Below are 56,849 nucleotides of genomic sequence, written 5' to 3'. Positions count from 1 at the left end.
TGCGGAGATATTGAACGTCCACTCGGTCTTGGCCTTGATGAAGTCCAAGGCTGCCTGGGCGTCATCTTCGTCGTGCTGGATGCCATACGGGAGACGGACGGCAACGAAGTTGGCGTCGACGCCTTCGGCCTCCAGCTCCTCCACTGCCAATTGGGCAAGGCGGCCAGCCAGGGACGAATCGATGCCGCCCGAGATGCCCAGTACGAAGCCTTTCGTGCCCGTTGCCTTGAGGTATTCCTTCAGGAAGGTGACGCGTTTGCGGACCTCCTCTGCAGGGGTGATCCGGGGCTGGACGCCCATTTCGGCAATGATCGTGGCCTGGAGTTCGCGCATGTGTCCAACACTAGTCAGGCGCGTCGCAATGGCTCAACTGTGTTGCGCGCCGCAATCCCCACTGAGTCGCAGTCGGGGCCGTTGTGACGCGTCAAAACCTGATCTGCCCTAATTGGGAACGGGACCCGTTGAGCCCCGGACCGTGAGGTGTGTGGGCATGACCGCCAAGCGGCGGGTGGAGCCGGCGTGGAGCGGATCGAGTTGGGCAAGCAGCATCGAGACTGCCACGCGTCCGGCTTGCTCAATCGGAGAGGCGATCGTGGTGAGCGGCGGGTTGCAGAAGTCTGCACCGAAGATGTCGTCGCAGCCCACAATGCTCATGTCATCGGGCACTCGGATGCCGCGTTCCCTAAGGCGCTGCAGCATACCGATGGCCAGGAGGTCGTTGAACACGATGCAGGCCGTGGCGCCGGTGCGGGCGGCGGCGTCAGCCGCTGCTGCGCCCGAGGTGGTCTTTGGGGTGAACGGTCCCACCCGGGAAGTGGTTAGCCCTCGTTCGCGGCTCTCGTCCTCGAACGTCTTCCAGCGCTTGGCATTGGACCATGACGACGCCGGTCCGCCGACGTAGCAGATCTTCGAGTGGCCCAGCGATGTGAGGTGTTCCAAGGCCTGGACTACTGCGCCGGGGGTGTCGATCATGACGGTGGGCGCATTGGCGGAGGACCTGTTGATGGTGACGATTGCTTGTGACGATGCGGCCTCGAGTATTTGCGCGTCGGTCAGGCGGGAGGCCGCCAGGATGAACCCGTCAGCAGTCCGCTGCATTTTGCGGAGGGTGTCTGCTTCCATTTCGGCGGATTCCTCGGTGTCCACGAGCAACTGGGTGTAGCCGGCTGCTTTGAGCTGGTTCTGGGTGCCCCGGATGATGTCGAAGTAGAACGGGTTGGTCACGTCGGGCACCAGGAGGGCGATGGCATTGGTGCGCCCTGAGCTCAATCCGCGGGCTTGGGAGCTGGGGACGTAATTCAGGGAAGCTGCGGCTTCTTCGATTCGTTCGCGCGTCACCCGGTTTACCCGACCCGGATTGGACAAGGCCCTGGACACGGTGGAAGTTGCCACTCCGGCCAGCTCCGCGACGTCGCGAATGGTTGGAGGGGCCCCTGCCGCGCGGGTCTTTGCGTCTGCCATGGTGACTGGCCTTCCTGAACGTAGGACCCGTCCTGCCTGAGCGGCAGCGGAGCTCCTTGTGAGGCAATTGCAGCATTTATGGCAACTTTTGGCAACCGCTTGCCGCACTGTTTGCCGAATCATAGACTCGAACCCGAAGCCCCTGTGACGTACACCACCACCTGCGGGCTGGGTAACCAAGGAGGAAACAATGAGGTTTGCACCATCAGCAAAGCTGGCCGCCGTGATCGCAGCGGCCGCGTTGGCTTTGACGGCCTGCGGGGGAAGCAGCAGCAGTTCCGAAGGTACTGCCGGTGCCGTGGACGGCGCCGGCAAGAAATTGAGCGTCCTGACTGGCATCAACAACCAGTACCCTGAGCAGCAAAAGGAATGGTTCAAGGACATCGCCGCCAAGTTCAAGGCGAAGACGGGGGCCGATGTCGAATTCGAGACCTTCGCATCCGCCAACGATGAACTGACCCGGATCCAAACGTCGGTAGTTTCGGGCCAGGGTCCCGATGTCTACAGCCTGGGCACCACCTTCACTCCCACCGCGTACGCCACCAAGGCCTTTGTCACTCTCTCAGACGACGATTGGAAGAAGGTGGGCGGAAAGGACCGTTTCAACCCGGCCGCTCTGGGAATTTCCGGTCCGGATGCCGATCATATGGCAGGCATTCCGTTTGTTAGCCGACCGTTCGTCATGGCGTACAACAAGGACATCCTTGCCGCCGCAGGCATCGAAAAGCCGGCCACGACGTGGGACGAGCTCGCCGAGCAGGCCAAGAAGATGACCAACACCAGCACAGGTACCTACGGACTCGCCACCGGGTACAAGGACAACTATGACCCGTGGAAGTTCATTTGGGCCATGTCCATCCAGGCCGGCAACCCCTTGGTGGACGGCGACAAGCTCAAGATGGATGACCCCACGGTCAAGAAGGCGTACGAGACCTACTTCGGCTGGCTGACCAAGGACAAGGTGGTGGACCCGGCCGCAATCGGTTGGAGCAACAGCAACGCCGTAGCCGCCTTTGCGTCCGGCAAGGCCGGATACCTGATGATGACGACGTCCAGTTCCGTACCGACGCTGGATAAGTCAGCAATCGCCGGCAAGTATGCCTACTCCATCATGCCCACCACGGCGCCGGGCGAAACTTCGCCAAAGGGCGACGGCGACAAGGCAGCCAGCATCCTCTCCGGCGACAACGTGGTGGTTGCTGACTACTCCCAGCAGAAGGATCTGGCTTTCGCCTACATTGAGCTCATCACCTCCAAGGACGAACAGCTCAACTACCAGAAGATCTTCGGCGAGCTTCCCGCCAACGCCGAGGCACTGGCATCCCTGACTGACCCGAAGCTCCAGCCGATCGCCGATGCCGCCGGCAAGTCCAAGGCCACTCCGTTCACCGGCGCCTGGGGTGACATCCAGCTTGGCCTCCTGAACGTCACTGTCCAATCCATCCCGGACCTGGCCAATGGTTCCGTGGATAATTCCGCCCTGGAAACCCGGCTCAAGGACGCGCAGTCCAAGGGCCAAGCGTCCCTCGACCGGGCCGCGAAGTCCTAGGCAGGAACCACAATGTCCACTGATTCCTTCAGGGAAATGAAGGCCGTGACCCATCCGGCTGCCGAAAGGCAGCTGTCCCGGTCCGCCACCACAGATCAAGCGTCCGACGGCGGTAAGTCACCACACGCCGGCACCGGCACCGTCCAGCCTTCCGGCAATGGGAAGAAACCAGCCCGGCGCAAGGGCCTCAGCGAGCGCAATCGTCCTCTCTGGATGCTGATCCCCGGCGGGCTGCTGATGCTGGTCATCATTGTGGTGCCGGTACTTCTGGGCATCTACATGTCGGCACTGAACCTGGATCAGTACACGCTTCGCAAATGGATCAGTGCCCCGTTCATCGGTGTCGAGAACTTCGTGGAGGCGCTGACTGATTCGCCTCTCCTGCATTCTGTCTGGTTGAGCGTCAGCTACTCGCTGATTGCCATGGTGGTGACTTTGCCGTTGGGCATCGCGGCCGCCGTGGCCACCCAGAACGCCTTCAAGGGCAGGGCGCTGATCCGGTCAATCTTCTTGATTCCGTATGTACTTCCGTCGTTCGTTGTGGCCACGGTTTGGCGGACAATGTTTCAGCCTGACGGCGTGGTGGATTCGGCCTTGGGTACGTTCGGCATCGACTCCGGGCTGTGGCTCAACGGACCGCAAACCTACTGGACACTGATCCTGGTCCAGATCTGGGCTTCGTGGCCGTTCATTTACTTGCTGGCGCTTTCCGGACTGCAGGCCGTGGACCACGAGGTGCACGAGGCTTCGGCCCTGGATGGTGCTCTGTGGTGGAACAAGCTGCGCTACGTCATCTTCCCCTACCTCAAGGGTCCCCTGGCGCTGGCGTTCCTGATCGGCATGCTGCACCACATCAATAACTTCACGCTCCCGTTTGTGCTGTTCGGCGTACCGGCACCTGCCGACGTCGAAGTCCTTCCCATCCTGACGTACGTGACCAGCTTCCAGAGCTTCCGCTTCGGCCTTAGCGCCGCGATGGCCTTTGTGTCCTTGGTCCTGATTGCCATTCCGTTGTTCATCTACCTGCGCGCCGTCAAGCTGGACGACGCGGAGACGCCAGGAGGCAAGAAATGAGCACGTCAACAACCTCCGTCCGCGGCACGGCCAGCCGAGACACCTCCACCGAGGCGCTGCGACCCGGTTCCAAGCGGCAGCATGAAGTGACCCGACTGCTGCCGGGGCCAATGCTGGCGATCATCCTGACGTTCCTGTCTGCGATTGTGCTGATCCCCGTGGTTTATATTTTCCTGGCCTCAGTGAACTCTGACATCGGCGTTGCCAGTGGAGAGTTCTGGCCGTCCACGTTCTCCCTGGAGAACTACACCAAGATCTGGTCCAGCGTCGGGCTCGCCAAGGGGCTCGGCAACAGTGTGCTCGTGGCAGGGGCGACTGCCATAGTGTCCGCAGGGATGTCCATTTCCATCGCCTACGTGCTGGTCCGGTACCAGTTCCTGGGCCGGCTCACCATTCTGCGAGGGCTATTGGCCCTGCAGTCTGTCCCTGGCACACTCATGGTCCTGCCGGTGTTCGTCCTCTTCTCGTCGGCCGCCAGTTACCTGGGTATTCAGGTCATCGGGACGCAGTGGGGTCTCTTCATCACCTATCTGACCTTCGCGATGCCCTTCTCCACGTGGGTGATGGTCACCTACCTGCGCGGCTTGCCGCGCGAACTGGAAGAGGCCGCAAGGATCGACGGCGCCAGCAACCTTGGCGTTTTGGTCCGCATCATCCTGCCACTCAGCTGGCCCGGTGTGGTGGTTTCGGGAATCTTCGCCTTCCTGCTGGGCTGGAACGACGTCCTGTTTGCCTCGGTCATGACCCGGCCCGAAAGCCAGACTGCCGCGGTGGCACTGCAGATTTTCGGTGCTTCGCAGGAGGGCGGCGCCATCCCGCTGTACGGCCAAATGATGGCGGCTTCGCTCGTTTGTGCGGCACCAGTTGTGATCCTTTACCTGATTTTCCAGCGTTACCTAGTGGGCGGTCTTACCGCCGGAGGAGTTAAGTAGCAATGACCGGTTCAGCAACAGTCGAGTGGACGCTTTCGGGCTTCGGGGACGAAATCGACGATGACCCCGTGCTGCAGATAGCGGTGCTCCAGGCCTTGGGCGCGAACCACATTGAGGTCCGCAGCGCGTGGGGAACCAACATCGTGGACTTGGACAGCGGGCAGCTGGCCGACCTGAAGAAGCTGCTGGACGCCGCGGGCATGGGTGTTTCAGCCATCGCCTCGCCCATCGGCAAAGTGGACGTCACGCTGCCGGTGGAGCACGAAGTTGAGCGCCTGCGCCGCGCCGCGAACGCAGCCCGGGTTCTGGGTGCCCGCTATATCCGGATCTTCTCGTTCTACTACGGCGACGGTGTGGCCGTGGACAGCATCCGCGACGACGTCATTGAACGGATGCGGGCGCTGGCCGCTGTTGCTGAGGAAACCGGTGTGGTCCTGCTGCACGAGAACGAAAAAGACATCTTCGGAGATACCCCGGACCGTGTTCTGGACATCATCGAATCCGTGGCATCGCCGGCCCTGAAGGTGGCCTGGGATCCGGCCAACTTTGTGCAGGTGGGCGTCAAACCGTTCGATGAAGGCTACGCCAAGCTCCGTCCGCACCTCGAGTACCTGCAGGTCAAGGACGCGCGGTTCGCCGACGGCGTCGTAGTTCCTGCCGGGGAAGGCGACGGCGATCTGCTGCGGACCGTCGAAGCACTGAAATCCGATGGCTTTGTGGGTTTCGCGAGCCTGGAACCGCACTTGGCCGGAGCACACGGATTGGGCGGCTTCTCCGGGCCGACAGCGTTCGGGATGGCTGCGCGGGCCTTTGCAAAAGTCGTGAACGAAGCAGGAGTGGAAACCAAGTGAGCACAGAAAACCCGGCAGTCATTAATGTCGCCATCGCCGGATGCGGCACCATTGGCCGAACACACGCCTCGGCAGTCGGCGAGCTGCCGGACCTGCGCGTGACCGCACTCGTCGATGAAATCGCTGAAGCTGCCGACGCTTTGGCCCAAGAGATCGAGGACGGCGGCTTCGCCCGCCCAGCCACCTTCCGTAGTCTGGGCGAAGCGTTCGCAAGTGCCGACGTCGACCTCGTCATCATCGCCACCCCCAGCGGACTGCACATCCAGCAGGCCTTGGAAGTTCTCGACGCCGGCAAGCACGTGGTCATCGAAAAGCCACTCGACGTGAACCTGGACCGTGCCGGCGAGATTGTGGCCGCCGCCAAAGCTGCTGAAGCCAAGGGACTCGTGGCGAGTGTTATCAGCCAGCACCGTTTCGATCCCGCGAGCGTCGTGGTGGACGAAGCCCGACGCGCAGGCCGTTTCGGGCGACTGACGTCAGCGATCGCATCCGTCAGCTGGTACCGCAGCCAGGGCTATTACGATTCCGGCGCGTGGCGCGGAACTTGGGCCATGGACGGCGGCGGAGCCGTGATGAACCAGGGCGTCCACACCGTGGACCTGCTGCTCTGGTTCCTTGGACGTCCGCTTGAAATCAGCGCCAAGACTGCTCTCCTGGCGCACACGGACCTGGAGGTCGAGGACACTGCCGTGGCCACAGTGACGTTCGAATCCGGTGCGCTTGCTGTCCTCCACGCCACGACGGCTGCCTACCCGGGCCTGACGGTCCGTCTTCAGGTGATGGGCAGCAAGGGTTCCGCGGTGATCGACAACGACAACCTGGAGTACTTCCACGCCGCTGGCTCGGATGCAGAGACGGAAAGCGGACCAATGGGCCTTCGTGGTGCCGGTAACCAAGCCGAAGCGGAGCTCGCCAAATTCCCCGAGCTGCCCCCGCAGACCAACCTGGATCCTACGCTGTACCCGGCCGGTCACATCCGCCAGTACCGCGATGTTGTGGACGCCATCCGGGACGGCCGCCCCGCGGGCGTCACCATCCAGGACGCCGTTACGGCCCTGGCCACGGTTCGTGCGCTGTATGTCTCCGCCACGCTGGGCCATCCTGTGCTGATTGCCGACGTCATGGCCGGCAAATACAACGACGTTGAGGTGCGCACCGGCAACGGCCATCTTGAGGAGGTAACGGCATGAAATTCTCAGTATTCTCAGCTTCTACGCCGGAGTGGACCCCAGAGGAAGCCGCCGCCGAGTTGGCGGCCCAGGGCTGGCACGGCATTGAATGGCGCGTCACGGACCAGGCCGACTCCCCGGAGCCGGGCTTCTGGGCAGGAAACAAGGCCACCTGGCCCATGACCGGACTTGAGGACTCGCTCCCGGAGATAGCGCGGCTCACGTCCGAGGCCGGACTTGAGTACTCGGGCTTGGGCGGCTACGCCCGCTGCGATAACCACGACGGCGTCGAGCGGGTTCTTGCTGCGACGGCTGCTTTGGGTGCCCGTCAGGTCCGGGTCAACGTCCTTCCGCTGGGGAACTCGAATATGGGGGGCCAGGAACCCAGCGGCCTGTCCTACCCGGAGCTTTTTGCCGCGACGCGCGAACACTACGAATGGGTGGCGGAACGCGCGGCACACTACGGAGTCAAGGCACTCGTTGAGTTGCACCACGGCACGGTCACTGCCTCGGCTTCATCGGCCCGCCGACTCCTTGAAGGCCTTGATCCGCAGCACGTCGGCGTCATCCACGACCTCGGCAACCTGTTGATCGAAGGCTGGGAGTCACCGCTTCCAGCGCTGGAACTGTTGGGCCCATATTTGGCGCACGTCCACGTGAAGAACGCCCGCTGGGTTCGCACTGATGAGCGCGACGCGGCTGGAGCCGCTGTGTGGGTCAACGAGTGGGCACCCCTCGCCGAAGGGCAGGCGAGTGTCCTGGCCTACTTCAAGGCACTGGCCGAGGTCGGCTATGACGGTTGGGTAACCGTGGAGGACTTCTCCACTGACCTCCCGCTCGCCGAGCGCACGGCAGGGAACCTCGAGTTCCTCCGCCGCACCGCGGACCTGGCCGGACTGACCGTTCACAGCAACGCTGACTCCCTTTGGAAAGGCTGACCATGACCGAATCGCTTGCCACCCACCCTGATCGCCTGCTGCCGGCTGACCCGGGAACCAAGGCCATTGCACGGAATTTGTTGGAGCGGGTCCAGCATTTGCCCATCATTTCGCCGCACGGACACGTTGATGCCGCTGTCATCGAGCAGAACACGCCGTTCCCGGATCCGGCAGCGCTCCTGGTCACACCGGACCACTATGTCACGCGGCTCATCCACGCCTCGGGTGTTCCGCTGGAACAACTCCATGCAGGCGCCGGAGCGCGGGGGATTTGGCGGTCCTTTTGCGAGGCGTGGCCGTTGTTCGATGGCACTGCTTCCGGATACTGGTTGCGGACGCAGTTCGAGACGGTCTTTGGCCTGCAGGGAGAGTTGAGCGCGGAGACTGCCGACGCCAGCTTCGACGCGATCTCGGCAAAGCTCGCTGAGCCGGGATTCCGCCCCCGTGAGCTCTTCAAGGACTTCAACATCGAGGTCCTGGCTACGACTGACGACCCCTTGGACGACCTCGCGAGCCACAAGGCGCTCGCGGCGGATCCGTCCTTCCATGGCAGGGTCGTGCCGACGTTCCGGCCGGACGCGTATCTGAACATCGCGCACCCGTCGTGGGCGGCCAACGTTGAGCGGCTCATTGGAGAAGCGTCCGACGGCGGAACAGGCTACCGCGGGTACCTCACCGCCCTTGAGAATCGCCGACGCTACTTCGTGGAGCACGGGGCTGTCTCCGCCGACCATGGCGTGCGCACTCCTGCAACGCTCAAACTGGACGCCGCCGCAGCTGAGTCACTGTTCGAGTTGGCCCTTGCCGGCAAGGCCACGGCACAGGACAGGGACGCATTCGAAGCGCACATGATGTACCAGATGGCCAGGATGTCAGTGGAGGACGGACTGGTCATGACCATCCACCCGGGCTCCTTCCGGAACCACCACCAGCCCACGTTCGAGGCGTTTGGCGCTGACACCGGCCACGACATTCCCGTTGCTGTGAACTACACCGAGGCCATCCGCCCGCTGTTGCAGGATTTCGGCACGGCAAAGGACTTCCATGTTGTGCTGTTCACGCTTGATGAGACGGTCTTCTCCCGCGAACTCGCACCGCTTGCAGGCTTCTACCCGTCCGTGTATATCGGTGCGCCGTGGTGGTTCCTGGACGCCCCGGACGCTATGCTCCGCTTCCGCTCTGCTGTCACGGAAACTGCGGGCTTCTCACGGACTTCCGGATTCATCGACGACACCCGGGCGTTCTGCTCCATTCCGGCCCGGCACGACGCCTCCCGCAGGATTGAAGCCTCCTTCCTCGCCCGGCTGGTAGCCGAGCACCGCATCAGCGAGGACCGCGCGCACGAGCTGATTGTCGACGTCGTGGATTCCTCACCCCGAAGGGTCTTCAAGCTGTGAGTGGCGAACCGAAACCCTCTGCCGACGTTCCGCGGCTCAACCGCACGGTCAAACCCACCGCGACGCCGCCCGTTCGCATCGTGCACCTGGGCCTGGGCGCCTTCCACCGCTCGCACCAGGCCTGGTATACCCAGCACGCAGGGGACGCCGCCGAGTGGGGGATCGCTTCTTTCACGGGCCGGCGGCCGGACGCCGCAACGGTGCTGGCAGAACAGGACGGCCTGTTCACTGTGGTGGAAAGGTCCGGCGCCGGGGACTCGTTCGAGGTCATCGGCAGCATCGTTGAGGCCGTTGATGGTGCCGACGTCGGACGGTTGGCTGAGCTGGTGGCCGCACCGGAAACGGCCATCATCACACTCACCATCACCGAGGCAGCCTACGCGGCGGACCTGTCTGTCGCAGTTCAAGACTCGACGCCGTTGGCCCGTTTGGTCGCCGCCCTCGCCGCCCGCAGGACGGCGGCCGCCGGGCCGATCGCCGTCGTGAGTTGCGACAATCTGGCCGAGAACGGGACCGTGGCGCGGCACGCTATTGGTGCCATTGCCCTGGCCGTGGATCCGGGCCTGGCTGCCTGGATCGATGCGAATGTCAGCTTCGTCAGCACTTCGGTGGACCGCATCACGCCGCGGACCACCACGGCCGACCTCGCCCTGGTTGCCAGCGCGTGTGGTTACAGGGATGACGCGGCCGTGGTCACCGAGCCCTTCCACAACTGGATCCTGAGCGGCGACTTTCCCGCGGGCCGGCCGCGCTGGGAGGACGCCGGGGCCGTGTTCGTGGACGACCTTGAGCCGTACGAGAACCGGAAGCTTTGGCTGCTGAACGGCGCGCACTCCATCTTGGCCTACGCCGGACAGATCCGCGGCCATTCAACGGTGGCCGAAGCCCTCTCCGACGACGTGTGCAGGGACGCCGTTGAAGCATTCTGGGATGAAGCGGCGCAGCACCTTAGCGGTGACGCGCTTGGCATCCCCGCCTACCGGGATGCCCTGGTGGAACGCTTTGGCAACTCCCGGATCGCCCACCACTTGACCCAGATCGCCATGGACGGAACCACCAAGCTGCGGATGCGCGCCTTGCCGGTCCTGGCCGCCGAACGCGCTGCGGGACGCTCCGGGGACGGCGCCGCCCGGATGATTGCGGCCTGGACCGCGTACTTGTCCTCAACAGCTGATTTCCACGACCCGCTCGCCGCCGACATCAGGGAAGCAAAGACTCTCGACGGCGAACCTCGCACCGCGGCACTGTTGGCGCTTCTCAGCCCTGAGCTGGCCAACGATCCTGCCCTTGTCGCCCAGATTCACCGGCTGCAGGACTCGTTGGCCGCCACCATTTCCCACGCTTAGACCCCCACTGGCTCCCGGCCACCATCGGAAGGATCCCACGACCATGAAAATCATTGCCGCTGAAGTCTTCGTGACCAGCCCCTCCCGGAACTTCGTTACCCTGCGCATCACCACGGAGGACGGTGTGACGGGCATTGGCGACGCGACGTTGAACGGCCGGGAACTCGCCGTCGCCGCTTATCTCAAGGAGCATGTGGCGCAGCTGCTGATCGGCAAGGACCCGCACCGGATCGAGGACACCTGGCAGTTCCTGTATCGCAGCTCCTACTGGCGCCGGGGCCCTGTCACCATGGCCGCGATCGCCGCCGTCGACATGGCTCTGTGGGATATCAAGGGCAAGGTGGCCGGCATGCCCGTCTACCAGCTCCTCGGCGGTGCCTCCAGGAACGGGCTGCGGGCTTACGGCCACGCCTCCGGTGCCGACATCCCCTCGCTGTTCGATTCGGTCCGTGAACACCTGGAACTCGGCTACAAGTCCATCCGCATTCAGACAGCGATCCCCGGCATCAAGGCCGTCTACGGTGTTGCCGCGCAGGCCCAGGCGTCTGGCGAGCGGTACGACTACGAGCCCGCCGGCCGCGGCGCTTTCCCGCAGGAAGAAGACTGGGACACCCGCGCCTACCTGCGTCACCTGCCCACCGTCTTCGAAGCCGTCCGGAATGAGTTCGGCCCCGAAATCCCACTGCTGCACGACGGCCACCACCGCATGACCCCCATCCAGGCCGCCAAACTCGGCAAAGCCTTGGAACCGTACGACCTGTTCTGGCTTGAGGACTGCACCCCCGCCGAGAACCAGGAAGGCCTGCGTCTGGTCCGCCAGCACACCACCACCCCGCTGGCCATCGGTGAAATCTTCAACACCGTGTGGGATTACCAGACCCTCATCAAGGAACAGCTGATCGACTACGTCCGCGCAGCGTCCACGCACTTCGGCGGCATCTCACCGCTGAAGAAGGTCATGGACTTCGCCGCCCAGTACCAGATCAAGTCCGGCTTCCACGGCCCCACGGACATCTCCCCGGTGGGCTTCGCCGCCCAGCTGCACGTTGGCCTGGCCATCCACAACTACGGCATCCAGGAATACATGCAGCACTCGGACAAGACCAACGAGGTCTTCCAGCAGTCCATGACCTTCAAGGACGGCTACCTGCACCCCGGGGATGAGCCCGGCATCGGCGTCGAGTTCAACGAGGAAGCGGCCGCTGCGTTCCCGTACCAGCAGGCCTACCTGCCGTACAACCGCCTCGTGGACGGCACTGTTCATGACTGGTAAGCCGGTTCCCTTGGCAGGCAGCGCCCGGCACCACATCGTGGTGATGGGCGTGGCCGGCTGCGGTAAGAGCACCGTGGGTGCCGCCCTTGCCGAGCAGCTAGGTGCTGAATTTCTCGACGGCGACTCACTCCACCCGCAGGCCAACATCGCCAAGATGTCCTCCGGGACTCCTTTGAACGACGACGACCGGGCACCGTGGCTGACCGAAATCGGCAGGCGATTCGCGGCGTCGGACACTGCTCTTGTCATCGCGTGCAGCGCGCTCAAGCGTGCCTACCGCGACATGATCCGCGACGGCGACCCCTCCGTGGTGTTCGTGCACCTGCATGGCAGCCGGGAGCTGCTGGATGTGCGCATGAACTCCCGCCCGGGCCATTTCATGCCGGCCTCGCTGCTGGACTCACAACTGGCAACGCTGGAGCCCCTTGAACCGGACGAGACCGGCGTCGTCATGGACATCGCGATGCCTCTGAACCAGATCGCTGACCAGGCTGTTGAGTCGTTGCTCCGCTTGCAGGACTCCGCGCGATTCCTGGTGGATTTGAGGACGGCACCGTTCAGCCTGGACGACGCCGCCGTTGAATGGGTCGAGTCCACCATCGGCTCCATGACGCTGGAAGAAAAGATCGGCCAGTTGTTCATCAACCACAACAACGATTACTCCCCGGAGTATCTCGATCGCGTGCTGGAGAACTACCACGTGGGAGGCATGCGTTACCGGCCGGGACCTTCGGGGGAAGTGCAGGAACACATCCGTTACGCGCAGTCCAAGACCAGGATTCCGCTGCTCATTGCCTCCAACCCGGAGATGGGCGGCGCGGGCAGTTGCGACGACGGCACGTTCGTCTCCACGCACCTGCAGGCAGGCTCGCACCCGGACAAGTCCATCGCCCGCCAAATGGGCCAGGTGGCCGGCGTCGAAACTGCTGCGCTGGGTTGCAACTGGGCGTTCGCGCCAATCGTGGATATCCACTACAACTGGCGGAACACGGTCATCTCCACCCGTGCCTTTGGCAACACTCCCGGGATGGTGGTGGAGCGGGCCAAAGAGTACTTCGATGGCATCAGCGAATCACCCACCATCTGCGCCATGAAGCACTTCCCAGGCGACGGTATTGACGAGCGAGATCAGCACGTGGTCACGTCCTACAACACGCTGGGCTATGACGACTGGAACGCGAGTTACGGGCACGTCTACCGGGAAATGATCGGGCACGGCGTGCAGTCGATCATGGTGGGCCACATCGGCGCCCCGGAATTGTCCAGGCACTTCCGGCCAGGCCTGTCGGATTCCGGCATCCTGCCGGCCACGCTGGCTCCGGAACTGCTGCAGGACCTTCTGCGGGGGGAGCTTGGCTTCAACGGGCTGGTGCTGACGGATGCTTCCTTGATGGTTGGCCTGACGCAGGCCATGAAGCGTCGCGATTTGGTGCCTGCTACCATCGCGGCCGGCTGTGACATGTTCTTGTTCTTCCGGAACCCCGAGGAGGACTTTCAGTACATGCTGGACGGCTACAAAGCCGGCATCATTACGGAGTCACGCCTGCAGGACGCGCTGCGCCGGATCCTTGGCGTGAAAGCGAGCTTGGGCCTGCATGTGCGCGAAGAACTGGTGCCTCCCGTTGAAGCGTTGGCGGTTATTGGCAGTGATGCGCATCGGGCCATTGCGGCTGAGGTTGCTGACAAGACCGTCACGCTGGTGAAGGACACGGCCCACAACCTGCCCATCACGCCGGAGACGCACAAACGCATCCGCCTTTACGGCATCTCCGGCGGGGCCGACTTCACACGCGCCGATCCTCTGGCCTACCTGGACACTGTGCGGGAAGAGCTGGAGGAGGCAGGGTTCGAGGTCCACGTGTTCAAAACCGCGGATCAGCGCTCAGCTGCGGGGGAGACCGGCGTGAACTTCATGCGCGTCCTTTCAGAGGAAGCCACTGGTGATTACGCAGAGCGCTACGACGCTGCCTTCGTTTTCGCCAATGTGAAGGGTTTCGCCCAGGAAGCGGCCATCCGGATCAAGTGGTCCTCACCGATGGCGGCTGAGATCCCTTGGTACGTCACCGAGGTGCCCACGGTCTTCGTGTCCTTGAACCAGCCGAACCACCTGATCGACGTGCCCATGGTAAAAACCGCCATTCACGCCCACGCAGGTACGCGCGAGGCCATTCGCGCCACCATCCAGAAGATCCAGGGCAAGTCCGAATTCCAGGGGACGTTCAACGAGAACGTGTTCTGCGAATCGTTCGACACCCGGCTCTAGGCTGGTTCTTTCGCTGGTTCTTTCGGGATCCAGTAGTCACGTCGGATCTGTGAGGTTACGAGGATCGATTCCCACGAACGCCCCGGGCGGCATGCCAGCGCCGAATACCGGCCCCGGTTCGGGTCGCTTCGCGTGGAGTTCGACGTCGTACGGCCGCTTGGTGAGGCGCCTCAGAACCCACGGAAACAAGTGTTCCCGGGCCCAGACGATGTCGTCAGCCCTGGCTTCGCGCCAGCCGCGTCCGGGCAGGGCTTTCGGAATCAGCGGCTCCAACGAGTGGGGCACGTTGAGGGTATCGAGCACCATGATGGCGATAGTGTGCTGGCCAAGTGGGGAGAAGTGAAGCCTGTCCGGATCCCACATCAGCGGGTTGGTGAGCTGGCGTAGTGCCCACAGGTCTGCGATGACCACATCGTGCCGTGACGCAATGATGCGCAGGTTCTCGTTGAAGATGGCCACCTTTCCCCGGGCTCTGCCCAAGACGGGAGTGGCTCCCCAGTCCGGGCCGGCGAACAACAGGATCGTTGCGCCCGTAGTTGCCAACGCTTGTATTCCGGCATCCAGCTGGAGTGCAAGGTCATCGGGATCGCTTCTATGGAAGATCAGGTCATTGCCGCCGGCGTTGACAGTGATCAGGTCGGGTTTCAGGGCCAGCGCGGGGCCCACCTGTTCTTCCAGGATCTCGTGGAGCAGCCGTCCGCGCACTGCAAGGTTCGCGTAGGCGAAATCTCCGTGGCCCACACTCAGTTCTTCGGCGACCCGGTCCGCCCAGCCGCGCAGGCCGCCGGGACTGCGCGGCTCCGGATCGCCCACACCTTCAGTGAATGAGTCGCCCAAGGCCACATAACGGTTCCACGGGTGCAGGCTTGCCCGGAAATCAACGGAGCCGGCCTGTGCTGGATTGTCGGCACTGGAGGCGTTCATCTCCCCATACTGCGCGCACCCGATCGGAAGCGCCATGGGCGTGTCGGCAGCGCTCACCGGCCAGCGACGCCGGCAACGCCCCCTACGGTTCGGGAACGACGCCGGCACGCACCCAGGGTGCAGCGCCCGCCAAAGGCGCGTGCCGCCGTCGTGATGTCAGAAGCGGATATGAACCGTGAAGCTGTCCTCGGGATGGCCGGTATGGCGTGCGGCAACCTGGCGGGACACCGCTGGAATATCGATGAAGCTGCGTGCTGTGGCCGTTAGTTCCGGATAGTTGTCGAAACCCAAGGTCAATCGGCCGTCCGTGGCGTGCTTGATATGGGCAGTGATGACCGTTTTGGGTTCGTCGGCCGGAATCCCAGCGGTTGTGAGGGAGTAGAAAGGGGTGGTTCTACCGCGTTCGCCGGCGGGAACATTGGCCCGGATGGACCCGTCCTCTTCAAGTTCGGCAAGTCGGGCTTTGACGGTGTCCTTGCAGGCCGGGACAGCATCGGTGATGTCCGCGACCTTGCTTGCGCCGTGGTCGGCAAGATAGGCGATGATTTGGGTCTTGGTGAGCTGGGTTCGGTTCCGTGCCGATTTGGCGCCGGCCCGGGCGGTTGTGTTGATGGAAGTCGTAGTCATGGTTGTGTCCAAGCGATCGACTTGTTGGTCATCGTTTCCTAGTGTTGGGCGCCCTTTGGGGGCGGCAATGAAAGACGGTTCGGATTCGTCATTGAACCCGTCCCGAATGCTGAAGGTGGCTAGCCTTGGGGGTGTTCCGGGATCGGAACGACTGCGCCGAGTGATCCTTCGACGCCATGAAGGTGCCGCAACATGGCGAGCCCCGCGTCGTCAGCCGAGCCTTTTTCGATGGCTTCGAAAATGGCTGCGTGTTCGAGGCCGGATTCCTTCCTGCGGTCCACCACGTGGTTCAGCGTGTTGGACTGGTTGGCCATCGCTTCATCGATATCCGAAAGCATCGATGCGAACACGCCGTTGCCGCTGCTCCGGGCGATGATCGCATGAAACTCGGAATTCAGAATGACCCACTGTTCAAGGTCCTCTTCTTCGTCCATGGCGCGGAGGATTTCCCTGAGTGATTCCACATCCTGCGGGCTCCGGTGTTCAGCGGCCAAGCTGGCGGCCGGGACCTCGATGTGAGGCCGCGCCTGCAGGAGTTCGCGCGCAGAATACTTGCCCAGCTTCAGGTCCTGGCCAACCTTGTCCGCAATAACAAACGTGCCTTTGCCTGTCCGGGTTACGGTCAGGCCCAGGGCGTTGGAGGACTTGAGGGCCTCGCGAACCATTGTCCTGCTGACGCCGAATTGCTGCGCCAAAGTGGCTTCCGAATCGAGGCGCGAACCAACTGGAAGGCTGCCGTCTTCAATGGCAGTGCGCAGCGTGGCAAGCACCGCCTCGGCGGCACCGACTCGAACGACTTTTTCTTGTCCAGCAGTCCAGCTGTCCAACAGGCTGATCATGGAACGAATATGGCACGGGTCACAGAGTGGGGCAAGTTGTTACGCCCGATGATGATGCCGGGCGACGCAAAGCAGCCAGCGCCCCAGGGGCTCGCAGCGCGGGGTGGGTTGGTTATGGGGCCTGGTTTGCGTGTTTGGGGGTGGTTTTGGGGCGCAGAGTGGGCCTCGCAGCGCGGGGTGGGGCAGAGGACGTCGGCGCTGGTGCCTTACGTAGAATAGGAGCCATGACTTCCACGCCTGACACTGCCGCTGCCCGCGCCCGCCTTCTCGAACTCATCAAAGAGCTGGCGGTTGTCCGCGGCAAAGTGATCCTGTCCAGCGGCGCCGAGGCCGACTACTACATCGACCTCCGCCGCATCACCTTGCACCACGAGGCCTCAAAGCTGGTGGGTCAGGTCATGTTGGCAATGATCGACGACGCCGGCATTGCAGTTGAGTGCGCTGGCGGCCTCACCATGGGTGCCGACCCCGTCGGTACCGCTGTGATGCACGCTGCTGCCGACGCCGGCCGCGCCGTTGACGCTTTCGTGGTCCGCAAGGCGCAGAAGTCCTACGGCATGGGCCGCCAGGTTGAGGGCCCCTCGGTTGAGGGCCGCAACGTGGTTGTCCTCGAGGACACGTCCACCACCGGCGGGTCCGCACTGACAGCCGTCGAGGGTGTCCGTAAGGCGGGCGGCAACGTAGTAGCCGTCGCCGTGATCGTAGACCGCAACACCGGTGCCAAAGAGAAGATCGAAGCCGAAACCGGCGTGCCCTACCTCTTCGCTTTCGGCAAAGACGAGCTCGGCCTCGACTAGACCGAATTTGTGGACAGGAAACGCCCTTAAAGCCGCATCTTAAGGGCCGGACCTGTACACAAACTGAAGGACTGTAAGGCGGCCGCAACGAAGCCTATGCTTGCTGCGTGGACGTTCAAGTAGGGAAGCTCACGGCACCGCCGGAGGTTCAGAAGAACCTCCCGTTGCCGGCCCCTCCGGAACCGGAGGAGGTGGAGGATCCGGGCTCATGGGCCCGGATCCTGCCTTACGCTGCCCGCCTCAAGAGGATTTCGCGTCGCAACTTCCTGATCGGCGCCGGGGCATCGGCCGCGCTGGCCGGCGACATGCTCTTCACCCGGCACGTCCAAGCCGAACGCCGCGCCACCAAAATCCTGACCGTTCCCGATTCGTTCTCGGACCTGTACTTCCCGAAGGCCAGCTGGATCCTGTTCCCCGGGTACAAAACCAGTTGGGAAGAAGCCCAGTGGATTCTCAATTCCCTGCGGCCGGCGCTCCACCAGCGTGGCCGGTTGGCCGCCATCGGATATTCCAACCTGGGCCTCGACGTCGATGAGATCGTCCGCGAACTCATCCTCCACGTCCGGGCGTTGGAGCTCGAAGAACTGTATTTCTACGGTCACAGCTTCGGCGGCATGCTCGCCACCCAGGTAGCGGCGCGCTTGCTGGAACTCCACGGCGTGGAGACACAGTTGATCGTCCTCGACTCCAGCCCGTTCAGCCGGTCCGATGTCCTGGACCAAAGCTGGTTCGACGGCGTGGTGTTCCTCTATGAGAACGGATTCCGAATCCCCTCCGTGCTGCGTGGCGGCTACGAACTGGGGGAGCGGGTAGTTCACAAGGACGAGCGCACCTGGCGGCAGATCCTCGACCAGAGCCTTGAGCAGCTCTCGCCGATTGCGCCGTCCAGCGTGCTGATCCAAACTGAGTCGGCGTACATCTACCATTTCGACGGATTACGCTTCGCGGGCAAACTTGGCGGCGCGAAGATGGCGTTCATGGGCAACCCGAAGGACGGCACGGTGAACTATTTGACCGCCCGGGAAGGCTGGAACAGGGTCTTCGCGGCCAACATGAAAATATCGAACCTGAGTACGGAGGGGGCCCGGCCGGCGCATGCGAGCCCCCAGTGGGCCTCCGATGTTTACCGGCCGCTTCTGGAGCGCGTGCAGAATGAGCTCGAACCCTTGCCGCCGACCCCCGAGGAACCTTCATACCGCGAGCCAAATGGACAGATTATTCGGCCGGCATAGGTTTTGCTGACTTGGGTGCTGGTTGGGTGGTTTGGGTGCTGCTTGGGTTGCTTCCTGACCTTGTTTGCCGCGGAGCGGGTTGGAAGGTGCCTGGATTCGGTTGATTTTGGGCCCGTGTGGGTTCAAAGAGGGTCAGGAACCCGCGGGATCGGGTTTCAGCCGGTTAAGGGGTCCAGGTTTCAGGGGTTCAGCCAGGCAGGGTCTCAGCCAGGCAGCGCCTCAGTCGCGCAGGGCGGAGACCTCCACCGAGGTCAGGCCCGCCTCGCGCAGGAAGTCCCGGGCATCGCCGAACTCTCGGGCGAAGCTGGCAAGGAAATGCCGAATAGCTGCCTCCGGGCTCTGCAAGACCATGAGCTCTGGGCTGAAGTACTGCGCAGGCGTGGACGGGACGTGCAGCCGCCACGTCTCAGCCATGACCTGGAGCATGTCCGGCAGGTTGACGGTGGTGGCTGTGTAGTCCTTCACGACGTCGTCCTCCGAGGCGCCGGCAGCCAGCAACGCCAAAGCCGAGACCACGCCCGTGCGGTCCTTGCCCAATGAACAATGGACCAGTGTTCGACGACCCTGCGCAGCTGGTCGGAGTGCGTCGGCCACCCATTCGGGTCGAGCCCGTATCCAGGTCAAGTACAGGTTGCCCAAGTCCTGGGGCGTTTCGATCGCGCGGAGCGAACCCGCCACGGCATTCGGGTCCAGGGGATTGTGGATGAGTTCGACGGCGGGCCGGACGACGGCGGCAGGCTCGCCACCGGCGTTGGGCGCCAACGAGGCCGGAACGCTAGCGCCGTTCGGAACTTCTGTGCCGCCCGGAACGCCTGCGCCGTTCGGAACTTCTGTGCCGCCCGGAACGCCTGCGCCGTTCGGAACTTCTGTGCCATCCGGAACCTCTGTGCCGCCCGGAACCCCTGCGCCGTTGGGAACCAACCAGGGCACCATGGAGCGTTCGAGTTCGCTGCGCAGATCCATGATGGCCTGGATGCCGTGCCTCGCCAGGAAATCCGACGTTGCAGCGGCATCCAAGCCGAACGGCTGACTGCCCCTGAGTAACCGGCCACCGGCCAAGGTACGCAGGTTGAGCACAGCCATGATGGAGTCCTTAGTTTGCTTAGATCTGGCTCTTGAGGTCGGCCACGGAGTTCAGGATCTGGTTGGGTCGGAACGGGAAGGACACGATTTCCTCGCGCTGCGTGATGCCGCTGAGTACCAGGACGGTGTGGAGGCCGGCCTCCATGCCTGCCACGATGTCGGTGTCCATGCGGTCGCCGATCATAGCCGTGGTTTCGGAGTGGGCATCGATCTGGTTCATGGCGGAGCGGAACATCATGGGGTTCGGCTTGCCCACAATGTAGGGTTCGCGGCCCGTGGCCTTGGTGATCATTGCCGCTATTGCACCCGTCGCCGGGAGGGGGCCGTCCTTGGAAGGGCCCGTGGCGTCAGGGTTGGTGGCGATGAAGCGGGCACCGGCCAGGATGTGCCGGACGGCCATGGTGATCGCTTCGAAGGAGTAAGTGCGGGTTTCGCCGAGGACCACGAAGTCGGGGTCGGTATCCGTGAGGATGAACCCGGCTTCGTGCAGCGCAGTGGTGAGGCCTGCTTCGCCGATCGTGTAGGCGCGGTTGCCGGAATCGGAGGACTGAACCTGGTCCTTGAGGAACTGCGCCGTAGCCAGGGCGGACGTCCAGATGTTTTCTTCCGGAACTTCCAGGCCCGATGCGCGCAGACGTGCTGCGAGGTCGCGCGGGGTGAAAATGGAGTTGTTGGTCAGCACCAGGAAGCGCTTGGACGTGTCTACCCAGCGCTGGATGAGTTCCGCGGCGCCGGGGATTGCCTGGTTTTCGTGAACCAGGACACCGTCCATGTCAGTGAGCCAGCATTCGATTTCGTGCCCGTTCCGGTAAACCGATGCGGACGTGTGGGGCGTGGATTCTTCTGCCAATTTTGCCTCCGGCTGGGGTTGGTCATGCACTGCCTCCCAGTCTTTCATTTTTCAGCGGGCTAAACATCCCGGGTGTTTGCTATGTGGAAACCCCGGGCTATGTGGACAACCCGTATGACTTGCATTTGGCATGTTGGGCTGCACTACTCTGGGGGCGGCGCAGGGCGTGCCACCACCGTGGGTCGGGGGATCATCATGGTGGATTCTTCATGCGTCTTGCGCTTCAGGTCCCCTGTTACGGAATGTCCATCGGTTGTCTTTGTAGATTCACCGGTGCCCCACTGCATCTGAAAGGGCCTGTCATGAACAACAACAATGGAGTGCCGCAGCCTCCACAAAATCCCGAGGGCGCGTACAACCCCGACGGTGTGCCCCAGCCGCGCTACGCCCCAAGCCAAGATCAATACCGTCAGTACCAGCCGGGTCAGTCGCAACCGATGTATCAGCCGGAGGCGCAGCAGCAACCGGCCCAGCAGGAAGGCGGCCACGTCCCGCTTGCGCAGACTGGAGCATTCCCCACGCAGTCGACCCCGACTCAGGCGTTCCCGGCGCAGCATGTCCCCGGCCAGCCTGGATTCCCGCCGCCCGGCCAGCAGCCAGCCGGACCCGGCCACAACCCGGGCGACCACAACCGGAAGGCGCTGTTCTTCATCCTGGGTGGTGTCGCCGTCGTCGTGATTATTGCGCTGGTGGTGGCATTTACGTGGCTCATCCCGTCGCTGGGCAAGCCGCAAGCCATCGGTACGCCCAGCGAACAGGCAAGCGCCACGGACGCGGCCTCGGATGCTGCAGCCGAACCGTCCGCCGATCCCTCCGCCGAGGCCGAGCCGTCCAGCGACGCATCGGCCTCCTCCGAGATCCCCTCCGGTGCCATTCCGCTGCCCGCGGCCTGGGAGGACTTCGCGGGACCAACCAACGTCCCGGCCGACGGCGATCCGCTGTTCAGCAAGTGGGTCACGGGCGAATCGTCTTTCCAGTATCTGGCTGAGTGGACCCACGACGAGTCGTTCGGCATCACGAAGGACCCCACCACGGGCGAAGAGATCCAGAAGAAGGCCCAAGGCACTGCTGAGACCGACGGCGACGGGATCGCGCTTGCCTACGCCTTCTTCGCGGAGTCGGAGGAAGGCAAGTTCGGCAAGGACCCGGAGAAGGTCAAGGCTGCCATCGAGGATATCGAGACCAGGTTCAAGGGCATGACAGCCACGGAACTGCCCGCCAACTTGGTGGGCCACAAGTGCGCGTCCGACTTCAAGACCACCATGCCGGAGATTCGGGAATTCCGCCGCGGCGCCGCAGTGGTTATCGGCTTCACCTGCACCAATGCCCGCGGCGAGGTCATTGAGGCAGTCAACCTGTTCTCGGTGACGCCCTGGGGTACCCCGCAGATGCTGGGTGTCAGCGGACACCAGACGTACTGGGATGCGCACCCAGGATTGATGGAGCAGTTGGGCAACTCGTACCGCATCAACAAGTGGAAGTTGGGCTGAGCCCGGCCAGCTCGGACGGGCAAGTGGGCAGGGCTAAAGTTGAGGGGTGACTGACCTTCCCCCCAACACAGCCCTGCCCACGCCTGCTGAACCGCCTGCCGAAGCGCCTACGGAAACGCCCGCGGATGGCGAGGCAGAGGCGAAACCCGAGGTCGGCGTCGGGCCCTGGGAAGGTGAGTGGCCGGTTGGTGAGCATTGGGATCCGGACCTGTTGAGGGATGGTGACCGCCGCAACGTGGTGGACCAGTACCGGTACTGGAAGCACGAGGCCATCGTGGCGGACCTGGATTCCAAGCGGCACGAATTCCATATCGCCATTGAGAATTGGCAGCACGACCTCAACATCGGCACTGTGGTCCGGACCGCGAACGCGTTCCTCGCCAAAGAAGTGCATATTATCGGTCGACGGCGGTGGAATCGTCGCGGGGCGATGGTCACCGACCGCTACCAGCACGTCCGCCACCACCCCACTGTTGAGGACTTCGTCCAGTGGGCTGAGGGCGAGGGGCTTGCCGTGATCGGCATCGATATCTTCCCTGATTCCGTACCGCTGGAGACTTACGACCTCCCGGAAAAGTGCGTTCTGGTGTTTGGCCAGGAAGGCCCGGGCCTCACGCCGGAGGTGCACGACGCCGCCGTCGCCACGCTGTCCATTGAGCAGTTCGGGTCCACGCGTTCCATGAATGCGGCCTCGGCTGCGGCGATCGCCATGCACGCGTGGGTCCGTCGGCACGTGTTCCAGCAGCCTGTCTCTTAGCGCCTCGTCGAGCTGGCACTTAAGCCCCATGTTGTGACGAAACATGGGGTTTAGCGGCATGAATCCCTTGGCTTCAAACAGGAGCCCCGTCAGCAACTGCTGGTTGTACAACTAGTTTGGTCTCCCGTCGAGGTGGCAGCTAACCCCATGTTTTCCAGCAGCGCGGGTGTTAAATGCCAACTGGGCGGAAGTGTTAAGAGCCCCAGTGACCCGAAACACGGCGTCCCGGCGGATATCGCTAGGATGGGAGCTAGCCGTAAGCGGTCTACTCCAGGGTTACCAACCCACAGACGAATTCAGCATAGGAGTCACCATGCCCATTGCAACCCCAGAGATTTACTCCGAGATGATCGACCGTGCGAAGGCTGGCGGATTCGCTTTCCCCGCGGTCAACGTGACGTCGTCGCAGACTCTGAACGCTGCGATCCGCGGTTTCGCCGAGGCCGAATCCGACGGCATCATCCAGGTTTCCACCGGTGGCGCAGCCTACTGGTCCGGCGCTTCAGTCAAGGACATGGTTGCCGGTTCCCTCGGTTTCGCCGCGTTCGCCCGCGAAGTTGCCAAGAACTACAACGTCAACATCGCCCTGCACACGGACCACTGCCCGCAGGACAAGCTCGCAGACTTCGTCCTTCCGCTGCTTTCTGCTTCCGAGGAAGCGGTGAAGGCCGGCAAGGACCCGATCTTCAACTCGCACATGTGGGACGGCTCGCACGAGACCCTCTCCGAGAACCTGCGCATCGGCCGCGAACTGCTGGAGCGTGCCGCGGCTGCGAAGATCATCCTCGAGGTCGAAATCGGCACGGTCGGTGGCGAAGAAGACGGCGTTGAGAACGAAATCAACGAGAAGCTCTACACCACCACCGAAGATGCCCTGGCCACGATCGAGGCCCTGGGTGCCGGCGAAAACGGCCGTTACCTGACCGCCCTGACCTTCGGGAACGTGCACGGCGTGTACAAGCCGGGCAACGTCAAGCTCCGCCCGGAACTGCTTAAGCAGATCCAGGCCGAGGTTGGCGCGAAGATCGGCAAGGACAACCCGTTCGACCTCGTGTTCCACGGCGGCTCGGGCTCCACCGAGCAGGAAATCGCTGACGCCGTTTCCTACGGTGTGATCAAGATGAACATCGACACCGACACCCAGTACGCGTTCACCCGTCCGGTGGCCGGTCACATGTTCTCCAACTACGACGGCGTCCTGAAGATCGACGGCGAAATGGGCAACAAGAAGACCTATGATCCCCGCGTTTGGGGCGCTTCGGCCGAAGCCGGCATGGCCGCACGCATTGTCGAGGCCGCACAGCAGCTCGGATCGGTCGGCAAGACCTTCTAATGTCCGACGAATTCCGGAAGAACCTGATGGGGCCGGAGCCCACGCTCCTGCCCGCCGAAACCGAGATCTACCAGCACCTGGCTCTCGGCAAGGAAGCGCTGGACCTCGTGGAGAAAAACCCCACGTCGTCACTCCTGTGGGCGATCCTCGCCGAGGAAGCCTGGGCTGAGGGTCGGACCATCGAGTCCTACGCCTACGCCCGTGTTGGCTATCACCGCGGCTTGGATTCCCTTCGCCGCAACGGTTGGCGCGGCGTCGGTCCCATCCCCTGGGAGCACGAGCCCAACCAGGGCTTCCTGCGTGCGCTCTACGCATTGGGCCGGGCAGCATCGGCGATCGGCGAGGCTGAAGAGCCGGAGCGGATCGAGAAGTTCCTGAGCGACTCGGACCCGCAGGCCAAGGCAGCGATCGAAGCCCGCTAAGGCATCACAGCAAACGACGACGGCGACCCTCACCAAAAAGGCGAGGGTCGCCGTCGTCGTTAACCCGCCCAAGTAAGTCGCACTTAAGCGCGTTTTGAGCGCTCAAAACGCGCACAAATGCGACTCAGTTGGGAAGGGAGCGCGGGCGGCCCAACGGAACCACCAGCGGCGTGTGCGTCACGGGATCGTCGATGATCCGGCAGGCCATGCCGAACACTTCCTCCACCAAGGACTCGGTGATCACGGAGACGGGCGCGCCTTCGGCAACCACCACGCCATCCTTCATGGCGATGATGTGGTCCGCATATCGGCTGGCGTGGTTGAGGTCGTGGAGCACCGCAACCAGGGTGTGGCCCTTGTCCAGGTTGAGCTCGCGGCATAGCTCCAGCAGCTCGATCTGGTGCGCAATATCCAAGAACGTTGTGGGCTCGTCGAGGAGCAGCAGCGGCGTCTGCTGGGCGAGGACCATGGCCACCCACACGCGCTGCCGCTGGCCACCGGACAGTTCGTCCACCAGCCGCCCGGACAGGGACTCGACGCCGGTAGCCTCCATCGCTTCCACAACCGCAGCCTCGTCCGCCTCGGACCACTGCCGCAGGAGTTTCTGGTGCGGGTACCGGCCACGGGCTACGAGGTCCGCCACAGTGATCCCGTCCGGCGCGATGGATGACTGCGGCAGCAAACCAAGGCGCCGCGCGAGCTCCTTCGCGGGCAGGGACGTCACCGACTTTCCGTCCAGCAGCACGTGCCCGCTGCGGGGTTTGATGAGCCTCGCCAAGGCCCGCAGCAGCGTGGATTTTCCGCAGGCGTTCGGCCCGACGATCACCGTGAACTGACCCTCCGGGATCCGCACATTGAGGTTCTCTGAGATGATGCGCTGCTCGTATCCGATGGTCAGCGCTTCGGTGTGCAGCCGCGGCGCAGCAGTGGTGATACTCATGATTTCCTTGCTTCCCTGGCCAGCAGCCAAACGAGGTAGATGCCGCCGATGCAAACCGTCACAACGCCCACGGGCAGCTGGATCGGAGCGAACAAACGCTGCGCGGCGAGGTCGCTTGCCGCCAGAAGGAAGGCTCCCATCAGCGCGGCCGGGACCAGCGTGATACCGGCGCTTCGCGTCAGCCGGCGAGCGAGTTGGGGTGCCGCGAGGGCAACAAATGCGATGGGACCGGCGACGGCGGTCACGGCCGCAGTCAGCGCGACGCCCAGTACCAACAGCAGCAAACGGGTTGGTTCCGCCCGGACGCCCAGGGCGCGTGCGGCGTCGTCGCCCATTTCCAGCAGCTGCATCCGACGCGAGACTCGCAGCGTCGCAACGCTGACAACAATAACCACGACGGCGGCAGGCGCCGCTTGCTCCCAGGTGATGCCGTTGAGGGACCCGGCTCCCCAGACAGCCGCCGCCAGGGCGGCTTCGAGTTCTGCCTGCAGGATCAGCCAGTGATTGAATGCGGCCAGCATCGCGCTGATGCCGATGCCAACAATGATGAGCCGGAAGCCCTGCGAGCCGCGGCGGTAGGCCAGCAGGTACACGGCCATGGCGGTGAGGACGCCGCCCACCAAGGCGCCGCCAGCAATCGCCAGGTAGCTGCCGCCGATGGTCAGCATCACGATCAACGCTCCCGTGTAGGCGCCTGTGTTGAAGCCGATAATGTCCGGGCTGCCCAAGGGGTTGCGGGTCATGGATTGGAAGATGCCGCCGCTCACGCCCAGCGCCGCGCCAAACACCAGCGACGAAAGGACGCGGGGGAGCCGCCACTCCATCACGATGGTTTGGGCGAGTCCGGGAGCATCGCCGGTGAAGGCTTGCAGGACCTGTTGTATGGAAACGTCGAAATCGCCTGTCGCGAGGGAAACCACGGCCACGGTCAGCGCGGCAACAATGAGCGGGATGCAGACGAAGATGCTGCGGAGGTCGAACCGGACGCTCAGGGACCGGCTGTGGTTGCGCACCAGAACGGTAGGGCGGCCGAAATCGACGCGCAGGCCGTCGACGCGCGGCCCGTCGGCCCGCTGCGAGACGCGGCTCATAGCCCGCTCACTTTCCGCCGCCGCGCGAGCGCGATCAACACCGGAGCGCCAATGAACGCCGTCACGACGCCCACCTGCAGCTCACCCGGAGCCGCGATTCGGCCAACGACGTCGGACACGAGCAGCAGTATCGGGGACAACAGAACCGTGGTTGCCATGATCCAGCGCTGGTCCGGGCCGACGATCCAGCGGGCCACGTGCGGAATCATGAGCCCCACAAAACCAATCGCGCCAGCTCCGGCAGTTGCTGCGCCACTCAGCAGAGTGATGGCCACCACGCCCAGGATCCGTGTGCGGTTCACGTTGGCTCCCAGCGACGTGGCGAGGTCGTCGCCAAGAGCCACGGCATTGAGCCCGCGAATGCAGAACAGGGCGATGAGCAGCCCCACAGCCATGAACGGAGCCACCGTAGTGACCGCTTCCATGCTGCGCGTATCCAGCGAACCGATACTCCATGAACGCAAGTGGTCGAAGGCTTTCGGGTTCAGCAGGGTCAGGCCTGAGCCGATTCCCGTGAGCACCGCGCCCAGGGCAACCCCGGCCAACGTCAGCCGGATGGGGTTCACCACGTTCCGGCCCGACGTCCCGATCAGGTAGACGGCCGCCGTCGTGAGGATGGCACCCAAGAACGCAAACCAGATGTAGCCGCTCAGGGAACCGACCCCGAAGACTCCGATCGCAATGACAATTGCGAAGGATGCGCCGGCATTGACGCCCAGGATGCCGGGATCGGCCAGCGGATTCCGGGTGATGGCTTGGATGAGCGCACCAGCCGCGCCAAGGGCAATCCCCACTGCAATGCCCATCAGGGTGCGCGGCAACCGGCTTTGGAGCACGATCGCATGGTCTGCCGTGTCCTGCGGATTGGTCAAGGCCGCCAGGATGCTGGAGGCCGGAATGAACTTGGCGCCCACACCCAGGCTCAAGAGGACAGCGAGCAGCAACACTGCCGCTGCCGCCGCGAGGACGATCGCCCGCCAGCGGTTTTTACGCACGACGCCGGAACTCGAGGCCGCGGTGTTGGCCTGCGGTGCGGCGGTTGGTGACTCACCATCTGGTGGCTTGGGGGCGGGAGCCGTCACTTGGGACACAACAGATAACCATTCCGAAGGGGCTGGGACAACAACTATGGATCGACGGCTTTCGTGACTGTGCTCACAGCGTTACGAAGGGCGGCCTTAATTAGGTTAGCCTTACTCCGTGAAAAATGACGATTCTGAAGTACGGCCGCGCAAGGCTGCCCGCGTGCGAAACCTGGCCATGAAGATCGCCGGCGCGGCCTTGGTGATGGGCCTCGTGGCAGGCTGTGGCGCGAGCGGTGGCTCCGGTTCGAGCGCCGGCAACGCCGATGTTGCAACAGGTGGCTCCAAGTTCACCACCGCTGACCAGGAGACCGCGAAGCTGGGCACAGATGCCGCTCCCGGAGTCTTCCCCCGCACGCTCAAGCACGCCAACGGTGAAACCACCCTTGAGCAGAAGCCCAGCCGTGTGGTTGTGCTCGATACCGGCGAGCTCGACGACGTCGTGACGTTGGGTGTGACGCCCGTGGGAATGGCCACCACTGAAGGCGCCAACCCTGTCCCCAGCTACCTGGCTGACAGGGTCAAGGACGTTCCCTCGGTAGGCACCATCCAGAACCTCAACCTCGAGGCCATCGCAGCCCTGAAGCCGGACCTGATCCTGGGCAGCCAGCTGCGCGCCGACAAGCTGTACAAGCAGTTGTCCGCCATTGCTCCCACGGTCTTCAGCATCCGCCCGGGCTTCCCCTGGAAGGAAAACTTCCTTCTGGTGGGCAAGTCCCTCGGTGAAGAAGACAAGGCCGTCAAGGCTCTGAACGACTACCAGACCGAGGCTGATGCCCTCAAGGCAGACGTCAAGGGCGATCCCAAGATCTCCTTGGTGCGCTTCCTCCCCGGCAAGATCCGCCTCTACGCGAACAAGTCCCTGATCGGCGTGATCCTGAAGGACGCCGGACTGGCCCGACCGGAGAACCAGAACATTGATGAACTCGCCGCCGAGATCTCGGCCGAGAACATCGAGCAGGGCGACGCCGACTGGATCTTCTACAGCAGCTATGGCGAGCCCGCGGCAACCGGCGAAACGTCGGTGGTCGAAGGCGCTGTCTGGCCCAAGCTCAGCGCCGTCAAGGCAGGCCAGGCGAAGGCAGTCAACGACGACGTCTGGTTCCTTGGCCTCGGCCCGACAGGCGCGCAGCTGATCCTCAAGGACCTCCGCAGCATGCTGGCCGGCTGACGCCTGCGACTCCCCGACACAAGCACCCCAACGACGACGGCGGCCCTCACCGAAAGGTGAGGGCCGCCGTCGTCGTGCGTTGCGTGGCCTGCTCTGCGTGCCTCAACGTGGGTTTGGGGCGCAAACCGGGCCCCGCAACGAAGGGTGGGTGCGTTGTGTGGCCTGCTCTGCGTGCCTCAACGTGGGTTTGGGGCGCAAACCGGGCCCCGCAACGAAGGGTGGGTGCGTTGTGTGGCCTGCTCTGCGTGCCTCAACGTGGGTTTGGGGCGCAAACCTGGCCCTGCAACTAGGCCTTGCGGGGAATACCCGTGCGTGCCATGGCCTCGGCGTAGGCGCCGTGGATGGCGTCCAGGTATTCCTGCTGCCGGACCGGGGAGCCTGCGAACGAGCGGCCGCCCAGTGAACGGACCTTGAACGTCTTGAAGCCACGGCGGGCGATGCTGGCGGGGGCAGCCTTCATGAGCTGGTCCGCGAGGCGGTGTGCCTCGTTGCCGTGAGCCACCAGGGCCGAGGTGCGGGGCAGGAGCTGCAGAAGGCGAAGGAGTGGTTTGAGACCCTCGGTGATGTTGGCCGGGGTCAGCTTGCCGGGCTCTTCGTTGGGCTCGATCCATGGGTAAGCGTTCCACGGCATGACGAGCTCGGGACGCAGACCCAGCTGCCACTGCATTCCGAGCATGCGGGTGGTTGCTTCCTCGTCGCCCGGGGCAATGAAGCCTTCGCCGGACGTGGTGCGCTGGTTGGAGAAGAGGCTGACGATGCGGCAGTCATCAACACTGTGTGCGGGGTCGATGTAGAGGACCTCGCTGCCCGGCTTCTGTTCCTTGAGGGAATCGCACAGCCCGGTGACCTCGGCGATGTGGGGTTCGTAACGGCGGTTCCAGAGGAGTTCGTTTGGTGAATCAGTCGCCAAGTCTTGCATCAGTGGTTGTGTCTCCTAGGTGTTACTGCGCGCCGTTCAAGAGGGCTGCGGGCATGCCGCTGCCGAACCTCAAAGGGTGCTGTTGGGGGCTGGTTAACCTTACCGGAATTGTGGCCTCCCGTATGCCCCTCTACGGCGCGCCCTGTGAATGCGACCCGGCGTGTTGCGGACAACGTGGTAGGGATCTCGACGGCGGTGGACGGCTTCGTGCTCGACATAATCCCGTTAGTGCAGGTCAGAGCCGTTGACTTTGACCTCTGCAGGTGATGGGTTGGGGCTACTGGTATTGGGGGGACCATTTCTTGGGGACTCCCACATCCTGGCATCGCATCGATTCGTGAGCATCATCTAGCGTGGGGGTACACGTGGTTGCATCAACAGAAACGTCACCGGAATCAAAGCAGCGTCCCGGCAAAGCACCGAAAATTCGCGCAATCCTGGCCGGAGGTCTCGTCCTCGGCGTAGGCGCGGCGCTGACCTTGGCTGCTTGGAACAGTTCCGAGTTCGCGCAAGGAACCTTTACGGCCGGCTCCTTCAACTTGCAGGGCAGCATCAACGGAACAACGTTCACCGAGAACCCGGTGGGCTCACCGGCCACACTGGGGTTCACCACAAATCCTGAGAATCTTTCACCCGGCGACGTCGTCACAGCTCCGTTCGCCGTCCGGCTGGACGGTGCATCCACGTACGACGCCACGGTCACGGTCTCCACCGAAGCGTCCACTGGTTCGCTCACTGGCCTGACCTACGAGCTCACCCAGTCTGATGCCTTTGGCTGCTCTGAGGCCGTGACGGAAACGCTGGTTGCCTCGGGACAAGCACTCGGCTCGACGCCGGGCAGCGTCACCTTCGCGTTGACCCAGGGCGCCGACACCGATCCAGGGGACCCCGTGAACCTCTGCTTCAGGGTTACCGCCGGGGCAGTAGTCCAAGCCCAAACCGGGTCCACCACGTGGGAATTCGCCGCACAGTCTCAGTAATCCATGGGTGATGGACGAGCAAATACGAGGCCGGATGTGGTGTTTCTCCGCATCCGTGCCCTCCTTGCCGGGGCTTTGGCGCTCGGGCTGGGCGGCTCTGTGACACTTGCCTCGTGGACGGACAGCGACTTTGCAGGGGGATCGTTTGGAACCAGCGTGTTCCAAACGGAATCCAACGTGACCAAGCCGTACGACGCCTTGGGTACGTGGAGCCCGAACGACGTCTCTCCGGGGGCCACTTTGGTGTTCAACGCGACCGCCATGAGCCCCGGCACGATTGTCTATGCGCCCTTTGCCATCCGGACCAAGGCGACGTCCGTGGCTGGTGAAGTGGTCCTCGAAATACCGGTGGTCACCAGCAGCGGCACGGGAACAGGAGATTTGGGCGCTGCACTTCGCTACCGGGTGGTCCGGTCGGCGACGTGCCAGGCGTCGTCGTTCACCGGGACGCCCGATTTCGTGGTGGGCAGCGATGGCGTCAAGCCGTTCACCCAAGGCCAAGCTGCCGGCGTCGTGAATTCCTTGGCGGCTGCCACGGCCACGTTGCCCGGTACGCCGACGCAGTTCTGCTTTGAGGTGTCGCTCCCTGTGGGGTCCGACAACGCTTTGCAGGGCACGACGGCCACAGCGACCTGGCAGTTCACTGCCACCTCCAGCTCATGAAGCACCTCGCCGTGCCGGACCAGCAGACACCAAGCCCAACCCGCCGTCGTCGTCAAAGCACCGGTAACCGGCTGCGTGAGTGGCTGCTCAATATCGCGGCGGCGGGCGGCGCGGTGTGCATTGCTGCCGTCATTTGTGCGCTGGTTTTCCACATCACGCTGATCCTGTTCAAGACCGGTTCCATGTCGCCGACCATTCCGGCGGGCTCCCTGGCTGTCGTCCGTGAGATTCCGGCGAGCGAGATCAGGATCGGCGATGTGGTGACGGTGGACCGGCCGGGGAAGCTGCCCATCACGCATCGAGTTCAATCAATCGAGCCGGCCGACGGACCCGTAAGGACCATCACCATGAAGGGCGACGCCAATACGGGTGCCGACCCTGCGCCTTACGTGGTGGAACGCGTCCGGGTGGTGTTGTGGTCCGCGCCGGGGCTGGCCTATCCGCTGGCCGCCGTTTCCAGCCCCCTTGCCTTGGGCGTGATCACTGTGGCCGTCGCGGCGTTGGTGACGTGGGTGTTGTGGCCCCGGCGCCGGAGGGATGCCGATGCGGGGTAGTCGGGCCTTATCAGGATCAGGGCGGTGTGCGCGTGGAGTGCTGCTCGCTGTCCTCGTGGCAGTGTTTTCGGCGCTCGCTGCGGTGGCTGCAGGGATTGCGCCGGCGGCCGCCGATGACGGGCCTTCGGGTTGGTTGGAGCTCGACGCCGGTCCGGCCGGGGAAGTGCATCGACTCACCCCGGGGGACAGTGCGGATTGGGCGGTTGATGTTCGCGCGCCTGGTGAGCCGGCCAGTTGGTTGGCGATCATGCTTGAGTCCGCTCAGGCCGGTTCCGCTGCAGAGGCTTCGGCAGGGCTTGTTGGAACGTCCGGCTCGGTAATCGCTGCCGCTCCGGACCTGGTCGATTTCCTGTCCGTGGAGGTCAGTGCTTGTGCTGAGCCGTGGGTGGGCGGCTCCTGCGGGCAGGGTGAAAGGACATTGCTGCCACTCACGGCAATGAACAGGGCGGAGGGGCTGTGGGTCAGCCTCATGGACCCCGGGAGTTCGTGGTCCAAGGGAACGTACGTCTTGCTCTCGGCAACCCTTGCCCAGGACGCTCCCGCGGAGGTTCAGGGGAGCAGGATGCATCTTGTGGCCCGTGTCCATGGCTCCGGTGATCAGGGTGACGGCGACGGCGCGGGTGCCGGCCTGAATGGCGCGGGTGCCGGCCAGCCGGGCGCTGGCCTGAACGGCGGCCTGTCCGATCAGGCCGGTCTGGCGAGCACGGGTTTCCGGTTGGGTGCAGCCGCTCTCCTGGGGTTGTTGGCCGTAGGGGTAGGGTTTGGGCTCGCGCGGCTGCGGGGTGCACACGCATGAGGAAGCGTCGGGCAGCCCGCGCGAAGGGTCGAATGAAGAGGCGATTGGCGTTTCTCGGCACCCTGCTCGTCCCGCTTGCCATGCTGTTCGCGGCATCCAGCCCGCCGGCGACCGAAGCTGCCTGGCAGCGGGCCCAATTCTCCAACGGCAGCTTCGGGACGATCACGATTCCACCGGCGAGCTTGAACGGCCCGTGCGAATACAATGCCGCTTTTCTTGGCGCAGGGGCATACGTCCGGATCTATTGGAAGCCTCCGGCAGGGTATCCAAATCTGTCGGACGCCGTGATCGACGTCCACTTGATTACTGCTGGATCCACGGTGACCACCCTGCAGGGGTATCCGGGAGTAGCCAACACCACGGGCTCGTCAGCCGGCTACACCACGGACATTCCGGCAACGCTCCTCGGCGGTTTGCTGGGGTTCAACACGCAGTTCCAAGTGGACATTTACATCACAGCGGCCGGGTGGAAGTCCACGCCGGTGTCCGTCAGGGCGAATGCAGGTCTCGTCGCCGGTATTGGCGGCTCTTGTACCAATGTGGTCTAGCAATCTTTCCCCGGGGCCAACCGGATGTTCCGCGGCGAACAAAACTTCACGCGACCGCCGTCGTGCAGTCCTTGACACAAGGTATTCCGGTCCCATCGGCTAAACTTGGCTGGTAAGAGCCCCGAAACTCTTGCGTTAGTCGCCGCCCGCGGCAGGCTGCACCGGTAACGTCGGGGCATTCTCATGTACGGCGTCGAGTCCTGGTCATCCGGCTGGGTCTCGCCCGAAAGAATGGGGGAGGATCCCATGCCCGCTATCGTGATCGTCGGAGCCCAGTGGGGCGACGAAGGCAAAGGCAAAGCAACCGATCTGCTCGGTGGCCGCGTTGACTACGTGGTCAAGCCCAACGGCGGTAACAACGCCGGGCACACCGTGGTGGTTGGCGGTGAGAAGTACGAGCTCAAGCTCCTTCCCGCAGGCATTCTGAGCCCCAACGCCATTCCGATTATTGGCAACGGCTGCGTGGTGAACCTTGAGGCCCTGTTCCAGGAAATCGACGGTCTTGAGGCCCGGGGAGCGGACACATCGCGCCTGCGTGTTTCTGCCAACGCCCATCTCGTCGCGCCGTACCACCAGGTACTCGACAAGGTAACCGAACGCTTCCTCGGCAGCCGCGCGATCGGCACCACGGGTCGCGGCATCGGCCCGGCGTACATGGACAAGGTGGCCCGTCTGGGTATCCGTGTCCAGGACGTGTTCGACGAGTCGATCCTTCGCCAGAAGGTGGAGGGCTCGCTGCGCCAGAAGAACGAACTCCTGGTCAAGGTCTACAACCGCCGCGACATCATTGCGGACGAGATCGTGGAGTACTTCCTGTCCTTCGCCGAACGCCTGCGTCCGCTGGTCATCGACAGCACGCTTGAACTCAACAACGCACTCGACGAGGGCAAGGTTGTGCTCATGGAGGGCGGCCAGGCAACGTTCCTGGACGTGGACCACGGCACGTACCCGTTCGTCACCTCCTCCAACCCGACTGCCGGCGGTGCTTCGGTTGGTTCCGGCATTGGCCCCACCCGCATTTCGCGTTCCATCGGCATCATCAAGGCGTACACCACGCGTGTTGGTGCCGGTCCGTTCCCCACGGAACTGTTCGACGACATGGGCGTTTACCTGCAGAAGACAGGCGGCGAGTTTGGTGTGAACACCGGCCGTCCCCGCCGCTGTGGTTGGTACGACGCCGTCCTGGCGCGCCACGCTTCCCGCGTCAACGGTTTCACTGACTACTTCGTCACCAAGCTGGACGTCCTCACGGGCATCGAGCAGATTCCGGTCTGCGTTGCTTACGACGTTGATGGCGTCCGCCACGACGAAATGCCCATGACGCAGACCGAGTTCCACCACGCGGTACCGATCTTCGAGTACTTCGACGGCTGGACCGAGGACATCACCGGCGCCCGCACCATGGAAGACCTCCCGGAGAATGCCCGCAACTACGTGCTGGCTCTTGAAAAGCTCTCCGGCACACGCTTCTCGGCTATCGGCGTCGGCCCGGACCGCGACCAGACAATCGTGGTTCACGATCTGATCAACGACTAGCCTTTACTGCATTTACGACGGCGGCGGGTCACCCTGGGTTCCTACGGAACCTTGGTTCCATGTGGAACCTGGGTGGCCCGCCGTCGTCGTTTCCGTCGGACGCGTCCGTTGCCCGGGAAACTGAGGGCTGACGTATAGGCTCAACTCGATCCCTAGCGAAAGGAGACCGGGTGGAACTGATCACTGGCACTCTGGAGAAGTTGTTCGAAGGCACTGTGTGGGCTGAGGGGCCTGTTTGGTTACCTGAGTCGCAGACCCTGCGGTGGAGCGACATCCCCAACAACCGCATCCTGGAGTTCAATCCGGCCACGGGCCGGGCGCACGAGTACGCCACCGCCGTCGAATATACCAACGGGCGGACGCTGGACCACGATGGAAGCGTGGTGCAGTGCAGCCACGGCCGCAGGCGCGTTGAGCGGGACCGCGACGGCGTGGTGACCGTAATCGTTGACTCGTTCGGTGGCCGTCGGCTCAATTCGCCCAACGATGTGGTGGTTGCGGGCGATGGCACGGTGTGGTTCACGGATCCGCCCTATGGAATCCTGCCCGGGACGATCGAGGGTCACCAAGGTGAGCAGGAGTACGGTGGCTGCTACGTGTTCCGGTTCGACCCGGCGAGCAACGAGCTGACTCCTGTGGTCACGGATCTCGTGCACCCCAACGGCTTGGCGTTCTCCCCGGACGAGTCCCTTCTGTATGTCGCGGACACCGCGGGGCCTGGACTCGGAGTGCCATTCCGAATCGCTGCGTACCCGGTTGCGGGCGGTGTGTGCGGCGACGGAACGACGTTCGTGGAGCTGGAGGACGGCATGGCTTCGGACGGTTTCCGCGTGGACGTTGAGGGGCGTGTCTGGACTTCGGCAGGCCCGTCTGTCCGTGTGTATGCGCCAGACGGCGGACTGCTTGCCGCCGTCGATGTTCCCGAAAGGGTATCCAATCTCTGTTTCGGTGGGGCCGATGGCAGTGATCTGTACATCACGGCCACGACGTCCCTGTACCGGTTGCGCACGTCAACTGGGGATGCGACCTCCGGGCGCCACTAACGCTGAATCCGGCGACGCAGACCGGATACGTTTGAGTGCCCGGCCCGCAGCGCGTGAGGCCCGGCCGGACGTCCTCGAACGCCGCTGAATGACGTACTCGGCCACCGCGAGGTTGATCACCCACGAAGCACCCATGAGCGCGGCCCGGGTTGTCTCGTCAGTCGGTCCCACGGCGAGCATCCAGGAAAGGAGCACCACGGCCTGGGTTCCTGCGCCCAGGGCAATTGCGTAGGCGCGGGTCATCCACGCGCTGTGCGCCACGAAGTCCCGACGGAGGATCGCAAGGAGACCCAGAATAATGCTCGCAAGCATGGCCGAACCAAAGATGAGCCGAAGAACCATGAGAGCCTCGCCGTCACTCTCCGGAAGCGCATAAAACACCGACATCCACAAGCCGGAGAGGGCAGCCATCAGGCCAGCCGGCACCAGGGTGCGTCCGGCTATCCGGTGCCACGCGCGCTTGCCTCGCCGCAGTGATGGCACGAACTGAAATGCCCCGAGCAGGCTGTAAACAGTGACACTGACGATGTGGGTTACTACCGGGACGGGCGAGTCGAAAAATCTGGCGTTCTGCGGCGTCACGGTAGCGCCGCCCGTCATTTCGGAGAGACGCGCCGCTCCAGCGATCACCGGGATGAGGCTGAGCAAGATCAACGCGACGGGCACGGCCCACTTTGCCGGGCGGCGACGGATTGCGGGGTGGGTGGTTTCTGATGTCATGGCTCGACCCTAAGCTCAGAGGTGTACGGCGTACACCTTTATGGAATTGAGGTTAGGTGTACGCTGTATACCTGTCAACACCTGACCCAAAACCCAGAGATATTTCGGGAAGGCGGCACCTCAGATGACCCAGCTGGCAGAGGCAGCCACACGCATACCTCTGAACCGGGAGCGTGTGCTGCTGGCCGCCGTCGTGCTTGCGGACGAGGCGGGCCTGGAGTCACTCAGCATGCGCAGGCTTGCCCAGGAGCTTGGCGTTGTTCCGATGGCGCTCTACAAGCACGTCGCCAACAAGGAGGAACTCCTCGATGGCATGGTGGACGCGATCATCGGCGAAATCGACCCTCCGATTCCGGACGCCCACTGGAAGAGCGCGGTCCGAACACGGGTTCTCTCGGCGAGGAGCGCCCTCCTGCGGCATCCCTGGGCCCGTCCCGTGGTCGAATCACGCACCAATGCGACGCCGGTGGTACTTGGTTATATGAACGAGTTCGTGGGCATTTTTCTGGCAGGCGGATTTTCGGCGGACCTCACACACCACGTCATGCATGCCCTGGGCAGCCGAATGTGGGGGTTCACCCAAGAGGTGTTTGATGACTCAGCCGGGCAGGACGGCAACGGGGAAGCAATCGTAACGACGGAAGCGCGGGCCGCGATGGCGCGGCAGATGGCAGAGAGTTATCCGAACCTCTTTCAGATCGCCATGGCAGCAGCACATGACGACGAATCCGTCGTCGGGCACGGCTGTGACGACCAATTCGAGTTCGAGTTTGCCCTCGACGTGCTTCTGGACGGCTTTGAGCGACTCCACGAGCGGAACTGGAAGTCAGGCGGCTAGGCAACGCGCCCACGGCCGCTGCGTACCGTGTGGACGATTTTCTCCTATAGGATTCGTGGCAAAGCATGCTGGGCTCAGCCGGCACGAATAGTCGTAAAGGAATAGCCAATGTCTCACGACGGGCTCTCTTTTTCAGCGGCTGGGGGCTCCCGCCGCCCAGTCGAGGATGACGCGCGTGCGTCACCGTTCCAGGCCGTAGACGAGATGGCTATCCGTCAGCAGGCAAGGGAGATTATTGACGAGATCCTTGCCGACGTGGATGCGAAGAGCGAATGGGCTCTGAAAGCGCTCCGGAAGCTCGTCGAATCGCATCCCGATGATCCCAAGCGTGCCTTGCTGGAGCATCTGATCGAGACTCGCAAGGTTACGGACGCCCTGGAACAGGCGCCCGCCCATCAGGAATCCATGAGCCTCAACCGTGAGACATCGGAGGCGCCGCAGACTGTCACGGTGCCGGTAGACGCCGACGTCCGCAAGCGGATTCAGACCGTGTTACGGGACAAGCTGCTCCTCACGGCATTCCAGCCAATCCATGCGTTGCCGGGCGGCGACGTGATCGGAGTGGAGGCGCTGATCCGGTTTGTTGAACAGGACGGCGCTGCCGCCGACGTGTGGTTCCGCGAGGCCTCGGATGCGGGGCTGGGGACCGAACTGGAAATTGCCGCCTTGCACTGCGCGCTGGCAGCTGCAGAGGACATTCCGGCCAACCTGTTTGTTGCCTTCAACCTCACACCGGCAACGGCCCAGGACCCGCGCGTCAGGAAGTTGCTGAGCGAGCCTTACTTGCCGCCGGAGAGGATCGTCGTTGAACTCACAGGCAGCCTTAAAGCAGCCGGCGGCCTGTCCAAGGAACGTGGCCTGGGGCCGTTGCGCAGCCGGGGGTTGAGGCTGGCCATCAGTGCTTCGGGGGCGGGCTTGGTATCCATGGACCGGGTTGAGGAGCTGAGCCCGGACATCGTCAAGCTGGATCGCTATCTGATCGAAGGCATCGAGGGCTCCGAGGGGCAGCGGACCCGCGCCAAGGCAATCGTTGAGGTTGCCAACCAGATCGGGGCCGACGTTGTTGCCGAGGGCATCGAAACCCTTGAGGAGCTCCGGGAAGCCACCGCTCTGAACGTGACTGCGGCGCAGGGCTACCTCTTGGGGCGTCCCTCTGTTGACCCGCTCGAATGGTCATCCTGGACCATCCACTCGTCTGCGGAACCTCAGCCTGCGGGTTAACTGACTGGAATTTACGACGGCGGTGGGTCGCTCCGGGTGGGCGGCCCACCGCCGTCGAGGTTTTCAGCATCGGAATTTCAGATGTGATTGACCTGTTTTATGCGCTATGCAGATGTAGTTGCCCCAAGTAAAAATGGATCAACCGTCAAATATGAGGGCCACAGCGACCGCCAGTTCAACCGAAGGTTCCCAACGACGGGATCGGCCAAAGGACGCGGGGTTTGACGCCGTGCGCGTCCATGCGAGCTGTGGCAATGTGCCAAAAATAGGAGATCCACATGACAAGCCAAGAGGTTGAGGTCCTCGTCGTCGGCGCAGGTCAGGCCGGGGTTGCGATGAGTGAACATCTGACCGAAAGGGGAATATCCCACCTCGTTCTGGAACGCCACCGGATCGCAGAGCGCTGGCGCACCATGCGGTGGGACTCGCTGGTCGCAAACGGGCCTGCGTGGCATGACCGGTTCCCGGGCCTGGAATTCACGGACCTTGAGCCCGGTGAGTTCCCATCGAAGGAGCAGGTTGCCGATTACTTCGTCGCCTATGCAGAGAAGATTGGCGCGCCGATCCGCTGCGGTGTTGACGTGCAGTCGGTGCGCAGGAAGGTGGGCGAACCGGGCTTCGACGTGCAGACATCGGAAGGCGGGTTCAAGGCTCGCTACGTCGTGGCTGCCACCGGGCCGTTCCAGCGTCCGGTGATTCCCGGCGTCGTTCCCGGCAATGCCGACCTCGTACAGATGCACTCCAGCTCGTATCGCAACCCGGGGCAACTGCCCGAAGGCGCCGTGCTGGTGGTCGGGGCCGGGTCTTCGGGCGTGCAGATCGCCGCCGAAATCCAGCGTTCGGGCCGTCAGGTCTTCCTGTCTGTCGGGCCGCACGACCGTCCGCCGCGGAGCTACCGCGGACGGGACTTCTGCTGGTGGCTGGGTGTGCTCGGCAAGTGGGACGCTTCCACTCCCGCACAGGGCGCCGAGCACGTCACCATCGCAGTGAGCGGCGCAGACGGCGGCCACACGGTGGACTTCCGTGCCCTCGCCGAGAACGGCATCAAATTGGTGGGCCGGACCACGGCCTTCGAAAACGGCACCATGCGCTTCGCGGAGGACCTCAGCGACAACATCGCCAATGGCGACGCCCACTATCTGGAACTGTTGGACGAAGCTGACGCGTACATCGAGCGTAACGGCCTGGACCTCCCCGAAGAGCCCGAGGCCCGGCTCCAGCGGAAGGATCCGGAGAGCCTTACCAACCCGATTCTGGAGCTTGACCTGGCCGGGGCCGGGGTTGCATCGATCGTCTGGGCAACGGGCTTCGCGGTCGACTACAGCTGGCTGCAAGTGGACGCCTTCGACGAGAACGGCAAGCCGCGCCAGCAACGCGGTGTGTCCACCGAACCCGGGGTCTACTTCCTGGGACTACCGTGGCAGTCGCGGCGCGGATCCAGCTTCATTTGGGGCGTATGGCACGACGCCAAGTACGTCGCTGACCAGATCGCCATCCAGCGGAGCTACCTGGCGCACAACGAACAGCACGCGCTGGTGGCCAGCGGAGCCGCCTAAGCCGCCTCCGCCGAGTGAGGGGACCATGCCAATCCGGCATGGTCCCCATTTCGCGCTTTAGGGCGAATTGCCGCTGCACTAGGATCGCGAATATGACCATCTCGGAGGAGCCCGGGCGGGCGATAGTGCGCATGTTTCCGGACTATGGCGACACCGTGCTGTGGTTTGCAGGTCTGCCCGTTGACTATGAAGTCGCTGGACTTACGGAAGCGCTTGTCCGGAGCCTCAAGGACTGGGAGCAGTCCTACTACGACTCGCTGACCCGGAATCTGGAATGGAAATCCGCAGAACTGGCCGGCAAGTACGCGGCGGAGGGCGTCCGACTAGCCCAATTGTTGGCGGACGAGCTCGGCGAAGCGTACCAAGTCGAGTTCAAATATTTTGAACACCAAGCCCAGGTCCGCCGGTTCCGCGGCGGAGTGGCAGCCAACGTGAAGGCAGCGGCAGCGTTCGATGCCCTGGCGGTTGCGCAGAGGCTGAAAGACGACGAAATCGCCCGTGGAAAGGCATCGGAACAAACCGGCGACACCGGATGGTCCGCGTACTCACCGCAGTCCGGAAAGGCCTTCAAGCCACCGCGTTAAAGCCCTCGACGGCGGCACTCACGTGAGTGCCGCCGTCGGGGGCTTCGCGTTGTTGGATGACCGGGACGTCAGCCGAGCCCCGCCAGTGACCTGGCCGAAAGCGCGTCCTCCATCTTCTGCTGGTCCAGTAGTCCACGCTCCATCACCAGGTCCGCAATGCCGCGGTTGGTAGCGAGGGCCTCCTTGGCCAATTCGGCAGCGGCGGCATAGCCGATCAAGGGGGCAAGGCCAGTGACCACGCTGATCGACTCGATCATGCGCTGCTGCAGCATGGAGGTGTTCGCGATGATGCCGTCAACGCAGTGGGTCCGGAGCTGACGGCAGGCGGCGGTCAGCCAGGCAATGGATTCGAGCAGGGAATCGGCGATGACGGGCTCGAAGGCGTTGAGCTGGAGCTGGCCGGCCTCCACGGCCATAGTGACCGTCGCGTCCGCGCCGATGACGCGGAAGGCGACTTGGTTGACCATCTCTGGGATCACCGGGTTGACCTTCCCGGGCATGATGGACGAGCCTGCCTGGACCGCGGGCAGGAAGATCTCCGCGAAGCCCGTCTGGGGGCCTGAGGAGAGCAAACGAAGATCGTTGCAGATCTTGGAGAGCTTTACCGCGGCCCGCTTCAAGACGCCGGACACGAGCATGAACACGCCCGTGTCACTGGTGGCCTCCACAAGGTTGGTCGCAGAAATGAGCTCAAGGCCAGTAACGGAACTGAGCTCGCTGATGACGGCCGCCCGGTAGGCCCGGGGAGCGGTGATGCCGGTGCCGATGGCGGTGGCGCCAAGGTTGGATTCCCGCAGGTGAGGCAAGAGTTCCAGCAGCCGGTTGCGGTCCTCGCGCAGGGTCTCGGCGAAGGCCCCGAACTCCTGGCCCATGGACATGGGTACCGCGTCCTGGAGTTGGGTGCGGCCCACTTTGATAATGCCGGCGAATTCCACTGCTTTGGCTTCGAAGGCCTCAACGAGCCTGCCATGCTCGTCACAGAATGCCGAGATTTCCCGCTGGAGAGCGAGTTTGATGGCCGTGGGGTAGACGTCGTTGGTGGACTGGCTCCGGTTGACATCGTCGATGGGGTGCAGCGCCGAGTAGTCGCCTTTGGAATGACCCATCAGTTCCAAAGCACGGTTGGCGATGACCTCGTTGGCGTTCATGTTGGTGCTGGTCCCGGCACCGCCCTGGATGGTGTCCACCACGAACTGGCCGTCGAGAAGACCGTCCATGACCTCACATGAGGCCTGTTGGATGGCAGCTGATTTGTCCGGCGCAAGGAGGCCCAGGCTCTCATTGGCGCGGGCCGCCGCATACTTCACGGCACCCAGTCCCCAGATGAGGGACCGCAGGGTGCCGATGGTTCGCCCGCTGACCGGGAAGTTGTCTACTGCCCGCAGTGTGCTGATGCCCCAATACGAAGCCTCAGGGACATCAGCGTCCCCGAGGCTGTCGTGTTCCTGTCGCGATCCCGGGACGTGGTCGGGCGAGGGAATGTGATCTGTCATGGTCCTGTTCCTGGAAATGCCGCAAAGGAGTGAAACCTGGCTACTCCGCCAGGTAGTCGAGCGCCGTGAGCGCCAAGGCGGCGGCGCCGTCGTAAATGGCGAGGTTGGCTGCCTCGCCGACGCAATGCGCGGCGAACTCGGGTTGGTGATTGGCCGCGGGGAAGCAGCCCAGCCCTATGTAGGGATGAATGGCCGGAACAATCTGGGAAACATTGCCCATGTCGGTGGAGGCCCGGTTCATGGTGGCCTGCTCGGGCGGTGCATTGAAGTCCCTGCCCAGGGATTCCGCATGCCCGATGTAAAGCTCCAGCGCTCGCAGGTCCGTGCGGAACTCCGAATAGGGTTCGGACTCCGGGGTTACTGACAACTCGCAGCCGGATGCCAATGCCCCGGCCTCAAAGCAGCGCTGGACCCGCTCTTCGAGTTTCCCCAGTTGGGCGAGCGACTCGGCGCGAACGTACCAGCGGCCCTCTGTCTTCTCAGGGATGGCGTTGGGCGCTTCGCCGCCGCGCGTCTGGATGCCGTGGACGCGGGTACCGGCAGGCAGTTGCTGGCGCAGGAGACCCAAGGCCACCTGGGCCACGATGAAGGCGTCGTTGGCGTTGACGCCCTGATCGGGATACGCCGCGGCGTGCGCTGATTTGCCCCGGTACTCCACGTGGTTGTGGGCCACGGCGTACGGGCGGGCTTCGGCGGAATCCACGGGACTGGGATGCGCCATCATGGCAAGATCCAACCCGAGGAAAGCCCCTTTCTTGAGCAGCTCGATCTTTCCGCCGCCGCCTTCTTCTGCGGGCGTCCCGTAAAGTTCCACGGTCAGGTCCCGTTCGGCGGCAAAATCGGCGAGGGCAACTGCAGCACCGCAGGAAACTGCCGTGATGATGTTGTGGCCGCAGGCGTGCCCCAGGCCCGGAAGTGCGTCGTACTCGGCCATGAGCCCGATGCGCCGGGAGCCCGTCCCGAAGACTGCGCGGATGGCCGTGGGGAAGCCCAGATACTCCGTCTCAACGTCGAAGCCACGGTCGGCTAAATAGTCAGCGGTCCAAGCGGCGGCGCGATGTTCCTGCCAGCCGAGCTCGGGGTTGGCGTGGAGGGTCTCGGAGAGTCGAATCAGCGATGGCTGCTGAAGAGCCACGGCATCCAGGACACGCGAACGCTGAAGGCCCGCACTCTGAACGGCGGTTGCTTCCTTAGCGTGCATCGCCGGGCACCCCGTAACCGACAGAGGCCGCGGGGTCCAGCCCACGAATCACATAGTCCTGCCTCTGCGGAAGCCAGACGCTCAGGAGCTGCTCGAGCTCACCAACAGGGTCTTCATGCCAGTCGACACGGAGGTCGGTGTCCCGCCAGCCATGGCCGGAAACCACGGAAATGCCGGCCGAGCGCACAGGTCCCGCCTCGCCGCCCGCCGTCTCAGCCGCACGAAGGGCAGCCATGAGCCGAACCTCCAGCTCACCGGAGGTCGCTTCAAAACCGTCGCAGAGGGCTTGAGCCACACCGGGGTGTGCGAGCATGTTGCCGGCTGCCACGCTGTTTGCGCTGCTGCCCTCTCCAAGCACGCCCAGAGTGTGCGCCCCGCTGAACACGGCGGACCCGCCGTTTGCGTCCAGGACCACGAGCTGCCGGTAGTCAACCGCTGGTGCTTCCTGCACGACGGCGTCAATCGCCTCCTGCGCGGAGTAGCCGGCTTGCAGCCGGTCAAGCAGCGCATGGCCCAACCGCGGATCTGTGATGTTCTGGGAGCTGACCGCCCCGACGCCGTCGCGCAGGTGCGCACACCGGGCGGCGACGGCGGGTGAGGACGAAGAGACCGCCAAGCCAAACCTGCCGTGGCCGTCCGTGGCGGCAATGCTGAACGTCACTGCTGGCCTTCCTTGGATTCAGTGGAGAGCACGGCTGTGGCATCAATTTCCACAAGCCATTCCGGACGTGCAAGCGCCTGGACAACGATTCCCGTGGAAACCGGGAAGACACCCTTGAGCCAGCGGCCCATGGTGCGGTAGACCGTTTCCCGGTAGCGGGGGTCGATCAGGTACACGGTGACCTTGACGATGTCCTCGAGGCTGCTGCCGGCCTCTTTGAGCAACATGTCGATGTTGGCCATGGCCTTTTCCGTCTGCGCCTCGACGTCGCCGATGCCTACCGACTCGCGCGTGTCCAGATCCTGGCCGATCTGGCCTCGCAGATAGACCACGCCGTTGGCCACAACGGCCTGGCACAGATCGTTGTCCAGGTTCTGCTCGGGGTAGGTGTCCTTCGTATTGAACGTGCGGATACGCTGATGCTTCACTTGGCAGCTGCCTTTCAATCGGTGTGTAGCGGATGCTCGTAACCTTCAGCTTCCGGGGAGGTGCTGAATCTGTCCAACAGTTCTTTTAGAACGATTGCATCGGCATTTCAGATGAAGGGTGTATCCTCGTCGAATGGACGTGACCTTGACGCAATTGCGCTACTTCGTGGAAGCAGCGGCGCAACTTTCCATGACCGGCGCGGCGGTTCGCTTGAACGTGGCCCAGTCTGCGGTCTCGGCTGCCATCGCTCAGCTTGAACGCCACGTCGGCACCCAGTTCTTCATCAGGCAGCGTTCCAAGGGCTTGGTGCTCACTCCGGCCGGCGAGCTGTTCGTGCGCGATGCACAGGCCATCCTGGCGCAGGTTGAGGAAAGCATTGACCATGCGCGTGGAGAACACCAGAGTGTCGCCGGACGTATACGTATTGCGTGCTTCAGCACCTTGGCTCCGTTCCTCCTTCCCGGCGTCCTGACAAAATTGCGGGAAGATCATCCGGCCCTTGAAACGGAAGTCATCGAAACCGACACGGCGGGCTGCATCAGCGCGTTGCTGAGCGGGCAGGCGGATGTTGCCCTGTGCTACGACCTTGATTTGCCGGACGCGATCTCCAGATCCGTGGTTGATACGGTCCGCCCGTATGTGGCGCTGCCGCCAAACCATAAGCTCGCTGGTTCAGAGGGTGTGCAGTTGTCATCGCTCGCCGGGGAGGCTTTCGTGTTGCTGGACCTGCCTCACACGCGGGACCTCATGCTGTCCATCGCCCGGCTGGGCGGCAAGGAGCCTGACGTTCGATTCCGCTCGGGGAGTTATGAAACTGTGCGTACTTTCGTGGCCCGGGGGTTGGGGTATTCGATCCTTCATCAGCGCCCGCAGCACCAATTGACGTACGACGGCGGCCAGCTGGCTTCCGTTGAAATCCGCGACGACGTGCCGGAATTGAAGACGGTCCTGGCCCACCTGAAGTCGCACCGCCCCACCGCCAGGGTGCGGGCAGTGGCGCAGGCAGTCCGGCATCAGATCGTGGCCGCGCGGGCAGCGCGCGCCTGATCAATCTGCATCTGTTCAACAGATGCACTTGCTGTTAAAAATCTATTCGACAGATTGGGCAGCAGCGTCCGAAAATGGTTATGCCAGCAATCAGGCGTGACTCACATCACGCATTCTGGTGGCGCAGCCCCACAGGTCGGTCAACGTCGACCGCCGAAGGCTCGCTCTCCCCAACCAGCATCGGATCTTTTCCTCCAGGAGGAACTGTGAACACCAACAAAATCGAGGGGCAGATCAGCCGGAAGGGCTTGCGCACCAGCGTCGCTGCCGGTTCCATCGGCGTCTTTGTCCACTGGTTCGAGTGGGCCATTTACGCCTACCTCGCCTCCACAATCGCCGTCGTCTTCTTCCCCCAGCAGGACAGCACGGCAGCCTTGCTTTCCGTCTTCGCGGTCTTCGCCATCAGCTTCGGCGTCCGGCCCTTGGGCGCCCTGGTCTTCGGAACTTTGGGCGACAGGATTGGCCGCAAGAAAACGCTCTCCATCGTCATTCTGTCCATGAGCGGTGCCACCCTGGTGGTCGGACTCCTGCCCACCTACGATGCAATCGGCCTCTGGGCGCCCGTTCTGCTCATCGCAGCCCGCGTGGTTCAAGGGCTCGCAGCGGGCGGTGAATTCGGCAGCGCGGCAGCGTTCCTCGCCGAGTACTCGCCCCGGAAGCACCGCGGGTTCGGCGTCAGTTGGCTTGAGTTCGGAAGCCTCCTCGGATTCCTCGTGGCCTCGCTTGTCGTCTTCATCCTAAGTAGCGCCATGGACGCCCAAACCATTGCCGACGGCGGGTGGCGTATTCCATTCCTGATCGCCGTCCCGTTGGGCGTCATCGGCTTCTACATTCGCTCCAAGATCGAGGACACTCCCGAATTCCGGTCACTCGAGCAGCTGGACAATGTCCCGCAGAGCCCGGTCAAGGAGGTGTTCACCCGCCACTGGAAGCAGCTCCTTCAGATGAGCGGCCTGGAAATCATGATGCACGTGACCTTCTACGTGGTGCTGGTTTACCTCCTGACGTACCAGGAAAAGGTCTTGGGCTTCGACGCCGGAATGGCCGCCCTGCTCTCCACCGCGGCATCGGTGGCCGGACTCGTTCTGGTGCCGTTGGTGGGCGCGCTTTCTGACCGGATCGGCAGGAAGCCGGTTCTGGTGGCGGCAGCCATTTCACTGGTGGTGTTGGCCTACCCGCTGTTCCTGGTCATGCACTCCGGCGCGGCCTGGGCGGGCATCGTCAGCACCATTGGCCTGGGAGTCATTCTGGCCCTCATCCTTGGCGTTCACGCAGCGGCCGCCGCCGAACTGTTCCCGACCCGGACGCGGCAGACCGGCCTCTCGATCGCCTACAGTGTCACCGCGGCAATCTTCGCGGGAACCGTTCCTTATGTGCTGACCTGGCTCATTGCCCAAACCGGCAACGAGATGATGCCGGCGTTCTACCTCATCCTGGTCGGCCTGGTTGGCCTGGCCGCTGTGCTGAGCATGAAGGAAAGCAAGGGCAAGAACCTGTTGGACGAGGAAGACCTGCGCGCGGCGGGAACCCCATCCCGGGCAACGCAGGGCGTGGCACACACGTAGGTACGCACGTAGACACACACCATCCAGTGGACAATTCACCCTCGCGTGCGGGGGTGAATTGTCTGTTTGATGGGGTCAAACTGTGACGGCAAGCCGTGCCAGCGCCCGCTCCACCAGGTGTCGTTGCCGCGAACCCGTCACGGCGTCCGGGTCCAGCATTGATGTGACATGCAACCCCATCATGATGTTCAGCAGCTCATCGGCAACCGCGTCCGGGTCCGCCAAAGGTTCGCAGTCGCCGTCGTGCTGTGCTTGGGCCAAGAAGTCCATCACCAAGCCGCGCCAGTGCAGCAGCGCGTCCCGCCCGACGGCGCGCAAGGCGTCCTCCGTCTGCGCGCGCTGCCAGAAGGAAACAGCCACCCGGGCCTCCACCACCGTGAGCGGATCGGCCGGGATGATTTCCAGGCACAGGCTGCGCAGCGCCGAAAGGCCGCGACGGCCCGTGGTTCCTGCCGCGATACGTTCGTTGGTCCGTTCACAGATCAATTCATAGGAGGCCAGGAGCAGGGCGTCCTTGTTCGGGAAATAATGCGCCAGTACGCCCGGAGCCGCGTAGCCGCATTCGCGGGCGATGTCCCGCATGCTGGCATTTTCGATACCCTGCTCAGCGATCAGCCGCCACGTGGTCTCAATGATGGAACGGCGCCGTTCCTGGTGATCGACCAAGCGTGGCATGCTGCTCCTTCGTTCGCGGCGGTTCATGGCTGGGACCGTGAGCACCCTACCACCGTGGGAGCGCTCCTGCGCGCCCCCACGGCCTGAAGCGGTACGGCGGGGTTCAGTGCGCGCAGTGGCCGTGCTCGCTGGTGCCTCGCCCCGAGTGCTCGACGGCGGTGCCTCCTGGCGCAGCACCGTCAGCTGTGCTTTCGGTGCTGCAGTGACCGGCCGCCGACGACGGCACGTTGAGTGTGGGGTTTTCGTCGAAGAAGCCGTGCGGCTTCAAGGTGAAACCGGTGGTGTCGACGGGCATGATGGGCCAGTCCTCCGGGCGTGGGAAGTGGGTCAAGCCGAACGAGTGCCACACCACCAGGTCCTGGCCGTCGATGTCGCGATCCTGCGCCACATACGCCGGAAGCCCTGCTCCGCCGGGGTGCTGGTTGACGAAGTCGCCCGCCGCGTACAGCTCGTCCTCGGCGTGGTGGGTGACCCAGAGGTGGTGCCGGGCGAAGCCGGCCCTTGACGCGATGGAGGAATCATCCGCCATGGCCAGCGTGGGGTTACCTTCCGGGTAGAGCGTGTAACCCACCGGATGGCCCAAGTGGTTAAACGAGTCCGGGTTGCTGATGTGCCACACACGCCCCTTGGCGCCATCGGCGTCGCGCACAGCCTCCGATTCGCGGGCCAGCAAAGTGCGCTTCTGGGTGAAGGCGTTGCCGTGCGGATTTCCGGGTCCCTTCGGGAGGCGCACGAGGTCCAGTTCCTCGACGCGGTTGGTGGCGCCGTCGATCATCATGTCCAGCCGGGCGCTGAAGAGATGCTGGTGGTACGGCGCACCAAGGCCGGGTGCGATTTCTGAAGCGTAGGCGTAATTCTTATCCGGGAGCGCGGCCGTGAAGACGATGCCCGTGGCCTTCGCCTCGAACTCGATGGTGCCATCCAGGTAGAGGTACCAGTAGAAGCCGTAGTCGTAGTTGCCCACTGTGGTGAAGAAGGAGATCACCAAGCGGCGATTGCGGCGGACCTCGTTGGAGCCTGCCCATTCGTCGGTGTGCTTCCAGAGGATTCCCGCGTCCTCTTCATGGATGCAGATGCCGTTCTCGATGGTCCGCGGGTTGCCGAAATCGTCCGCCACCAGGGGGGACATGTAGGTGATGTCGCCCAGGCAGTCGCAGCCGAGCTTGAGCGAATTCGCGTCCCGGCCCACCAGGTATTCGCCGGAATCAAAGTAGTTCTGCCAGCTGCGGTATGGCGAGGGGTCGCCGTACGGGACCACCATTTCGGAGATGGACGCGCGGTGGACCACCGGGCGGCGGCGTCCCTTGTGCGAGTGGTGGAGCTGGTGGAGCACCAATCCTTCGCGGGCATCAAAGCCCACGCGCAGGTCCCAGCCGGCCCAGGAGAGGTGGTTGCCCTCCAGGGTGAAGCTGGGGCCCTCGGGCTGCGTGATCTCGATCGGCTTCAGGTCAGTGCGGAGTTCGCCGTGGATCGCAGGGGCCGTGTAGTTGCCGTTGACCTCCGGGACCGGCACAGGTCCGTCGTCGATCAGGTGGTTGACCCGACGGTTCTCAACGTCCACAAAGGCCACGAGGCCATCGATCGGATGCGCCCAGGGGTGGTCGGCGGGGTGGTCCTGGCGGAAGCCCAAGCCGCGGAGGAGCCGCTTGCCTTCTTCATTTTCGTAGTCGAAGACGCCTGCTGAGAGCGGAGCAACGCGGACCTGGGCCGGAGTCAGGCCGCGGTCTTCCAGGGCGGCTTTCCACTGCGGGTCTTCGGCCAGGATGTCCTCGATAATCCCGAATTCCTCAAGGAGAACAGGCAACTGACCGTCGACGGCCGGATTGAGCTCGCGCTGTTCCAGCACCTGTCCAGTGGTCAGGGAAAGGCGAACATCGAGTGACCGGGAATGCGCGGCGTCCCAGAGCATGGCCCGGACCAGCCGGGAGGCCCCGGCAGCCTCCTTTTGGAAGGCGGACTTCGGCGGTTCGATCAGGCCGAGGTAGGCGAAGCGGGTGGTGTCCGCAACGAGGCCTGCCTCTGTCAGGATCCTGCGGGCCTGGTGGATCTCCTGGGCCGAGAGCTGGTCAAGCGGGTGGGCGAGCTGTGGCGTGCCAGGCATGGGCTGCTCAGGCAAGTGCTGAGTGGGCGTGGGCTGAGCGGGCGTGGCCTGCGGCGATGCAGCCTGCGCTGGTTCGGCCTGCGGCGATGCAGCCTGCGCTGATCCGGCCTGCGGCGATGCAGCCAAGGGGGTCGTCTGAAGGGTCATGGCACTTCCTGAAGTCGAATTTTGATGGTACAACTGTTCAACCAACGCTTTGATGTTACCCACCTCACAAGCCCGGCGTAAAGTCCCTGACCAAAACCACGCCGGGCAAACAGGAGAACCATGGACCAGCGAAAACGCCTGCCAGCAGCCCTTGCTCCAAGGGGCATCGTTCCTGCGGGCATCGTCAGCACCGCCGCCGCCGGCAGTGCTGGCGCCCATGTGGTGGCGGCTGTAAGCGGGCCAGCCGGAGCCATGGCTCTGTGGATGGCTGCGATGGGGGTGGCCTGCCTGGCATGCGTTGCGCCGCTGGTGTCCGGGCGCTTTTGCGTTGGGACAAGCCAAGCCCGGAACGCGAGGTGGGCTGCCAACACGAGCAGAGCCGGGAGCGCGAGGCGAGCACGGAGCACGAGCAGAGCCTCCGGGCACCTGCTGGCGATGAGCGCTGCCATGATCCTCATTCACCTGATCCTGCTGGTGGCGCCCGGGGCCGCTGGTCATCAAGGAAGTGCAAGTCACCCCGGGAATGCCGGCCAGGGCGGCATGGCAGAAGCCGCATTCTCGTCCGGCCACGCGCCAACGATGCTTGCCTTGATTGGCATCGAGCTGCTGTGCCTTGTGGGGGCTTCCGCCGCCCTTCGCCTGTCGCGCCGTAGTTTGCCGGGCGCTTCGCGCCGTAGTCCGCTCCGCCGGCTGACCCAGGTCAAACCGCCCGTACCTGTCCCCACCGCGGCCCGCACCGCCGTCGAACACTAACCACCGAAACCCACCCAAGGAGCTTCAATGAACACCACCTCCACCATGATTTCCTCCGATTGGCAGAGCCGCGCGGACGCCTTGGCCATTGACGGCCGGGCGTTTATCGACGGACGCCGCGTATCTGCGGGTAGCCGGCAAGTCCGCCCCACCAGCAGTCCCATTGATGGCCGCGTCCTCGCTGAACTGGCTGCGTGTGGTTCCGGCGACGTCAATGTCGCCGTGGCGGCCGCGCGGCGGGCTTTCCCGTCGTGGTCCCGGAGCGGGGCCGAAAAGCGAAAGGGCCTGTTGTTGGACTTGGCTGCCTTGATGGAGCGGCATGCCGACGAGCTGGCGCTTCTTGAAACCCTGGACAGCGGAAAGCCAATCCTGCAGACCACCACTGTGGACGTGCCGGGCGCCATATCCACGCTGCGCTGGTATGCGGAGGCTGCGGACAAACAGAGTGGCGAACTTCCAGCAGTTCCGCCGGGTGCAGCGGCGCTCGTCACTCGGGAACCGCTGGGCGTGGTGGCCGCCATTGTGCCGTGGAATTTTCCGCTGGAGATCGCGGTCTGGAAGCTGGCTCCTGCGCTCGCGGCGGGGAATACCTTGGTCCTCAAGCCTGCCGAGCAGACGTCGTTGAGCGTCCTGCGGCTGGCCGAATTGGCCGCAGAAGCCGGGCTGCCGGATGGCGTTCTCAACGTCATAACCGGGACTGGCCGTGAAGTGGGGGCTGCGCTGGCGCATCACATGGACGTCGATGCTTTGGCGTTCACGGGCTCTACTGCTGTCTCCCGAACCCTGCTGGAAGCCTCCGGTCGGAGCAACCTCAAGAGGCTGAGCCTCGAAGCCGGGGGCAAGAGCTCGAACATCATTTTCGCCGACACCGCCGATCTCGCCTTGGCTGCGGCGAAGGCAGCCTTTGGCGCCTTCTATAACCAGGGCCAAGTCTGCTCCGCAAATTCACGCATCCTGGTCCAGCGGGAGATCCACGACGAGTTCGCCGCGCTTCTTGCTGACGCCTCCGCGGGTTACCGCCCGATGGATCCGCTCGAAGGGTCGGGGGGCAACGGTGCGCTGATCAATAGCGCCCACACTGACGACGTCGAAGGCTGGATCATGCGCGGACGCACCGAAGGCGAGGTACTTTTCGGCGGTGAGCGGCGCGTGATCCGAGGCTCTGACGCCTATCTTGAGCCGACGCTGCTGGGCGGCCTCCGGGCTGACCATGATGTTCATCGAGAGGAGATCTTTGGACCGGTGGCCGTGCTGCACGCGTTCGACTCCGAGGACGAAGCGGTCAGGTTGGCCAACGCCACCGACTACGGATTGGCGGCGTCCGTGTGGACCTCGAACCTGTCCCGGGCGCATCGGGTGGCGGGGGAGCTGCTCGCCGGCACGGTGTCCGTGAATACGGTGGACGCGCTGGGCAACACGACTCCGTTTGGCGGCTTCAAGCAGTCCGGATTCGGCCGCGATCTGTCCCTGCACGCCTTCGATAACTACACGGCGACGAAGACCACCTGGATCCAGTTCGACTGATTCGCTTCATCAAGAAAACAGCTGATATGCATCGCTATTCCATGGTTTACGTGATGCAACTCACAAGCCTACGCTGGGCCTGACAGCAGACCCGGCCAGGCGCCGAAGGGCTTTGGGGAACGCCCTGCCAGAATCTGCCAGCATCCTCCACCGTCTTAAGGACACCCTCCATGAAATCGATGCTCCGCTCCCGCCTCTTCGAAATCGAACAAGAGTCCATCGCCCCCATCCCGGCCGAGTCGCGGCACGGCCGCTCGCGGGAACTCTTCACCATCTGGTTCGGAATGAACATGACCCCGCTGACGGTGGTCACCGGCGCCACGGCCACGACGCTTCTGGGCCTTCCCATGGTCAGCTCCATCATCGCGATCCTCCTTGGTCACGCCCTCGGTGGAATCGGGATGGCACTGCACGCAGCCCAAGGTCCGCAGCTCGGTGTCCCCCAGATGCTGCAGGCCCGTGGCCAATTCGGTTCACGGGGCGCCAGCTTGATCGTGATCGTGGCGATCCTGATGTTCGTGGGGTACTTCTCCTCGAACCTGATCGTTTCCTCGGACTCGGTCACGGCTCTTCTGCCGGAGGCCAGCGGAACAGCCCTGATCATCGGCTGCGCTGTCCTCAGCTTCGTCATCGCGGCATTCGGGTACAACCTGGTCCGGAAGGTGACCGCCTTGGGAGCCTACGTGGTTGGCGCCCTGGTACTGGTTTCCTTCGCAGCTTTGCTCGCCAACGGTGACTTCTGGGCCCAGATGAACCACGGCGAATTTACCTGGACCGGGTTCCTCGCCATGGTAGCCATCGGCATCGTATGGCAGCTGACCTACGCCCCCTACGTTTCGGACTACTCCCGGTACATGCCTGCCAAGTCGGGCACCAAGGGAGCCTTCTGGGGCACGTACTTGGGCTGCGTCCTTTCCAGCGCCTTGCTGATGGTCCTGGGCTCCGGAGTCGGGATTGCCGTAGCAGGCGTGGACACGATGACCGGGCTGCACGGCCTGCTCGGCCCGGGGCTCGGTGCAGCGGTGTTGGTGGGCTTTGCGCTGGTAGCCGCGGCAGGAAACTCAGTCAACGCGTATTGCAGCGCGCTGTGTGCACTGACCCTGGTGGAGACTTTCTTCAGCGGATGGCGGCCCGGCGCAAGAGCCCGGCTCGTGACCTCAATGGTGCTGCACATCCTCGGTGTGACCTTGGCCCTCGCCGCGGCAACCAGCTTCGCCTCCTCCTACTTCAGCTTCCTCAGCGTGCTCCTTTATGTGCTCATCCCGTGGTCGGCCGTCAACCTGGTGGATTACTACGTGATCAGGCACGGCTCCTACGCCGTGGACGAGTTCTACGCTGCCGATGGCGGCCGCTATGGGCGATGGAACGCCGGCTCCCTGATCGTCTTCGCCATCGGTGTCCTTGCCCAGATCCCGTTCATGGCGACTCCCTTCTATACGGGCCCGGCAGCCGAGGCCATGGGTGGAATCGACATCGCTTGGCTTGTGGGCCTCGGCGTGAGCTCGTTGGTCTACATCGTGATTGCCCGCACCGCCCCGGCGCTGGTTCGCCTTGACTCTGACACCGGCTCCGGCTCCGGTTCCGCTGAACCCCAACTCCTTGGAAAGTAATGACATGACCTACGCAGACTGGATTTTCAGCGGCGGCCCTATCCACACCATGGACCCCGCCTACGCCCGCACCAACGCCGTTGCGGTAGCCGACGGGAAAATCGTGGCCCTCGGGTCCGATGCCGCAGCCTGGCGCGGACCAGCCACCGAGCTCATTAACTTGGCAGGAAAGGCGCTGCTCCCCGGCTTTCACGACGCCCACGTCCATCCGCTCGCCGGTGGGCTGCAAATGCTCGGCTGTGACCTGTCCGGCGTCCATTCCCTGGGGGAGTACCGGGATCTGATCGCGGCCCACGCCCGGGCCAATCCGGCCGCCGAATGGATCCAGGGCGCTGGCTGGTACGGTGACGTTTTCGACGGCGGGTTTCCGCACCGCGCGCTGCTGGACGAGCTGGTCCCTGACCGGCCGGTGTTCCTGATCAGCCATGACGGTCATGGTGCCTGGGCGAACTCCCGGGCGCTTGAACTGGCCGATATCACGGATGACACGCCCAACCCGGACGGCGGGATCATCGCCCGTGACGTCGCCGGCAAGGCAACCGGCATGCTGATGGAACACGCAGCGGATCTGGTTTCGTCGCTGATACCTGACCCGGACCCACGGCACATCCGCCGTGCCCTCTTGACCGCCCAGGCCTACCTGCATTCACTGGGGGTCACCGCTTGGCAGGATGCCGCCGTCGGCCAAGCCCTGGGTATGCCCGATTCCTTTGAGCATTATCTGGCTTTGGACTCCGAAGGTCTTCTAACTGCCACTGTGACAGGAGCGCTCTGGTGGCAGCGTGACCGCGGACTGGAGCAAATTGAACAGTTCAAGGACCGCCGGGCGAAAGCGCGGGGGCGTTTCCAAGCGACGGCCGTGAAGATCATGGTGGACGGTGTCTGCGAAAACCTCACTGCTGCCATGACCCGGCCCTACAAGGGGCATCCCCATGAAGTGGGCATGAGCCTGATCGAACCGGACGAGCTCGCGCGGATCGCGCGCGCCGTGGACGCGGAGGGTTTCGACCTGCACCTGCATGCTGTGGGCGACCAAGCCGTGCGCGACTGCGTCAACGCTTTGGACTTGCCGCGTCGCGAAGGCTGGGATCCGCGCCACCAGATCGCACACTTGGACCTGGTGGACCCCGCCGACGTCGCCCGCTTCGCCGCCACCGGGGCCATCGCGAACATTCAACCGCTGTGGGCCAGGCAGGATCCGGTCCTTGTGGAAACCAAGCTGCCCTACCTCGACGAAGCCCACCAGCAGGTGCACTTTGCCTTCGAGACCTTGCGCCGCGCCGGCGTCGAACTTGCCATTGGCAGCGACTGGCCGGTCTCAAGCCCCGACCCGCTGTGGGGCATCCACACAGCGGTGAACCGCACCGCTCCGTCGGCCGACCCGCACGCCCGCGACACCCGCTCGCAGACGGAACCGCTGTTGCCCTCCGAGGCGATTACCCTCGGCGCGGCGCTCACCGCCCACACCACGGGAGCTGCGCGCGCCAACCGACTCGACGCCCAGCGCGGAGCCATCCGCGTGGGCATGGCCGCCGACCTGGTGGTGCTCGACGCCGACCCGCTCGCCGCCGAGGCCACCTCACTAGGGGCAATCGGCGTCGACCTCACTTTCGCTGGAGGTCAGCCCGTCTACAGCCGTGCCCATAACGGCGCACTTCCCGCCCTTCTTGCGCAGTAGCAAACTTAAGCAGTAGCAAAGGACCGATCATGGATCAGCCAGTATCCTCAACGCGCCTTGCCCAAGAGCAAAGCAACCATTTACAGAAATCCCTGGGCCGCTTCGACATCCTGTTGTTGGTGGTTGCGGCCGTCATCTCCGTGGAGGTCTTGGGGCAGGTCTCCGGCTTCGGCGGAGAAACCTTCACCTGGACCCTCATTCTCGCCGTTACCTTCATGGTTCCCTACGGACTCATCTTCGCGGAGACCGGCGGGGCGTTCACCGAAGAAGGTGGCGTTTACGTCTGGACCAAGATGGCTTTCGGCCGCGTGGTTGCCGCCATCACGTCCCTCTTCACGTGGGTGACGCAGCCCGTCTGGGTGGGCGGCGCCATGGCTTTCGTGGCGGTGGAAACGTGGTCCGAGTACGTGGGCCATGTGGAAGCCGGCAGTATCAGCGATTACCTTTTCAAGCTGGTGTTCATCTGGATCACGGTGACCTCGGCAATCGTCAGTCTGAAGCACGGAAAATGGCTGCCCTCCCTCGGCGCCATCCTCAAGGTCGCATTCCTGACCTTTTTCATCATCGTCACCTTGATCTACGGCCTCCAGCATGGTTTCAACGGCCTGGACCTGGGCTTCTTCTCGCCCACACTCGCCGGTTTCCTGGGCGTCACTCCGCTGCTTTTGTTCTCGTTCCTTGGCTTCGAATCAGGCAACAGCGCGGCGGGAGAGATGAAGAACCCGGCCAAGGACGTGCCAATCTCTGTAGCGCGCTCTTCCATGATCGCCGCTGCCAGCTACCTCCTGCCGATCCTGGCCATCCTGCTGGTAGTGCCGCTGGATCAGATCACCGGCATCGGCGGACTGTTTGGTGCAGTGTCCACGGTTTACGCCGTTTTTGGACCGGCCGCCGAAGCGATGCTGGCCGTCTCCGCCGTCGTGTTCTGCTTCGTTTTGGTCTCCCAAGGCGCGGCCTGGATGATCATCAGCGATCGCATGCAGGCCATGGCTGCCGCCGATGGTTCGTTCTTTGGCGGGTTCTTCGGCCGCTTCCACCCCAAGCTGGGCACGCCGATCCGCGTCAACACGCTCTCCGGCGTTGTGGCCACGCTGTTCATGCTCGCTGCCATGCAAC

General features: G+C 63.7%; 53 protein-coding genes (2 of these 53 only partly in view). 35 read left to right on the top strand and 18 right to left on the bottom strand.

Annotated elements, in window-relative coordinates; translation table 11 throughout:
• Together nadE and ACIQC5_RS08530 are read right to left on the bottom strand one after the other, a co-directional pair.
• Positions 1-333 carry the beginning of an ammonia-dependent NAD(+) synthetase gene (gene nadE / locus ACIQC5_RS08535; protein ID WP_400280463.1) on the bottom strand. Its footprint begins 489 nt before the window's first position, so 333 of the gene's 822 nt are visible here — the first part of the coding sequence; it begins with the start codon at positions 331-333; its stop codon lies beyond the left edge, outside the window.
• A 108-nt stretch (positions 334-441) separates the two neighbouring features.
• A complete protein-coding gene (locus tag ACIQC5_RS08530; protein ID WP_400280461.1) occupies positions 442-1,461 on the bottom strand; it encodes a LacI family DNA-binding transcriptional regulator in 1,020 nt (339 codons plus the stop codon).
• A 190-nt stretch (positions 1,462-1,651) separates the two neighbouring features.
• Here ACIQC5_RS08530 and ACIQC5_RS08525 point away from each other — a divergent pair, with 190 nt between their 5' ends.
• From ACIQC5_RS08525 to ACIQC5_RS08480, 10 genes are read left to right on the top strand one after another with little or no spacing between them, the layout of a single operon-like run.
• Entirely contained in the window at positions 1,652-3,010 is a 1,359-nt protein-coding gene (locus tag ACIQC5_RS08525; RefSeq protein WP_400280459.1) for an ABC transporter substrate-binding protein, read from the top strand.
• A 12-nt stretch (positions 3,011-3,022) separates the two neighbouring features.
• Positions 3,023-4,084 carry a carbohydrate ABC transporter permease gene (locus tag ACIQC5_RS08520; RefSeq protein ID WP_400280457.1) on the top strand — a complete coding sequence of 354 codons (1,062 nt, stop codon included), beginning with the start codon at positions 3,023-3,025 and terminating at the stop codon, positions 4,082-4,084.
• Positions 4,081-5,016, top strand: a complete 936-nt coding sequence (locus ACIQC5_RS08515) for a carbohydrate ABC transporter permease (protein WP_400280455.1) — start codon at positions 4,081-4,083, stop codon at positions 5,014-5,016. Before ACIQC5_RS08520 ends, ACIQC5_RS08515 begins: the two co-directional genes overlap by 4 nt.
• A 2-nt stretch (positions 5,017-5,018) precedes the next feature.
• Complete coding sequence (locus ACIQC5_RS08510; protein ID WP_400280453.1) at positions 5,019-5,867, top strand: sugar phosphate isomerase/epimerase family protein; 849 nt, start codon at positions 5,019-5,021, stop codon at positions 5,865-5,867.
• On the top strand, positions 5,864-7,057 hold the full coding sequence (locus ACIQC5_RS08505) for a Gfo/Idh/MocA family protein (protein ID WP_400280451.1): 1,194 nt from the start codon (positions 5,864-5,866) through the stop codon (positions 7,055-7,057). Before ACIQC5_RS08510 ends, ACIQC5_RS08505 begins: the two co-directional genes overlap by 4 nt.
• Positions 7,054-7,974: a sugar phosphate isomerase/epimerase family protein gene (locus ACIQC5_RS08500; RefSeq protein WP_400280449.1), complete on the top strand. Its 921-nt coding sequence runs from the start codon at positions 7,054-7,056 to the stop codon at positions 7,972-7,974. Before ACIQC5_RS08505 ends, ACIQC5_RS08500 begins: the two co-directional genes overlap by 4 nt.
• A gap of 2 nt (positions 7,975-7,976) precedes the next feature.
• Positions 7,977-9,371: a glucuronate isomerase gene (uxaC, locus tag ACIQC5_RS08495; RefSeq protein WP_400280447.1), complete on the top strand. Its 1,395-nt coding sequence runs from the start codon at positions 7,977-7,979 to the stop codon at positions 9,369-9,371.
• Complete coding sequence (locus ACIQC5_RS08490) at positions 9,368-10,717, top strand: mannitol dehydrogenase family protein (protein ID WP_400280445.1); 1,350 nt, start codon at positions 9,368-9,370, stop codon at positions 10,715-10,717. The genes uxaC and ACIQC5_RS08490 overlap by 4 nt, the downstream gene beginning before the upstream one ends.
• Before the next feature lie 43 nt (positions 10,718-10,760).
• Positions 10,761-11,990, top strand: coding sequence for a D-mannonate dehydratase ManD (gene manD / locus ACIQC5_RS08485; RefSeq protein ID WP_400280443.1), 1,230 nt, complete (start codon positions 10,761-10,763; stop codon positions 11,988-11,990).
• Positions 11,980-14,253, top strand: coding sequence for a gluconokinase, GntK/IdnK-type (locus ACIQC5_RS08480; protein ID WP_400280441.1), 2,274 nt, complete (start codon positions 11,980-11,982; stop codon positions 14,251-14,253). Before manD ends, ACIQC5_RS08480 begins: the two co-directional genes overlap by 11 nt.
• A 36-nt stretch (positions 14,254-14,289) precedes the next feature.
• On the opposite strand, the gene ACIQC5_RS08475 is transcribed toward ACIQC5_RS08480, so the two are convergent.
• From ACIQC5_RS08475 to ACIQC5_RS08465, 3 genes are all read right to left on the bottom strand, one after another.
• Entirely contained in the window at positions 14,290-15,177 is an 888-nt protein-coding gene (locus ACIQC5_RS08475; RefSeq protein ID WP_400280439.1) for an SGNH/GDSL hydrolase family protein, read from the bottom strand.
• 156 nt (positions 15,178-15,333) lie between these two features.
• The gene (locus ACIQC5_RS08470) at positions 15,334-15,804 is read right to left on the bottom strand and encodes a hypothetical protein (protein WP_400280437.1); all 471 of its coding nucleotides are present in this window, start codon (positions 15,802-15,804) and stop codon (positions 15,334-15,336) included.
• 119 nt (positions 15,805-15,923) lie between these two features.
• Complete coding sequence (locus ACIQC5_RS08465; RefSeq protein WP_400280895.1) at positions 15,924-16,640, bottom strand: FadR/GntR family transcriptional regulator; 717 nt, start codon at positions 16,638-16,640, stop codon at positions 15,924-15,926.
• Between the two features lie 227 nt (positions 16,641-16,867).
• Between ACIQC5_RS08465 and pyrE the strand changes: the two genes are divergently transcribed.
• Both pyrE and ACIQC5_RS08455 read left to right on the top strand, forming a co-directional pair.
• Positions 16,868-17,440 carry an orotate phosphoribosyltransferase gene (gene pyrE / locus ACIQC5_RS08460; RefSeq protein ID WP_400280435.1) on the top strand — a complete coding sequence of 191 codons (573 nt, stop codon included), beginning with the start codon at positions 16,868-16,870 and terminating at the stop codon, positions 17,438-17,440.
• 107 nt (positions 17,441-17,547) lie between these two features.
• Positions 17,548-18,672 (top strand): thioesterase domain-containing protein, encoded by a 1,125-nt coding sequence (locus tag ACIQC5_RS08455; protein ID WP_400280433.1) that lies wholly within the window; start codon positions 17,548-17,550, stop codon positions 18,670-18,672.
• 219 nt (positions 18,673-18,891) lie between these two features.
• On the opposite strand, the gene ACIQC5_RS08450 is transcribed toward ACIQC5_RS08455, so the two are convergent.
• Positions 18,892-19,755 (bottom strand): tyrosine-protein phosphatase, encoded by an 864-nt coding sequence (locus tag ACIQC5_RS08450; protein ID WP_400280431.1) that lies wholly within the window; start codon positions 19,753-19,755, stop codon positions 18,892-18,894.
• Positions 19,756-19,774: 19 nt separating this feature from the next.
• Entirely contained in the window at positions 19,775-20,653 is an 879-nt protein-coding gene (locus ACIQC5_RS08445; RefSeq protein WP_400280429.1) for an HAD-IIA family hydrolase, read from the bottom strand.
• Between the two features lie 254 nt (positions 20,654-20,907).
• Between ACIQC5_RS08445 and ACIQC5_RS08440 the strand changes: the two genes are divergently transcribed.
• The 4 genes from ACIQC5_RS08440 to ACIQC5_RS08425 all read left to right on the top strand — a co-directional run bounded on the left by ACIQC5_RS08440 (position 20,908) and on the right by ACIQC5_RS08425 (position 24,607).
• Complete coding sequence (locus tag ACIQC5_RS08440; protein WP_400280427.1) at positions 20,908-22,095, top strand: hypothetical protein; 1,188 nt, start codon at positions 20,908-20,910, stop codon at positions 22,093-22,095.
• A 46-nt stretch (positions 22,096-22,141) separates the two neighbouring features.
• The gene (locus tag ACIQC5_RS08435) at positions 22,142-22,852 is read left to right on the top strand and encodes a TrmH family RNA methyltransferase (protein ID WP_400280425.1); all 711 of its coding nucleotides are present in this window, start codon (positions 22,142-22,144) and stop codon (positions 22,850-22,852) included.
• A gap of 313 nt (positions 22,853-23,165) precedes the next feature.
• Positions 23,166-24,185 carry a class II fructose-bisphosphate aldolase gene (gene fbaA, locus ACIQC5_RS08430; protein ID WP_400280423.1) on the top strand — a complete coding sequence of 340 codons (1,020 nt, stop codon included), beginning with the start codon at positions 23,166-23,168 and terminating at the stop codon, positions 24,183-24,185.
• Positions 24,185-24,607, top strand: coding sequence for a DUF3151 domain-containing protein (locus tag ACIQC5_RS08425; protein WP_400280421.1), 423 nt, complete (start codon positions 24,185-24,187; stop codon positions 24,605-24,607). Before fbaA ends, ACIQC5_RS08425 begins: the two co-directional genes overlap by 1 nt.
• A 124-nt stretch (positions 24,608-24,731) precedes the next feature.
• Here ACIQC5_RS08425 and ACIQC5_RS08420 read toward each other — a convergent pair whose 3' ends face one another.
• The 3 genes from ACIQC5_RS08420 to ACIQC5_RS08410 are packed head-to-tail and all read right to left on the bottom strand — an operon-like array spanning position 24,732 to position 27,720.
• The gene (locus ACIQC5_RS08420) at positions 24,732-25,547 is read right to left on the bottom strand and encodes an ABC transporter ATP-binding protein (protein ID WP_400280419.1); all 816 of its coding nucleotides are present in this window, start codon (positions 25,545-25,547) and stop codon (positions 24,732-24,734) included.
• On the bottom strand, positions 25,544-26,638 hold the full coding sequence (gene fepG / locus ACIQC5_RS08415) for an iron-enterobactin ABC transporter permease (protein ID WP_400280418.1): 1,095 nt from the start codon (positions 26,636-26,638) through the stop codon (positions 25,544-25,546). Before fepG ends, ACIQC5_RS08420 begins: the two co-directional genes overlap by 4 nt.
• A complete protein-coding gene (locus tag ACIQC5_RS08410; RefSeq protein ID WP_400280892.1) occupies positions 26,635-27,720 on the bottom strand; it encodes an iron chelate uptake ABC transporter family permease subunit in 1,086 nt (361 codons plus the stop codon). Before ACIQC5_RS08410 ends, fepG begins: the two co-directional genes overlap by 4 nt.
• Positions 27,721-27,898: 178 nt before the next feature.
• On the opposite strand from ACIQC5_RS08410, the gene ACIQC5_RS08405 reads away from it, so the two are divergent.
• On the top strand, positions 27,899-28,891 hold the full coding sequence (locus ACIQC5_RS08405) for an ABC transporter substrate-binding protein (RefSeq protein WP_400280889.1): 993 nt from the start codon (positions 27,899-27,901) through the stop codon (positions 28,889-28,891).
• 286 nt (positions 28,892-29,177) lie between these two features.
• Here ACIQC5_RS08405 and ACIQC5_RS08400 read toward each other — a convergent pair whose 3' ends face one another.
• A complete protein-coding gene (locus ACIQC5_RS08400; protein WP_400280416.1) occupies positions 29,178-29,810 on the bottom strand; it encodes a uracil-DNA glycosylase in 633 nt (210 codons plus the stop codon).
• 365 nt (positions 29,811-30,175) lie between these two features.
• Between ACIQC5_RS08400 and ACIQC5_RS08395 the strand changes: the two genes are divergently transcribed.
• The 7 genes from ACIQC5_RS08395 to ACIQC5_RS08365 all read left to right on the top strand — a co-directional run bounded on the left by ACIQC5_RS08395 (position 30,176) and on the right by ACIQC5_RS08365 (position 35,930).
• Positions 30,176-30,790 (top strand): SipW-dependent-type signal peptide-containing protein, encoded by a 615-nt coding sequence (locus ACIQC5_RS08395; RefSeq protein WP_400280414.1) that lies wholly within the window; start codon positions 30,176-30,178, stop codon positions 30,788-30,790.
• A gap of 3 nt (positions 30,791-30,793) precedes the next feature.
• On the top strand, positions 30,794-31,453 hold the full coding sequence (locus tag ACIQC5_RS08390) for a SipW-dependent-type signal peptide-containing protein (RefSeq protein ID WP_400280412.1): 660 nt from the start codon (positions 30,794-30,796) through the stop codon (positions 31,451-31,453).
• Positions 31,450-32,007 (top strand): signal peptidase I, encoded by a 558-nt coding sequence (locus tag ACIQC5_RS08385; RefSeq protein WP_400280410.1) that lies wholly within the window; start codon positions 31,450-31,452, stop codon positions 32,005-32,007. The genes ACIQC5_RS08390 and ACIQC5_RS08385 overlap by 4 nt, the downstream gene beginning before the upstream one ends.
• A 37-nt stretch (positions 32,008-32,044) precedes the next feature.
• On the top strand, positions 32,045-32,803 hold the full coding sequence (locus tag ACIQC5_RS08380) for a hypothetical protein (protein ID WP_400280408.1): 759 nt from the start codon (positions 32,045-32,047) through the stop codon (positions 32,801-32,803).
• A 32-nt stretch (positions 32,804-32,835) separates the two neighbouring features.
• Positions 32,836-33,351: a hypothetical protein gene (locus ACIQC5_RS08375; protein ID WP_400280406.1), complete on the top strand. Its 516-nt coding sequence runs from the start codon at positions 32,836-32,838 to the stop codon at positions 33,349-33,351.
• Positions 33,352-33,597: 246 nt separating this feature from the next.
• On the top strand, positions 33,598-34,887 hold the full coding sequence (locus ACIQC5_RS08370; RefSeq protein ID WP_400280404.1) for an adenylosuccinate synthase: 1,290 nt from the start codon (positions 33,598-33,600) through the stop codon (positions 34,885-34,887).
• Between the two features lie 170 nt (positions 34,888-35,057).
• Positions 35,058-35,930 carry an SMP-30/gluconolactonase/LRE family protein gene (locus tag ACIQC5_RS08365; RefSeq protein WP_400280402.1) on the top strand — a complete coding sequence of 291 codons (873 nt, stop codon included), beginning with the start codon at positions 35,058-35,060 and terminating at the stop codon, positions 35,928-35,930.
• Here ACIQC5_RS08365 and ACIQC5_RS08360 read toward each other — a convergent pair.
• Positions 35,898-36,650 (bottom strand): DUF2306 domain-containing protein, encoded by a 753-nt coding sequence (locus ACIQC5_RS08360; protein ID WP_400280400.1) that lies wholly within the window; start codon positions 36,648-36,650, stop codon positions 35,898-35,900. The genes ACIQC5_RS08365 and ACIQC5_RS08360 overlap by 33 nt on opposite strands.
• Before the next feature lie 124 nt (positions 36,651-36,774).
• Here ACIQC5_RS08360 and ACIQC5_RS08355 point away from each other — a divergent pair, with 124 nt between their 5' ends.
• The 4 genes from ACIQC5_RS08355 (at position 36,775) to ACIQC5_RS08340 (ending at position 40,849) form a co-directional block, all read left to right on the top strand.
• A complete protein-coding gene (locus tag ACIQC5_RS08355; protein WP_400280398.1) occupies positions 36,775-37,488 on the top strand; it encodes a TetR/AcrR family transcriptional regulator C-terminal domain-containing protein in 714 nt (237 codons plus the stop codon).
• A gap of 108 nt (positions 37,489-37,596) precedes the next feature.
• Positions 37,597-38,709 (top strand): EAL domain-containing protein, encoded by a 1,113-nt coding sequence (locus ACIQC5_RS08350; protein WP_400280396.1) that lies wholly within the window; start codon positions 37,597-37,599, stop codon positions 38,707-38,709.
• A 278-nt stretch (positions 38,710-38,987) separates the two neighbouring features.
• Entirely contained in the window at positions 38,988-40,265 is a 1,278-nt protein-coding gene (locus tag ACIQC5_RS08345; protein ID WP_400280394.1) for a flavin-containing monooxygenase, read from the top strand.
• Positions 40,266-40,357: 92 nt separating this feature from the next.
• Positions 40,358-40,849: a hypothetical protein gene (locus ACIQC5_RS08340; protein WP_400280392.1), complete on the top strand. Its 492-nt coding sequence runs from the start codon at positions 40,358-40,360 to the stop codon at positions 40,847-40,849.
• Between the two features lie 68 nt (positions 40,850-40,917).
• Here the strand turns inward: ACIQC5_RS08340 and ACIQC5_RS08335 are convergent, their stop codons facing one another.
• From ACIQC5_RS08335 to ACIQC5_RS08320, 4 genes are read right to left on the bottom strand one after another with little or no spacing between them, the layout of a single operon-like run.
• Positions 40,918-42,342 carry an aspartate ammonia-lyase gene (locus ACIQC5_RS08335; RefSeq protein ID WP_400280390.1) on the bottom strand — a complete coding sequence of 475 codons (1,425 nt, stop codon included), beginning with the start codon at positions 42,340-42,342 and terminating at the stop codon, positions 40,918-40,920.
• A 40-nt stretch (positions 42,343-42,382) separates the two neighbouring features.
• The gene (locus ACIQC5_RS08330; RefSeq protein WP_400280388.1) at positions 42,383-43,543 is read right to left on the bottom strand and encodes a M20 family metallopeptidase; all 1,161 of its coding nucleotides are present in this window, start codon (positions 43,541-43,543) and stop codon (positions 42,383-42,385) included.
• Positions 43,533-44,204, bottom strand: coding sequence for a DUF1028 domain-containing protein (locus tag ACIQC5_RS08325; protein ID WP_400280386.1), 672 nt, complete (start codon positions 44,202-44,204; stop codon positions 43,533-43,535). Before ACIQC5_RS08325 ends, ACIQC5_RS08330 begins: the two co-directional genes overlap by 11 nt.
• Positions 44,201-44,632 carry a RidA family protein gene (locus tag ACIQC5_RS08320; protein ID WP_400280384.1) on the bottom strand — a complete coding sequence of 144 codons (432 nt, stop codon included), beginning with the start codon at positions 44,630-44,632 and terminating at the stop codon, positions 44,201-44,203. The genes ACIQC5_RS08325 and ACIQC5_RS08320 overlap by 4 nt, the downstream gene beginning before the upstream one ends.
• A 133-nt stretch (positions 44,633-44,765) precedes the next feature.
• Here ACIQC5_RS08320 and ACIQC5_RS08315 point away from each other — a divergent pair, with 133 nt between their 5' ends.
• Positions 44,766-45,680 carry a LysR substrate-binding domain-containing protein gene (locus ACIQC5_RS08315; protein WP_400280382.1) on the top strand — a complete coding sequence of 305 codons (915 nt, stop codon included), beginning with the start codon at positions 44,766-44,768 and terminating at the stop codon, positions 45,678-45,680.
• A 206-nt stretch (positions 45,681-45,886) separates the two neighbouring features.
• Positions 45,887-47,245 (top strand): MFS transporter, encoded by a 1,359-nt coding sequence (locus tag ACIQC5_RS08310; protein ID WP_400280380.1) that lies wholly within the window; start codon positions 45,887-45,889, stop codon positions 47,243-47,245.
• 75 nt (positions 47,246-47,320) lie between these two features.
• Here the strand turns inward: ACIQC5_RS08310 and ACIQC5_RS08305 are convergent, their stop codons facing one another.
• Both ACIQC5_RS08305 and ACIQC5_RS08300 read right to left on the bottom strand, forming a co-directional pair.
• The gene (locus ACIQC5_RS08305; RefSeq protein ID WP_400280378.1) at positions 47,321-47,920 is read right to left on the bottom strand and encodes a TetR/AcrR family transcriptional regulator; all 600 of its coding nucleotides are present in this window, start codon (positions 47,918-47,920) and stop codon (positions 47,321-47,323) included.
• Between the two features lie 103 nt (positions 47,921-48,023).
• Complete coding sequence (locus ACIQC5_RS08300; RefSeq protein WP_400280886.1) at positions 48,024-50,021, bottom strand: primary-amine oxidase; 1,998 nt, start codon at positions 50,019-50,021, stop codon at positions 48,024-48,026.
• Between the two features lie 267 nt (positions 50,022-50,288).
• On the opposite strand from ACIQC5_RS08300, the gene ACIQC5_RS08295 reads away from it, so the two are divergent.
• From ACIQC5_RS08295 to ACIQC5_RS08275, 5 genes are all read left to right on the top strand, one after another.
• Positions 50,289-50,921 carry a hypothetical protein gene (locus ACIQC5_RS08295; RefSeq protein ID WP_400280376.1) on the top strand — a complete coding sequence of 211 codons (633 nt, stop codon included), beginning with the start codon at positions 50,289-50,291 and terminating at the stop codon, positions 50,919-50,921.
• Between the two features lie 27 nt (positions 50,922-50,948).
• Positions 50,949-52,445: an aldehyde dehydrogenase family protein gene (locus ACIQC5_RS08290; protein ID WP_400280374.1), complete on the top strand. Its 1,497-nt coding sequence runs from the start codon at positions 50,949-50,951 to the stop codon at positions 52,443-52,445.
• A 170-nt stretch (positions 52,446-52,615) separates the two neighbouring features.
• The gene (locus ACIQC5_RS08285; protein WP_400280372.1) at positions 52,616-54,055 is read left to right on the top strand and encodes a purine-cytosine permease family protein; all 1,440 of its coding nucleotides are present in this window, start codon (positions 52,616-52,618) and stop codon (positions 54,053-54,055) included.
• 4 nt (positions 54,056-54,059) lie between these two features.
• Positions 54,060-55,733, top strand: coding sequence for an amidohydrolase (locus ACIQC5_RS08280; RefSeq protein ID WP_400280370.1), 1,674 nt, complete (start codon positions 54,060-54,062; stop codon positions 55,731-55,733).
• A 29-nt stretch (positions 55,734-55,762) separates the two neighbouring features.
• A protein-coding gene (locus ACIQC5_RS08275) for an APC family permease (protein ID WP_400280368.1) crosses the window boundary here: on the top strand, positions 55,763-56,849 show its 5' portion. The gene runs 422 nt beyond the window's last position; 1,087 of the gene's 1,509 nt are visible here — the first part of the coding sequence; it begins with the start codon at positions 55,763-55,765; its stop codon lies off the right edge, out of view.

This window comes from Paenarthrobacter sp. NPDC092416 (genome assembly GCF_044755025.1).
In the GTDB taxonomy this organism is placed as follows: domain Bacteria; phylum Actinomycetota; class Actinomycetes; order Actinomycetales; family Micrococcaceae; genus Arthrobacter.
This window is presented reverse-complemented; position numbering and strand designations above follow the sequence as displayed.

Bases quoted from the DNA above. Each gene is read 5' to 3' on its own strand.
- ACIQC5_RS08530 (WP_400280461.1), bottom strand. From the start codon at position 1,461: ATGGCAGACGCAAAGACCCGCGCGGCAGGGGCCCCTCCAACCATTCGC.
- ACIQC5_RS08525 (WP_400280459.1), top strand. From the start codon at position 1,652: ATGAGGTTTGCACCATCAGCAAAGCTGGCCGCCGTGATCGCAGCGGCC.
- ACIQC5_RS08520 (WP_400280457.1), top strand. From the start codon at position 3,023: ATGTCCACTGATTCCTTCAGGGAAATGAAGGCCGTGACCCATCCGGCT.
- ACIQC5_RS08515 (WP_400280455.1), top strand. From the start codon at position 4,081: ATGAGCACGTCAACAACCTCCGTCCGCGGCACGGCCAGCCGAGACACC.
- ACIQC5_RS08510 (WP_400280453.1), top strand. From the start codon at position 5,019: ATGACCGGTTCAGCAACAGTCGAGTGGACGCTTTCGGGCTTCGGGGAC.
- ACIQC5_RS08500 (WP_400280449.1), top strand. From the start codon at position 7,054: ATGAAATTCTCAGTATTCTCAGCTTCTACGCCGGAGTGGACCCCAGAG.
- uxaC (WP_400280447.1), top strand. From the start codon at position 7,977: ATGACCGAATCGCTTGCCACCCACCCTGATCGCCTGCTGCCGGCTGAC.
- manD (WP_400280443.1), top strand. From the start codon at position 10,761: ATGAAAATCATTGCCGCTGAAGTCTTCGTGACCAGCCCCTCCCGGAAC.
- ACIQC5_RS08480 (WP_400280441.1), top strand. From the start codon at position 11,980: ATGACTGGTAAGCCGGTTCCCTTGGCAGGCAGCGCCCGGCACCACATC.
- ACIQC5_RS08475 (WP_400280439.1), bottom strand. From the start codon at position 15,177: ATGAACGCCTCCAGTGCCGACAATCCAGCACAGGCCGGCTCCGTTGAT.
- ACIQC5_RS08470 (WP_400280437.1), bottom strand. From the start codon at position 15,804: ATGACTACGACTTCCATCAACACAACCGCCCGGGCCGGCGCCAAATCG.
- pyrE (WP_400280435.1), top strand. From the start codon at position 16,868: ATGACTTCCACGCCTGACACTGCCGCTGCCCGCGCCCGCCTTCTCGAA.
- ACIQC5_RS08450 (WP_400280431.1), bottom strand. From the start codon at position 19,755: ATGGCTGTGCTCAACCTGCGTACCTTGGCCGGTGGCCGGTTACTCAGG.
- ACIQC5_RS08445 (WP_400280429.1), bottom strand. From the start codon at position 20,653: ATGAAAGACTGGGAGGCAGTGCATGACCAACCCCAGCCGGAGGCAAAA.
- ACIQC5_RS08440 (WP_400280427.1), top strand. From the start codon at position 20,908: ATGAACAACAACAATGGAGTGCCGCAGCCTCCACAAAATCCCGAGGGC.
- fbaA (WP_400280423.1), top strand. From the start codon at position 23,166: ATGCCCATTGCAACCCCAGAGATTTACTCCGAGATGATCGACCGTGCG.
- ACIQC5_RS08425 (WP_400280421.1), top strand. From the start codon at position 24,185: ATGTCCGACGAATTCCGGAAGAACCTGATGGGGCCGGAGCCCACGCTC.
- ACIQC5_RS08420 (WP_400280419.1), bottom strand. From the start codon at position 25,547: ATGAGTATCACCACTGCTGCGCCGCGGCTGCACACCGAAGCGCTGACC.
- fepG (WP_400280418.1), bottom strand. From the start codon at position 26,638: ATGAGCCGCGTCTCGCAGCGGGCCGACGGGCCGCGCGTCGACGGCCTG.
- ACIQC5_RS08405 (WP_400280889.1), top strand. From the start codon at position 27,899: ATGAAGATCGCCGGCGCGGCCTTGGTGATGGGCCTCGTGGCAGGCTGT.
- ACIQC5_RS08400 (WP_400280416.1), bottom strand. From the start codon at position 29,810: ATGCAAGACTTGGCGACTGATTCACCAAACGAACTCCTCTGGAACCGC.
- ACIQC5_RS08390 (WP_400280412.1), top strand. From the start codon at position 30,794: ATGGGTGATGGACGAGCAAATACGAGGCCGGATGTGGTGTTTCTCCGC.
- ACIQC5_RS08385 (WP_400280410.1), top strand. From the start codon at position 31,450: ATGAAGCACCTCGCCGTGCCGGACCAGCAGACACCAAGCCCAACCCGC.
- ACIQC5_RS08375 (WP_400280406.1), top strand. From the start codon at position 32,836: ATGAAGAGGCGATTGGCGTTTCTCGGCACCCTGCTCGTCCCGCTTGCC.
- ACIQC5_RS08370 (WP_400280404.1), top strand. From the start codon at position 33,598: ATGCCCGCTATCGTGATCGTCGGAGCCCAGTGGGGCGACGAAGGCAAA.
- ACIQC5_RS08360 (WP_400280400.1), bottom strand. From the start codon at position 36,650: ATGACATCAGAAACCACCCACCCCGCAATCCGTCGCCGCCCGGCAAAG.
- ACIQC5_RS08355 (WP_400280398.1), top strand. From the start codon at position 36,775: ATGACCCAGCTGGCAGAGGCAGCCACACGCATACCTCTGAACCGGGAG.
- ACIQC5_RS08350 (WP_400280396.1), top strand. From the start codon at position 37,597: ATGTCTCACGACGGGCTCTCTTTTTCAGCGGCTGGGGGCTCCCGCCGC.
- ACIQC5_RS08345 (WP_400280394.1), top strand. From the start codon at position 38,988: ATGACAAGCCAAGAGGTTGAGGTCCTCGTCGTCGGCGCAGGTCAGGCC.
- ACIQC5_RS08340 (WP_400280392.1), top strand. From the start codon at position 40,358: ATGACCATCTCGGAGGAGCCCGGGCGGGCGATAGTGCGCATGTTTCCG.
- ACIQC5_RS08335 (WP_400280390.1), bottom strand. From the start codon at position 42,342: ATGACAGATCACATTCCCTCGCCCGACCACGTCCCGGGATCGCGACAG.
- ACIQC5_RS08330 (WP_400280388.1), bottom strand. From the start codon at position 43,543: ATGCACGCTAAGGAAGCAACCGCCGTTCAGAGTGCGGGCCTTCAGCGT.
- ACIQC5_RS08315 (WP_400280382.1), top strand. From the start codon at position 44,766: ATGGACGTGACCTTGACGCAATTGCGCTACTTCGTGGAAGCAGCGGCG.
- ACIQC5_RS08305 (WP_400280378.1), bottom strand. From the start codon at position 47,920: ATGCCACGCTTGGTCGATCACCAGGAACGGCGCCGTTCCATCATTGAG.
- ACIQC5_RS08300 (WP_400280886.1), bottom strand. From the start codon at position 50,021: ATGCCTGGCACGCCACAGCTCGCCCACCCGCTTGACCAGCTCTCGGCC.
- ACIQC5_RS08295 (WP_400280376.1), top strand. From the start codon at position 50,289: ATGGACCAGCGAAAACGCCTGCCAGCAGCCCTTGCTCCAAGGGGCATC.
- ACIQC5_RS08290 (WP_400280374.1), top strand. From the start codon at position 50,949: ATGAACACCACCTCCACCATGATTTCCTCCGATTGGCAGAGCCGCGCG.
- ACIQC5_RS08285 (WP_400280372.1), top strand. From the start codon at position 52,616: ATGAAATCGATGCTCCGCTCCCGCCTCTTCGAAATCGAACAAGAGTCC.
- ACIQC5_RS08280 (WP_400280370.1), top strand. From the start codon at position 54,060: ATGACCTACGCAGACTGGATTTTCAGCGGCGGCCCTATCCACACCATG.